Raw genomic sequence first — 57,671 nt, 5'->3', positions numbered from 1 at the left:
ATTGTTCCCAATGGTTTGTTGATAAACATCCATTTCTGTACTATACACAGAAATATACTCATTAATATTGGTTTCATTTAAGTTTTGATATACTAATTCTTTATTAATGTAAAATGTACCTGTTTGATTTTTCAACATACCGCTAATTATTTTTATTAGCGTTGTTTTGCCTGAACCATTAGAACCTACAATGCCGTATATTTGACCTGCCTGAAATTCAAAAGATTTTTTCTCTATGATTATCTTTTCTGCGTAAGAAAATGACAAGTCTTCAATTTGCATATGTTCGATGCTCGAACTGTCAATTTCACATATTTCTTTGTTTACAGTTTCCTTAAAATCATTTCTGCTTTCAATATACTCAATTGCATCTTTACTTTTTATATATTGAAGGTAACTAGAAAATACTGTATTCAAGCCACTCGTTGCAATATACAAGACATATATACCACTTCCTAATGCACTAAGTAACTCTAGCTCTCCACTCATATATAAATAGCAATACAAGCAAAAGAAACTTAGCAACATTAATATTCTAGCAATCTCCATTAACGCTGTCGTTTCTATTTCTCGTTCGCTAACATATAACGTACTCTCAAAGTAATCATTCATACGCTTTTTAAAATTTTCTTTCACATCTTCTTCCTTATTAAATACACTAATATCTAGAGTTGTACGAATAGATTCTTCAAAACTACCTGAAAATGCATTTGAAGAAGCAATAAACAACTTATATCCTCGTCTGACTTTAGCTACATAAGGCATTACAACTATACTGAAAATCAGTACCCATGTTAATAACAATATTGATAAAAATAAACTATATTTTGCCAAAATAATGATTAAAAGGGCTGTAAAAAGAAGATTAATATACAGATAAAATTTTTCAAGCAATCCTTTGACAGCAATAATGATATTCCAAAAATAAGCAGTTAGATTGCTCATATTTTTTCTGGCTTCAATATCTCGTAATTTGTTATTAAAATATAACGTTAAAATTTTTTCTTCAATTTTATTATTTAATTCAATTTTAAACTTTGTATTAAATTTCATCATCACAAAGTATAAACTACTCATGCAAATAAAAAATATACTTATATACACTAAAAATAAGTGATCAACCATGTCCAAATAGTTCCCTAAAATAAACTCTGTAATATAAGTAATAACAATTGGAATAGTCAAACTGATAATTAATAATAAAATAGCAATACCTCTTTTTAAAAATGGAATATCTTTGATTGTTTCTTTAACAATTAATCCTGGGTAACTAAAATGAGCTAACTTCTGTTCAACTTCTGTCACGTCACTAATACAAATTGCAAAACCCATAAATCTTTTTTTTATATCCATGATTTTTTTTGTTTCGACATTTCCTTTTGATGGGTCAGATATAGTAACATTATCACTATCCATATGATGAATGACACAATAATGAGGCATCCCCTCGTTCTCTATCATAATAATAGATGGAAATTTCTGGAAAGTTAGCTCTTCAAAATCAGCTACTTCATACGAATCAGCTATTATTCCATATTGTTTAAAAATGTCTTGAATATCTTGTAGTGTCAACCCTTGGATAGACTTTTGCGATTTTTTTTGATCAAAAACTTGCTGCATTCTTTCAGCTAGATTCATACTTTTTAAATCTAATTGTTGTAATATAGTTTGTACAACGGCTATTCCGCAATCACTGGATTCATTTTGCATTACATGCGCGTACCTTTTCATTTTCCCCTCCTAAACCAACTCATTTTTCTAACATCGAAAATACACTTTTCTTTTTTCTAGTAGGAACATATACATCTAAACCATTAGACATAGTGATTCTTCCTGCTACTTTATCGTAACTAGCGATTTTGTCTGAGTTAATTAGATAACTTCTATGAAAATCCAAGAAATTATCAGGTAACTCTTTTTTCAAACTTGCTAAACTTCTTGACAAATTCAATACTTGCGTATCCCCATACATTCTTATTTTATGATTTCCTACAGTTTCAAAAGCAATGATACTATCTACCTTAATTCTCTTCTTTTCATGGTAAGAGTCTAATTCGATTACTTCTTCCCTAGACTCTTCTAATGACTCTACTTGTTTCACTAAAGCTCTGAGGCACTCAACAAAACTATTCAACATGTTCTCATAACTATCTTTTAAAATAAAATCAAATGCCATTACCTTATATTTAAAAGTCAAATAGCTCATTTCAGCATGTGTTGTAACAAAACAAATAAAAGCGCTGGGATTTCTCTCTCTAATTTGAACGGCTAGAGACAACCCGTTCAAGTTAGGTAATTCCAAATCGATATCTAAAAAATAAACATCCTTAACCGTTGGAGTGGGAATATATGCCAAAATTTCTGAAGGCTTAGTTGTTACATTGTGAAACTCTATCTCTGAATCTATTACCGATTTAGCATACGACAATGCCTTCTTAATTTGTTTTAATTCAATTTCTTTATCGTCACAAATATGAATATTAATCATTTTTTCTCCCTTTTTCATTATTTGACTAGTTGCACTATATCCTTCTCAGTAGCAGATTTTGATGGAAAATAACTAAAAATCACACCTATAAATACAGAAATAATTACAGCTAAAATGGCTGTAAATATATCCGGAACAAACGTGAAACTCATAAGCATACTAATTAATTTAGCTAGGAAAAGGCCAATAATATAACCAAATAGTCCACCTAATAAAGTTAGCGTGAGACCTTCTAGTAAAAACTGTATCTGAATCGCCTTCTCTGTTGCACCCATTGCACGTCTAACACCAATTTCTTTTGTTCTTTCAGACACTGAAGTATAGATCATATTCATTACTCCTACTCCTGAAATAAATAGTGATATTGCACCTACAAATGAAATCAATAATGTTAAACTTTGAAACATAGAGCTTAAAGAATCAACCATTCCAGCACTACTTGCATTTGAATATTCTCCCAGCTTTTTCACCTCTCCCTCACTATTCATAAGCTCAACTGCTTTTTGTCCAATAAGTGTACTCGAATATTTATTAGATAAAGTAATCGTTAAATTTTTAGGAGAACTGTCTTTCCAATAATAGCGGTAAGTGCTCGCTGGAATTTCCATAACACTACTTTCTGAATAACTCCCTTCATAAACACCCACAATCTCCAATGTTTCCATGCCTATTTTTAAAGATTGCCCCACAAGTGACTCACTATTTGTATCAATTTGAGTAGCTACGACTGATGATAGAATGACTACTTTATTACGATTGACTACATCATTTTTATTTAAAGTTCGACCATATTTAACTTCTCTCCCAGTAGAGGAAGCTAATCTCATTTTTGTTGATTTTGAATATTCTTTTAACGTAACATTTTGCGTTCTAAATATTTTTTCTACGTCCTCTTTTTCATATTCTACTTTAATAACTCCAGCGATGCTTTTAATTTTTTCAATGTCACTAAGACTAAAAAAACGAATATTACTATTTTCAACACTTTCATCCTTTGGGTTAAAACTGACCGTTGTTTGGATGGTATTTCCGTCACTATTTGGTAACATTTTTTCTGTTTGAAATTTTTCGTAACCACGTCCTACACTGACAATAGTAATCACTGCTGCTGTTCCAATCACAAGTCCTAACATCGTTAATAAGCTTCGCCGAGCATTCTTTTTTACAGATTTTAATGCTGTTTCCCAAATCATCAAAAACTTCATAAATTAGCTCCCCACCTTTTGATCTAAAATTTTCCCATCCCTAACTTCTATAATCCGACTACAATAGGCCGCAGCTTCTGGATCATGGGTTACCATAAGAATCGTTACGCCTTGCTCCTCATTCAGCTTTTTAAATAAATTCAAAATCTCTTCCGAAGTATGCGTATCCAATGCTCCTGTAGGCTCATCAGCTACAATAAAACTAGGATTATTTATCAATGCGCGTGCGATAGCTACTCGCTGTTGTTGTCCCCCCGAAAGCTGTTTAGGAAACTTATCTGCTTTATCTGGTATGCCCACAAGTCTCAATATATTCATAATCTTTTCTTTAGATTCTTTGTGGGAAAAACCTGCATAAAGGAGAGGAAGTTCAACATTCTCATAAACGGTATTGTTTTCAATCAAATTAAATGATTGAAAGATAAAGCCCACTGTTTCATTTCTAATCTTAGATAAATATTTATCAGAGTATTGATAGACATTGTCGTTATTAAACAGATAATCTCCTAAAAAATCTCCATCTAAAAAACTAATTGTATTCATTAATGATGATTTGCCAGAGCCTGATGGGCCAATAATTGCTGTGAACTCACCTTTCTGAATGTTTAGATTTACCTTTCTTAATACCCATAGTTTTTCATCACCTATTTCATAATACTTTTCCACATTATTTAATTGGATCATTTTACATTCACATCCATATTGTCTTTCACTCCTTTAGGGTTTTCGATAACCTTGTCTCCTATTTGCAACCCCTCGGTAATTCGTGTATAACCATCCATTACCTCTGCTTTAACTTTTGTTTTGCTCGCTTTTCCTTTTACGTATTTAAAAACATATTTTTGATCTTTATCATCAAGTACTACCTTCGCTGGAACATTGACTTCATTTTGCGGTACTTTCACTTGAACAGAATATCCTAATGGTATAGGTTCATTCAATGTAGCTTGTACTTTGTAATTAGAGACTACAGTATCCTCTGATACTGGGATTGTACCGACAAAATTGATTTTGCCAGAAACTTGTCTTGATTGGTTCGTACTTGCCACTGTTACTTCTTGGTCAGATTTAAGTTTTTCGACATCATACTCTGTAACCGAAGTATCTATTAAAAGATCATTACTATATAGTACTATCACAGGTTTACTATTATCACTTTTAGCTGTTTCATCTACTTTTGCTTTTCCATCGAAATTTGCAGTAACAACCGTTTCAGATGTATTTTCTAAAGTTGATATTTGTGCATTGATATCTGTGAGTTGATCTCTATATGTTGTCAAGCTTGTTTCCAGCGAATTTATTTCTGTTTCAGCGTTTTGTTTATCGGTATCATTATTTTCATTTTTTGCTTTCGTTAGTTTTTCATTGGCCAGAAATAAATCATTTTCTAAGTTTGTAATATTCGTTGTGTATTGAGCTTGCAATGCCTGTTTTTCTTTCAAAGAGTTTTGATTACTTTGGCTAGAATATGTAAGTAAGACATCTCCTGCTTTTACTTGCGCTCCATTTACTACATTCACTTTTGTAATTTCTCCTAACAAAGAATTATATTGAACTCTTTGTTCTGCTTTTGAAACAACTTTTCCAGAAAGAATCAAATCTTCCGGCTTCCTTATTGTATACGTTGTCCATTGTACTACGTTTTTATTTTTTTTATTTTTTACTACAAAAAATACTATTAGCATTAACACTATGACTATTCCTACTAAAATTATAGCTACTTTCTTTTTCATCATTATCTGCTTCCTCTCTCTGCAATATATACAAATAGATTATAGCCAAACATTGTTAATCAAAGTGGTCATATACTCAATTGGGTTCTTTCTACTACCTTAAAAAATCAAAAAAAATTTTTTCGTACATTCAAGTATACCTAAATGTTTTTGCAGTGATAATAAACTATTAAGTACTAAATGATATTACCTCACTCCACTAAAAAATTTGTATCATTCATTTGTAGCTACAGAAAACTAAACTGTAAAAAAAGAACTTAGTAATACAATAGTCTATCGTATCTACTCAGTTCTCATTATTAAATAATATCTAGTTCTCATCAATTTGGGAAAATAATTGTTTGCCTGAATTTAGACTGTTCTAAAGTTGTATCTAGCTCTATCAAAGGATAGTTTTCCAACAATTCGAAAACATTAGATAGTCCAATTCCTCTATCTTTTCCTTTACTGGAAACACCATACTCTGAAAAATTTTTAGTCGTCAAAGTTGTTAACCATGTTGTATTTTCTATAATTATCAATGTATATTTGTCCAATACAATAAAAGCTATTCTAATCTCTGGATTTTGACATTCTAAACTTGCTTCGATTGCATTATCCAATAAATTTCCTACAATTCTGGTCAAATCAACATTATCCATTGGGAGACTTGATATCTCATCTTCAACTTCCATATTTATGTTTATGGATTTCTGTGTTGCTTGAATAATCTTTGCTACTAGTAATCCTTTTAGCTCAAGAATTTTTATTTTCTTTAGTTTAGATAAGTGAACTGTTTTTAATGATGTATCTTTTTCCAGTTTTAAAATATCTTTATAGTATTTACGTAGGCCTGATATATCTGTATCTTCATTTTGAAGGTATCCTCCAATAGCGATGACTAAGTTTTTATAATCATGATGAATTTTTTGTATATCTGTTTGCATCGATTCCATTGCACATATATAATTTTCAAGTTGTACTTCTCTCTCTTGCTGTTCTTTTATCTTTCTTGTTGCTAAACGATCCTTTAGAATAATCCCTCCGATAACGACAGCTATAATAACAAATAAGATGAACAGCGACAATGATGATTTTAACATAGACAGCTTTGTTGTGCTCTCTATGTTTCCATCAATTATAATTTCTGGCTTCACCAAATGAGGCAGCACGATGTCATACATATATAATCCAATTAAAGAGAAAAATAATAGACAGATTAATAATGTTTGTTGTTTTCTTTTGCCAAAATAATTAAGAATCTTGATGTTAAAAAAAATAGAAACAAGCATAAAAAGGCTAACTAGAATAATTATTGCTACATGAATAAATAATGAATAACTTTGAAGGATAAATACAACAAGTTTACTTACTAATAACCAACTGCCTATAACTTCACAATGAACAATTAAAATGGATTCTATCCAATTATCAACCCGCTTATTTTCAAGTAAATACCACATAGCCAAAAAACACAACGTGATAATTGAATATAAACTAATCGCTGATAAAGCTATACCACCACTTGAAAAGAAATACGGTACTAGCAGATTCGCATACAGAATATAAAACGCGAAAGAAGATACTCCAGCTAAAATACATACTTTTTTAATTTTCTTATTTAGAAATAAATATATGGGGAAAATAAACAATGCAATACTGAAAAATGAATCTACGCCCATTAAAAAAAATGACAACAAACAACCTACTCCTGTTCTACAAAATGACTATTATAAAAGTTGAAAACTTATACAACAAACTTAATCTTTGTTATCCTAATAGCACCAAATGCTAGTTCCTCAATAATCATTCGACAATTTCCACTTTAGCTCCATTTTTTTCAGCATCTTCAATCATCTTCTGCATTTCTTGATCACCAACGATTTTGCCATCTTTTGGAATCTCACCGACTTTATTATATAAATACAAAGTCACTCCGCCACCTATCAACATAACTATTATACCAACAGAAAGCAACACTTTCCACATTTTTTTCTTTTTGTTATTTTTTTCTTTCATTTTAATTTCCTTCCGTTTCTTTCATTTTACCCATAATTCCATCTACGATAGAACCTAATAGCACAGGATTATACTCATTCTTATGTTGTAAATCAAACAGTGTTATCCTTTTTCCATGGATAATAGCGATGTTCATATCTTTTTTCACATCATTTTCATTAAGCCAAGCTTTATTATCAGAATTAGTTACATCAATAATGTAATAGCTTAAGCTTCGGTCTTCACAAATTTCTTTTACAGCATCCAACAATAGTTTATAGTCTTGATTTTTGGGATCTACAACCAAACCTATTGTTGTTTCGCCATTTTGCTTCAACTCATCCAGTTCAGATCCAGCAATTTCTGTTTGAGTCTGTTTTTTATCTGCTGTCTTTTTACTACTTGTTTCTGTATTTTCTTTAGAAGTGGATGATTCTAATGGCACAGAACTATTTACTTCAAATTTACTTGTTTGACTACTTTCTTCCTTTACATTATCTGCCTGATCTTTTTTCGGCGTGCAGGCTGAAAGTGAAGAAGTAACTGCAAAAACAACTGTAAATATGTATATTATTCTTTTCATCTTATTTCAGCATCCTTTCTGTATCCTAAAATAGCTGTTCTTTTTGATTTTATAAAGAGGTTGGGACAAAATGAGGTGACCCCCAAAAGTGCTTAGCTTTGAAAACTAAGGTAGGGTACTAATCTATATCCATTCATACCTTACTATTGTTTCATAGCAATTTCAGCTTATTTACGAAGGGGTTGCTTCTGTTCCCGCTGTTTGTTTGGTTTTAAGGGTCTGAGATATAACTTCAATAGTTATATCTCAGACCCTTGTAGTGCTTACTTTCTTTAGTAATTAAGCGATACGTACACAACGCAACCATGTTGATGTTACCCACCAACAATACCAAACCGCTCCTGCCGCTTTTGAACTTGCTTCATTTTTTGTAAGTTTACGCACTAAATATCACCTCTTTTTATATTATTTACAAGAACCAACTCTTGTCTAAATCTAGTTTAATCGAACTTCTAAGACGATAGTCTGAAAGTACCTGAAAGGCTATCAATCAATACTTGAATAGCTTATCAAAACCTGTAAACTAACAAATAAGTATACCTAAACGTATCTATATTTCTTTTTACTATTTTTCAAATTCAGAGTCTTTCTTATAATTTCCAATGTAATGTATAGAAGCGAAACATTTTAGTCAACAATTCATGGCACTCTTTTAAAGCACCTTCCACCACCAACAACACAAGAAAAATATTAAAAAATCCCACCTCTTTTGTCAAAATTGTTCCTCTTTCCGGACAATTTTGACTATTTGAATTGTTTCCCAAGATTCTATTGACTCTTATAATGTCTTTAAGTTAAAATAAATTTACAACATAAAATAAAAAAAGGCGCCCTGTCAGAAGACGGACATCTTCAAAACAGAGCCCTGTATTATCAGCGTAAACTAATAATACAAGTTGCCTCGCCAATAATTTCTTATTGACTAACCTTATTTTACTAAAAGTAATAAAAGATTTCCACTCTTTTTCTACTCAATAAAGTTAGTGAATGGTTATTTAACGAACGCTTCATGGTATTAGTAGCTGACTAATATCATTTTTTTGTGTTTTAAACATTAGATAATTAGAGCGAAAAACAAAATAAAAAGGCACTCTGTGCAAGGACGGACATCCTCGTACAGAGCCTCATATTATCAGCGTAAACTAATAATATAAGTTGCCCTAGTCAATATTTGCATATCGACTCTTTCATTTTACTCAATTTTTGTAAGAAATACTAGTGCTTTTTTACAAGTTTGAGTCATTGGAAGTAGTCGGTGGTTATTTGTTGCACTTTTGCACGGTATTAGTTGGTAGCTAATACCGTATTTTTTCGCTCTTTTTATAATCAGCAAGCGCCTTGTTCTTTTTTGAATACAGCATATTGTATTCTTGTTTCTATCTCTTGGCGTTTGCCCGCTAGCTTATCAAGATCGATCACTACCATACGTTTACCATTCAATCAAAAAAGGCAGCCAAGTCAATGCATATACAAATGGACGGTAAAGATAAATAAAGAGTTTCACGTTTTATCCGATTGAATGGCAACTAATGATCGATTATTGATAGCCTAGCTTTAATCAGTATCTGTTACATGAAAAACAGGTACTGATGGTTAAGCAAAAAACCAGCAAGTTTTGCAGAGCTTGCTCGTTTCAAACAGTTACTTATCGCTCATTACAGCCAACCATTTGTTTACTACTATGTGATAAGTAACTGTTTGTTTTTTAGATTATAGACTCAATTATGCTAAATAGGTCGTCGCCATTTCCTTATAAATATCTACCATTTCCAAATAATTATCCACATCCACATATTCATCAACTTGATGGGGTGTTTCATTACCTGGACCAAAAATAATCACTGGAAAGGCTTGTTTCCCTTTTGTAAATTCCGCTGCATCTGTCGTACCAGAGACACCAACCATTGGAATATCCACATTTACATGTTTTTTCGCTACTTGTTGCGCAATTTTAGCGATATCAGAATCTTTTTCACTTTTCACAGAAATTTTATTCGCTTCAATACTTAAAGTTAAATGATAGGTATCTTTTTGGTTCAACTCATCGATAAGTTCGTTCATTTTTTGAATAACTAAATCATTGTCATACCCAGGAATTGTTCTAATGTTTCCTTGAAGGCTGGCTTCACTAGGAATACTGTTGATTTGTTCGCCGCCAGAAATCATCGTTACGTTATAAATAAACTCACCTAAAACTTCGTCTGTATGGATTTCACTACGGAACATGTCGTTGGCTCTTGTGTAAAAATCATTTAAATGATCAATCGCATTTACACCTAATTTAGGCATAGAGCTGTGAGCATTTTTCCCTTGAGATTTTACTTTAAAGTTAATAGACCCTTTATGGGCATAAACGATTCCCGCATAGCCAGAAGGTTCACCAATCACCATTGAGGTCACATCATCCACATAGCCTTCTTTGGTTAATTGCTCTGCGCCAAGCTCACCTACTTCTTCACCCACTGTGGCTAGTAAACGCAAACGGCCATTAAACGCTGCATTTTCTTCTTTTAGCTCGATCATCGCAATAGCCATTGCTGCTAACCCACTCTTCATATCACACGTACCACGACCATACATTTTTCCATCACGAATTTCAGGTTTAAATGGATCTGATGTCCAATCCGCTTCATTCCCCGCTGAGACAACATCCATATGACCTGAAAAAGCTAAAACTTTTTCACTATTTTTATTGCCGATTTCTACAATCAAGTTGTCACGATCTGTGTCATACTCTAAAAAACTTGAGTCAATGCCATGTTTTTTAAATAGTTGGCTTAAATACTCTGCGACTTCTTTTTCGTTACCATTCACTGATTTAATTGCAACGATGTCTTTTAAAATTTGTACTTTTTCTTGATTTTCCATCATATTGTCCTTCTTTCATTTAAATCATCCAGATTTTTTAACCATTGTGTGTAGAAAAAAGCTGGATAAATTTTCTTACATACTAACTATACACCTAATTACTTTTTTCGTTAAGCAGATACGTTTATTGTGAGCATATTATTACATCGGTCATACTATGCCTATAGATTCTCTCAACCCTTTACCTTTAAAAGACGTACAATTTTTTAAAAATTTTTATTACATTTCTGTTGAAATGTTGATAAATCAGTTGACAAATCATACTAAGATTAGTAGTATGAAGGTGTAGAAGTAGTAAAAAAGACCTGCGTCAACAGATCTTTTTTATGAAAACTGTGTTTGGTTGTAAGCTGACTGAACAGTTAAACATTAATTAATAAAAAGTAATCATATTAACCGGCCAAAGTTAAGTTATGATTACTTTTTTTGTCTACCAAGATTTCTTACGAGCAACACTGTTAGAGTGACACTGTTGATTGCAATTCCAACAGCACCAATGACTAACGATAATGCTTCATAAACAGACACGAACATTTCCTTTCTGGAAAATGTCCAATAATCATCACTATACATTGACATTCCCCCTTTCTTAGTTTCTTTGTTTCTAAAAAAGAGCCCAGTCAGTTATTACTTATACAGTTTCCGTCTTCATTATAAACTATATGAATGAAAAAACCAACAAATTATAGAAAATTAATCTACATCTTGAAAGGCTTTATATAGAAGCTAGTCAATTTGCCATTGCTTTATACTCACTGTGTTTCTACTGTTTAAAGTCTAAACAAATTAGAACTACAGTTCATAATTTGCTTCCTCAAAAAATAGAATGAAAAAAAAACCAGCACATCATTTCTGATGACTGGCTTTATTTTTATTCGTCAAAATAATTCCCAGGAACCACCTTGATTGTTTTCGTCCGTGTATCTACATCTTCCACATAAAGCAGTGAGGTATAATCTTCAATTGCGCGCTCACCTTTAAATTTAGACTCTGCAAAAACCGTAATCCCAACAAGTTCAGCCTCAAATTCTTCAATCAGACTCTTCATCCCATTGACTGTGCCGCCGCCTTTCATGAAATCATCCACGACTAACACTCTTGAACCTCGTTTTAAACTACGTTTTGACAATTCCATTTTTTCGATTCGTTCAGATGAACCAGAAACATAATTCACACTTACGGTTGATCCTTCAGTGATTTTAGAATCACGACGAACGATCACAAACGGAACATTCAAATAATACGAAACAGCTTGAGCAATCGGCACACCTTTTGTCGCTACCGTCATAACAGCGTCGATTTGCTCGCCTAAATATTTAGAGGCAATAATACGCCCTACTTGACGTAATAACTCCGGTTGACCTAGTAAATCTGAAAGATACACATAGCCTCCTGGAAGCAAACGATCTTGCTCTGATAAGCGTTCACACAACGCTAATACTAATTCTTTTGACTCCTCATATGGAATTTCAGGAATAAATCTCACACCGCCTGCCGCTCCTGGAATCGTTTCAAGGATACCTGTTCCTCTTTGTTTAAATGTTTTCTTGATGATTGCTAAATCCTCACTTATCGATGATTTAGCTGATTTGTAACGCTGTGCAAAATGGGTCAAAGAAACCAATGTATGTGGGTGCTCTAACAAATACTGGGTCATATCAATCAAACGTTCACTTCTCCGAATTTTCGACTCTGTCACTTCTTCTCCTCTTTCCTTTTAGCTGCATATTCCACTAACTTTCATTCGTGGTGCGCCTTCTTTTTTATAGGTTCGTTATTTATTATTTTTCTACCAGTAAATAATAAATACTCCTTTTTCTTTGTCCAACCTGATAGTTATTATTCCTTATGAATCAAGCGTATAAAAACAAGTAACATTCGCTTTCAATCTATCGTTCCCTATTATAAGGTGTTTAGCAAAAAAATTCGAGCATTTTTTGAAAAAAATGCAAAATAGTTCGCAATTTATGCCACAAAAAAGAAGATAAAAGTATAAACTTTCGTTTTTACTCTTATCTTCCTTTAAATACACACGCTATCTTTGGCTAATTTTTCTATTTCGCTGCATGGTCACTATCAGTTTACGAAGGATACTCACAAGAATAAATAAACCGATAAAAATCAAGGTAATGCTGGCACTTGGCGGTGTTTCTAAATAGTAAGACCCCGTCAATCCTGTTAGCATGCCAATCAATCCCATAATCACACTAATAATAATGACCGTATTAAATCCCTTGCCAATCCGCATACCGATAGCCGCAGGCAACACCATGATCGCTGAAATCAACAATGCCCCAGCAATCGGGATCATTACCGCTATCGCCACACCTGTAATCACATTGAACAACATTGACATCCAATGAATCGGCAACCCATCCACATGCGCTGTATCTTCATCAAAAGTCAACACATACATCGGACGTTTGAATAAAGCAAACAAAATCACCAATACAACGAAAAGAACCGCTAAAATCACCACTTGCTGCCAAGTAATCGTCACGATTGAGCCAAATAAATACGACTGAATACTTGCAGCAGAATTACCGCCGCTTAAATTCATCAAGACTAGCGCCAAGGCTAAGCCTCCTGACATCAAAATAGCAATCGAAATCTCAGAATATGTACTGTAAATCATGCGTAAATATTCTAAAATCACGGCCGCAATAATCACAACAACCAATGTCATGATATCTGGATTCCAATTTAAGAAAAACCCTAAGGCGACTCCCGCAAGCGATACATGAGAAAGAGTATCCGCCATCAAAGATTGTCTTCTAATTACAAGAAACACACCTAACATTGGGGCAATCACTGAAATAAACGTTGCGGCTAAAAAAGCTTTTCTCATGAACTCATATGAAAGCATCTCCATTGTGAATCCTCCTTCCGAACCAAACGAATTTGTCTATCTGCATAAGATTTAATATCTTCATGGTCATGCGTGATCATCAAAATCGCTTTGCCATGGTCATGAGCATTATGCCTTAACAAGCGATAAAACTCATTTCTAGACGTTTCATCCATCCCGGTTGTTGGTTCATCTAAAATAAATAAATCAGGGTCTGTCGCAAAAATACGAGCTAAACTGATACGCTGTTTCTGTCCACCAGAAAGTTCTCCGATCCGTTTATGGCGCATGTCCCACATTCCTACTGCTTTTAATGCTTTTTCAACATGCTGATGGTCTCGTTTGGTTAGTGGCTTGAACCAGCGATTACGTGGAAAACGTCCTGAACGAACTAGTTCGATTACCGTGCTTGGAAAACCTGCATTAAAAGAAGCAACTTGTTGAGGAATATACCCAATACTAAGTTTTTCTCCAGCGGTATTTTCTTTAGCGATCGTGATTTCACCTTTTGTGGGTTTTAACAACCCTAGAGTGCTTTTAATCAACGTAGACTTCGCCGCACCATTTTCCCCTGTTAAAATGACAAATTCACCTGGATCAACGTAATAGGAAACCTCTTCTAGAACAGGTTCATCATCATAATAAAATGTGAGATTTTTAACTTCTAAATAATGCATGACTCTACTCCTTCATTAGACGAATAAACAACCTAAGGCTGAGGTAAAAATCGATACTTTTTACCTCGCCTTTTATGTTTTACTTAATACTTTTTTTCAATGCGTCAAGATTTGCTTTCATTACTGAAATATAATCTTCGCCTTTCTCTTGTTCTTGCTTCGTGATGCTTTCTAACGGATTAAGTACCGCTAATTCCACGCCTGTTTCACGTGCTAATGTTTCAGCTACTTTTGATGAAGCAGAAGTTTCAAAATAAATCACTGATACATTGTGTTCTTTAATATATTTTTTCAGCTCCGCTAAGCGACTGGGTGATGGTTCTTGGTCTGGTGAAATTCCCGCGATTGATTCTTGAGTCAGTCCGTATTGTTTTGCTAAGTAACCAAATGCTGCGTGTTGAGTGACAAATGTTTTATTTTTAGCATTAGTGAAGGCTTCTTTGTATTGTGCATCTAGCTCATTCAATTTTTCTAAATACGCTGCTGCATTTTTTGTAAAGGTTTCTTTTTTCTCAGGATATTTCTTCACCAATGCATCGCGTATCGCTTCAACTTCTTTTTGCGCTAAAACTGGGTCTAACCAAACATGAGGATCTAACTCATGATCATGATCGTGCTCGTCGTGGTCAGCTTCTTCTTCATGGTCATGCTCATGTGCAGCACCTTCCATTAAATCGATTGAGCCAGCTGCTTCTATAACAGCAACATTTTTCTTATCAACATTTTCCAGAACATCTTGAACCCATGTTTCTAATTCATGGCTATTATAAACAAACACATCAGCATCTGTTATCTTCGCAATGTCTTTAGCACTTGGCTCATAATCATGTGGTTCTGTGCCAGCAGGAATCAATAATTGAACATCACCTGCATCACCTACAACATTTTTGGCAAAATCATACATTGGATAAAAAGTAGTTACAACGTTTATTGTATCACTTTTTCCAGATTTTTCTTGTTCTTTTGTTTGACTACAAGCGCCTAATATAAAAATCATGGCTGCCAAAAATAGTCCTACACTATACTTCCAGTTATTTTTTCTCATCGTTATTTCCCCATTTCGATTTATCTTATTCAAATCGTAACATTTACGATTTGGTAGCAAGAATTAATTTAACAGAAGGAAGAGGTTCCGTCAAGAGAAAATAAATAAAAAATGAAGAATTGACCAAAAACAGTCACTCTTCATTTTTTTCTGACTTATTTTAGTGTTCGCACCATGTAAACTTCATCGCAAAAACCTTTTAAACCATTATAAACTCGCTGTGCTCGAGTTTTTTTCTCACATAAAGCAAATACCGTTGGGCCGCTGCCGCTCATCAATGCAGCATCTGCCCCGTATTGCAACATACGGTCTTTGATTTGCTGGATCACTGGATGACGCTTAATCGTTACACTTTCTAACGCGTTCCCGATTTTTTCAGTCATCAAATAAAAGTCACTTGCTTCAACAGCTTGCTTTAAACCTGGAATGTCTGGGTGTTGGATGCTATTAAACGACAAACTGCCAAAAATAGAACTAGTAGAAACACTCATCTTAGGTTTAACCAAAACTACCCAGCATTGCGGCATCGGCGGCAAGAAATCAATCTTTTCTCCTCTACCAGTAACAAACGCAGTTCCTCCATGAATACAATAAGGAACATCTGAGCCAATCTGGCTACCTAAATCTGCCAGTTCTTCTGAGGATAAGCCTAAATGCCAAAGACGATTCAATCCGCGCAAAGTTGCTGCACAATCGCTACTTCCACCAGCTAAGCCTGCAGCTACAGGAATTCTTTTTTCTATGTTAATTTTAACTCCTTGAGTCAAATTATATGTATTTTTAAGCAATTCTGCTGCTTGATATACATGGTTTCTTCTATCTACTGGTAAATAAGAGCTATCTGTCTCGAGTATTATTTCATTTTTCAGCAAAGGCTCAAAAGTCAGCCGATCTGCTAAATCTACACTAGCCATAATCATTTCTAATTCGTGATAACCGTCTTTACGTTTATAGAGAGCATCCAACCCCAAATTGATTTTTGCGGGTGCTTTTTCTATGATTTCCATTTTTTTCACCTATCTAACCTACTGCCTAGCCAACTTCACAATCTTTTAAATTCTACCATATGTTGTTAGAGATGTATAGATTTGTTGAAAAATTGATATAATTTACAAATACAACACAAAAAATTATAAATCCTTTCATTTACACAGAATTCATAGTTCTCTATTACTATTTGTACTTTTTAACTACTCAAACGCTTCTTCAGCTCCACTGATGTCACTTATAAATAAAGTTCTTATATCGATGAGCATAGAGCTATTTCTCCATTATAGTTAGTTATAAACGAATGGTTTCAAACGCGCAATTCCTTAAACGACAGCAAGTGCTCAGTTATAAAATAAAAAAAGTAGAGCTAAAGCGAAACGGCTTTAGCTCTACTTTTAAATCAGTAATTTTTAGACTGCTTCACTGACAAATTCAATCTCAACTGTGCGTGTCAGCACATCAGAATAACTATAAGAAACTCGTTCAAATGAGTTTTCGTCTGGATCTAAATCTACAACAAAGACAGATGGATATGTTTCTGTCAAAATACCTTTACGTTCAGTTTGACGCTTTCTGCCGGTCTGAGCAACTAATGTGATTTTGCTGCCGATACGACATTCTAAATCTTTTTTAATGGAAGCTAAAGTTGTTGGCATTGCATTCACCTCAGATGCCATTGTATCACATAATAATAAAAATTACAAGTTTACCATAGCAGAAAATGAATTGCAACTAATTATAATTCATAAATGGATAATTATTTCATGTGAAAAATAATCAATTTCTCATTTAATCATAAATGATTGCTTTGATCTTTTTTTTTGCACGATCATAAGCGCTTCTAACGGTTACTTCACGACTTGCTATCTCTTCAGCAATTTCTTCTATCTCTTTACCATTGATGTATTCTTGAAATGTTACTCGTTCAAACGGTGATAGTACTGTAGGCAACTGCTCCAGTTTTTCTCGAATGATCATCTGCTCAAGTACATCTGCATCTTCTGTCCCAATATAATCAAAAAATAATTCTCCTTGACTCTCCATCTTCTGCTCTAATGATACTGATTGTGTGTCAATTGTTCGTTTAAGTGCACATTGCTTTCTCACTAAACTGCGGATATGGTTTTCAAAGTTCATCTTGAAAAACTTCCCAATTGAAACATGATGTGTATCCTCGTATTTTTCTAATGAACGATGAAAAATTATCCGGCCTTCTTGTAACCAATCTTCTTGATCGAAATCTTTTAGATAGTACTTCTTTCGAAAGTTGTAAACGACTGGGTGATACTTCCTATACATTCGATCGAATACCAATGTACCTCCTGTCAATATGTCCTCATACTTATTCATACCAACATCCTCCTTTCAAACGCCATACATCCCGAGTAAAGCGCTTAAAAGAAGCGTACCATTTTTTTAAAAAGAACAGAGCAATAAATCAATTTTAATCTTTCTTTTTGGATAATTCTTCCAACTTTTCGGACAATTTTGACAATTGGGTTGAATTCCAAGGAGAATTTCGCCGAAAATCTTGAAAATGGATATCTGTTGCATGAATGGCAATTGTTCGTTCTGACTTTTGAACACTTTTATACAGTTCATTAGCAGATGTACGTAAAGCACCTTTTGAAAAAATCAACCATTGTTCTGCTAAATCACTTGTTGCTACAGTAACTTGAGTCAAACGATCATTTTTTTCTCCTGCAATGCGTTCTATGTAACTATCAGCTGTCTCCTCTTCTTTTGTAAAGATAACGGTTAAAAGATATTTTTTGTACGTTTGCTGAATTCCTGGAACTAGCTGCGCATCAAAAACAACAATTACTTCTAAATCTTCGTATTTTGCATAATTAGATAAACGTTGCAGCAAAACTTCTCTAGCGTCTTCGAGTTTATTTTGATTCTTTAATTGAACTAATTCAGGCCAAGAACCAATCATGTTATATCCATCAACGATCAGCAACTGTTTTTTCATTTTACTTGTCACCTACTTTACTAAGAGGTCGAAAAAAAAGCTTACGTTTAAAGGAAAAGCTTTTTTCTCGCCATTTATTTACATTTACAAGGGATTTCGTCCACGGTAGGCTTCATACATCAATAAACCTGCTGCAACACCTGCATTCAAACTTTGCACATGTCCGTTCATCGGAATCGTCAACATTTCATCTACTTCTTTATGAAGCCCCTGACTCATCCCACGACCTTCATTCCCGATAATCAAAGCAATAGCGCCTTGTGTATTCCATTTACGGTAATCTGTACCATTCATGTCTGTTCCAAAAATCCAAAAATTATTTTCTTTTAGTGTAGCAATACTTTGCGCTAAATTCGTGACACGAGCTACTGGAACATATTCAACTGCGCCAGTTGACGCTTTTGTGACAACGGGTGTAATTCCTACCGCACGATGTTTTGGAATGATGATTCCATCGACACCAGTCGCATCTGCTGTTCTTAATATCGAACCAAAATTATGAGGATCTTCCAAGCTATCCAAAATCAAGAAAAATGGCGTCTCTGTCTTTTCTTTCGTCTGATCGAGTAATTCATCTAACGTTAGATATTCGTAAGCCGTAATCGCCAATACAATCCCCTGATGCACACCATGATCGGTCATTGTGTCTAGTTTCTGTTTTGGTACCCATTTTACTGGCACTGCATTTTCTTTGGCTAATTGTTTAAGGTGCTCAACTTTTTCGCCTTTGCTATCTTCTTGAAGAAATAGCTTATTGCCGCGACCTTGTTGAATCGCTTCGACTGTCGCATGATTGCCGAAAACAAAATTATCTTCGATGGCTTCTTGTGAGACTTCTCGTTCTTTTCTAATTGGCTCTTTTTTAAAAGGAGGAGTCTTTTTTTGTTTATTGCCTTTAAATGGACGCTTTTTGTCATTTCTCATTTTTTTCACCTACTTTTTTTATACACCATGTAATTAATTCTTCCAAACGTTCTGTTTGTTTTGTTAAATGCAGATACCCCATCAATGATTCAAAACCAGTGGCGATTCGATAGGTTGTGATATCTGCGTTTTTGGCTGATGTGTGGCTTTTGGCATTACGACCGCGTTTATACATTAATTCTTCATTTTCAGTCAGCATATCTTCGTCCAGCATGCCTTGGATTAAAAAGGCTTGTGCTTTCGCTGAAACGTAATGCGTAGCCATCCGATGCAGGGTGTTAGGTTTGGTTTGTCCTTGTTCTACCAAATAGTCACGGATATAGATTTCATAAATCGCATCTCCTACATAAGCCAATGCCAAACCATTCAATTGGGTATAATCTCTCATTCACTTCTTCTCCATCTAGTTCCTTGCGCTGTGTCTTCCAAGGTTATTCCTTTGTCTTTTAATAAATCACGGATTTCATCGCTACGAGCAAAATCACGATTCTTACGTGCTTGATTGCGTTCTTCAATTAATTGGTCGATGTCTTCATCTACTAATTCTTCGGCTGCAAAAACAATACCGAAAATACTCAACCATTGTGTAAATTGTTCGAGCGCTTTTTCAGTGACTGTCACTGAAACATTTTGTTGCTCGCTGTATTGATTTAGCCATTTAGCCAATTCATAGACTACCGTAATTCCATTAGCTGCATTGAAATCATCATCCATCTCATTAATGAAACGTGTTTCTAAATCCACCAGTTCTTTTAATTTATTGCTGTCTTCTTCAAGTTCTGACGATGCATCTGACTTTCTAAAAGATAGGTTCTCAAACGCATTTTTTAGCTTTTGTAAATTTACGCCAGCTTCTTTCATTGTGGTTTCACTATAACGGATGGGACGACGGTATTGTGTAGTTGCCATGAAAAAGCGCAAAATTTGAGGATCGATTTGCTTCGCCAATTCATGAACAGTTACAAAGTTTCCCAAAGATTTACTCATTTTTTCATCCTCTTCGCCAATCGTTACATACCCGTTATGCATCCAGTAATTTGCGAAGGTTTGTCCTGTTTTCGCTTCGCTTTGCGCAATTTCATTCTCGTGGTGAGGAAACTCTAAATCTTGTCCTCCGCCATGAATATCAATTGTATCACCTAAATGTTTTGTTGCCATGACAGAGCACTCAATATGCCAGCCAGGACGACCTGATCCCCACGGTGAATCCCAAGAAATTTCCCCTTCTTTGGCACTCTTCCATAAGGCAAAATCTAATGGGTCTTCTTTGAGATCTTGTTCTACACCTGTTCGCTGGCTAGCACCGACTTCTAGCTCATCGATAGATTGATGACTGAGTTTGCCATATCCTTCAAATTTACGTGTGCGATAATAAACATCTCCCTGCGATTCATACGCATAGCCTTTATCAATCAGCGCTTGAATAAATGTTAAAATATCCGACATATGATCCATTACACGCGGATTTAGTGACGCTTTTTTTACGTTTAATACCGTAGTATCTTCTTCAAATGCTTTGATAAATCGATCAGCAACTTCAGGGGCTGTGATACCTAACTCTTTAGCTGCTCGTATAATTTTATCGTCCACATCTGTAAAATTTGATACATAGTTTACTTCATACCCACGATACTCAAAATAACGTCTGATCGTATCAAAAGCGATAGAACTACGAGCATTACCGATATGAATGTAGTTATAAACAGTCGGCCCGCAAACATACATCCTAACTTTTCCTGCTTCTATTGGTTTAAATTCTTCTTTTTCTCTAGTTAATGTATTATAAATTTGAATCATGTGTTACCTCCATTTTTTCTCCCTTAATTCGCACAACTTTCGCTGGGATTCCCACAGCCGTTGCTTCATCTGGAATATCTGTTAAAACGACTGCCGATGCGCCGATTTTTGCCCGCTCACCAATGGTAACAGGTCCAAGAATTTGTGCATGCGCATGAATCATTGCCCCTTTTTTTACTGTGGGATGACGCTTGCCAACATCTTTCCCTGTTCCACCTAATGTTACTCCGTGAAACAACACAACATCTTCTTCAATTTCGGCCGTTTGACCAATGACAACACCCATTCCATGATCAATAAAAACACCGGCTGCAATTTTAGCGCCTGGATGGATTTCTATTCCTGTCAGAAACCGCCAAAATTGAGCGTGAATTTTTGCAAGCAAAAATAAGCGATGGCGATATAAAAAATGAGAAAAGCGATGCCAAAATAATGCATGTAGCCCAGGATATGTTAACAAAGCTTCTGCTGTTGAACGGGCTGCTGGATCATTCTTTTTCACTGCATTCACTGCTTTTTTTAACCAAGCCATATTATTGTCCTTTCTTTTTTATAGTTTCTTTCAATCTTATCATTAAAGGACTCGTCAAAAAAACGCCTTTTGATCGAATTAAATACAATCAAAAGACGTTTACACGTGGTTCCACTTTTTTTCACAGGATTAGGATTCTCCTGCCTCAAAACAGATAACGGTTGTTGGCCGTTTTTAGCTACCTATCGCTAAAACTATTCAAAGATGCATTTCAAAAAGTATTGCCAACTGTTTTCACCACCCACAGTCTCTCTAAAGACAAGCGCTTTTTTACTTCTTCTTCTCGATATATTTTTTATTATAATACGTTATTCAAATGTTCTAAAGCTTTTTCTTTCCCTAATAATTCGATTGTATCGCCTAATTCAGGTCCATGCATTTGTCCTGAAACAGCTACGCGGATTGGCATAAATAAGTTTTTGCCTTTAACACCTGTTTCTTTTTGAACAGCTTTGATTCCTGCTTTGATGCTTGGAACATCCACAACATCCATTGCTTCTAATTGGGCTTTGAAAGCTACTAAGACGGTCGGAACTGTTTCACCCGCTAAAACTTCTTTAGCTGCATCGTCTAAAACCGGATGTTCATTAAAGAACAACTCAGATAAACCAACGATTTCAGCAGCATAACTCATTTGTGGTTGATATAAACTTACAACTTTTTTCAACCATTCAAGTTTTTCTGCACTCGGTGTGGCTTCGACACGTTCATCTGCAACTAGATATGGAAGACACATGTCCGTTAATACATCCAAATCAAGTTGTTTCATATATTGGTTATTGACCCATTCAAGTTTTTTTCCATCAAATGCTGCTGGTGATTTACTCAAACGCTCAGGATCAAAGATTTTAATCAGTTCTTCTTGTGAGAATATTTCTTCTTCTCCGACTGGTGACCAACCCAATAAAGCTGTAAAATTAAACATCGCTTCCGGCAAATAGCCAAGTTCACGATATTGTTCAATAAACTGTAAAATTGATTCGTCACGTTTACTTAATTTTTTACCTGTTTCAGAATTGATAATCAACGTCATATGTCCAAATTCAGGTGCTTTCCAGCCAAATGCTTCATACACCATCAATTGTTTTGGTGTATTCGCAATATGATCATCTCCACGTAATACATGAGTAATTTTCATCATATGATCATCAACTGCTACCGCAAAATTATAAGTTGGCATACCATCACGTTTTTGAATGACAAAATCGCCGCCGATATTATCCGATTCAAAAACGATTTCGCCTTTGACAATATCATCAAATGTATACGACGTATTTCTCGGTACGCGGAAACGAATAACAGGTTCCAGACCTTGAGCTTCTTTTGCTGCTTGTTCAGAAGGAGTCAATGCTGCACATTTCCCAGAGTAATGGGGCATTTCGCCACGGGCACGTTGTGCTTCTCTTTCTGCTTCCAATTCTTCTTCCGTACAATAACATTTATACGCACGATTACTTACCAACAATTGATCAATTAATGGTTGATAGATTTCGCCACGCTCTGATTGACGATAAGGACCGTATTCACCTGGTTTTTCAGGGGATTCATCCCAATCCATCCCTAACCAAGCTAAATTTTCTAATTGGCTTTTTTCGCCATCTTCGATATTTCTTTTTTGATCTGTATCTTCAATCCTGATAATAAATTCGCCATCATTGTGACGGGCGAATAAGTAGTTAAATAAAGCCGTTCTGGCATTTCCAATGTGTAAATGTCCAGTTGGACTTGGTGCGTAACGTACACGTACTTTTGTCATTGTGCATTCCTCTTTCTATTTATCAAGTAAAGCGACCGCGATCGCTCCCATTCCTTCTTCTTGACCAATAAACCCCATTTTTTCCATCGTTGTTGCTTTTAAATTGATTTGATTTGTCTCAATTTGACAAGCTTGGGCGATATTTTCTTTCATTTGCTCTAAATAAGGTTTCATTTTTGGTTGTTCTGCTAGAATTGTACAATCAATATTGCCAATAGTAAAGCCAGTAGCCAAAACTTTTTGAGTTGCTTCATAGAGTAATTTAATCGAATTAGCATCCTTGAACGCTGGATCTGTGTCAGGAAATAAGTGCCCAATATCGCCTAATCCAGCAGCTCCTAAAATTGCATCCGTAATTGCGTGTAATAAAACATCTGCATCTGAATGTCCTAATAACCCTTTTTCAAAAGGAAGTTCCACTCCTCCAATAATCAATGGGCGACCTTCTACTAATTGATGAACATCAAAACCTTGTCCGATTCGTATCATATTTTTCACCTAACTTCTTTTTCGTTTCACGATTGCTTCACCGATCAACATATCTTCTGGTGTGGTCAGTTTGATATTTTCATAACTTCCTAACACCATTGATATGGGCAATTGACTATATTTTTCAATCAGTGACGCATCGTCAGTCCCTAAATAATCTTCTTGCCGTGCATACTCATGTACCGCTAGCAAATCTTCTCCATAAAAGGCTTGTGGCGTTTGAATCTGCCATAATGTTTCACGTGGAACGGTTTCTTCTACAATTCCGTCAACCACTCTTTTGATGGTATCTTTGACAGGAACGCCTAAAATTGCAGCTCTTGTTTCTTGTACTTTACGATGTAGCAACTTTAATTGAGCTAATGTTACAAACGGTCTTGCACCGTCATGGATCATCACAATATTTTTTGAGTCATACATTGCGTTCAATCCATTATAAACACTATATTGGCGCTCACTTCCACCGGATACAATCGTTACAGGCGTGTCTTTTCTTTTTGTTTCTTTTTTGACCATGGTGTTCAATAATTCTCGCTCATCTTCTTGGGTGACTAAAACAATATGCTTGCACGCTGGATCATTTAAAAAGGTACTTAACGAATAGGCAATTACCGGCTTACCAATCAAGTTCAGCAATATTTTATTGCGCGCTGCCCCCATTCGTTTTCCTTGTCCTGCTGCTAGCAAAACAACTTCATAATCCAGTGCTGTATTTCTCTGTTTAGCTTTTCTCATGAGCTTTACTATCTTCTTTGCTGTCATCAATACCGCGCCCAGAGTGAGCAGGTTTAGCAAAAATCATTCGTCCTGCTGCCGTTTGCAGCGCACTAGTAACCACCACTTGAATATGTTCATTCATATAATGCTGACCGTCTTCAACAACGACCATTGTGCCATCGTCCAGATAAGCTACACCTTGTTGACGCTCTGTTCCAGCTTTGACTACCATTACATTCATGGTTTCTCCTGGAATCACGACCGGTTTCACTGCATTCGCTAAAGCATTGATATTTAAAACAGGGACATTTTGAAATTCTGAGACTTTATTCAAATTGTAGTCATTCGTCACCACAACGCCATCTAATAATTTCGCTAGTTTAATCAACTTGCTGTCTACTTCAGAAATGTCCTCAAAATCACCATCATACATCTCGACAGAAATACCGTCTTCTTTTTGTAAGGCATTTAAAATATCCAAACCTCGACGCCCACGTACACGCTTTAAACTGTCCCCTGAATCAGCAATATATTGCAATTCATATAACACAAAATTGGGGATTAAAATAACACCTTCTAAAAAACCCGACTTGGCAATATCGTAGATTCTACCATCAATAATCACACTTGTATCTAGAATTTTATATTTATGAAAGTGATCCTCTACTTTACGTTCTAAGACTTCACCTTCAGTTTCTGTAGAAATCTTTTTTTGTTTAGGGGTAAAAATTTTACGCCATTCATCAATTCGAGTTGTCCCCATCCGAAACCCAAGATAACCGAAAATAATCATCACTAAAATCGGCAATACGCTGTTTACAAAGGGAATATTCAAATTATACATAGGAATGGAGATAATCACTCCGATAACTAAACCCAGGATCGCTCCCACACTACCAAATAATAGATACGTCAAACTCATTTCGTTTAATGCTGCTTCTATTTTTTTCACACCTGAAACAATATACTTTGCTAACCCTAAAGATAAAATAAAGAAAATAAGTGCACCAATCAAACTGTTAGTAAAGTTATTATTCAGCCATGTATTATCTGCTTGTTTCGCCATTTCCCAAGCCATCGGTAACAAAGATATACCTAAACTTGCGCCAACAACGATCATCAGAAATGTGATGACACGTTTTTGCATAGATTCAACCTCCAATATAATCTTACTTACTATTAAAACATGAAAGTCGAGACCGATCACATGCATATATGCCGATCTCTTACTTTCAGCTTATTTGAATACTTTTCTTAATGTTTCTCCAATCGTTGCAACGCCCACAATCTCGATTCCTTCTGGTGGTGTCCAACCGCCTAAATTATTCTTAGGCAAATAAATCTTAGTAAAACCTAATTTTTGCGCTTCTCTCACCCGTTGTTCGATACTGTTCACACGACGGATTTCACCAGTCAAACCAATTTCGCCAATAAAACATTCTGTCGGCTTTGTGCCCTTTTCTTTATAACTAGAAGCAATGCTTACGGCTACTGCTAAATCAATAGCTGGTTCATTAATCTTCACTCCACCAGCTGCTTTCAAATACGCATCTTGATTTTGTAATAATAAACCCGCACGTTTTTCTAACACGGCCATAATCAGGGATACCCGATTAAAATCCAACCCTGTTGTTGTTCGTTTTGCATTACCAAACATTGTCGGTGTGACCAATGCTTGCACCTCAACTAAAATCGGACGTGTTCCTTCCATTGCAACCACAATTGCAGAACCCGTAGCATCTGCCAAACGCTCTTCCAAAAATACTTGAGACGGATTTGCTACTTCTTCCAATCCATGTTCACGCATTTCAAAAATCCCAATCTCATTCGTCGAGCCAAAACGGTTTTTTACTGCTCTTAATATTCTGAATGTATGATGTTTATCTCCTTCAAAATACAACACCGTGTCCACCATATGCTCTAACATCCTAGGTCCTGCGATAGATCCTTCTTTTGTCACATGACCAACGATAAAAATCGCAATGCCATTTGTTTTAGCAATCTTTAATAGCTCTGCGGTTGTCTCACGAACTTGACTAACGCTACCGGCAACACTAGTAACATCAGGTTGTGTCATCGTTTGGATGGAATCAATAATCACATAATCAGGCTCTAATTTTTCGATCGCTCTGGAAATCTCATTCATATCCGTTTCAGCATATAAATAAAATTCCGTATCAATAGAACTTAGTCGCTCTGCACGCATTTTGATTTGTTCTGCGCTTTCTTCTCCTGAAACATAAAGAACCTTTCCACCAATCTCAGCAAGTTGCTGAGAAACTTGTAAAAGTAAGGTTGATTTACCAATTCCAGGGTCGCCACCAATCAATACTAACGAACCTGGTACCACACCCCCACCTAAAACACGATTCAATTCTACTAGCTTCGTTTGTACTCTAGGTTCTTTTTTAGGAATGACTTCAGCTAAACGCTGCGGCTGTGTCTTTTTACCAGTCAAGCTGACTCTAACACGACGATCAGAGGTATCTTGGATGACTTCTTCTGTCATCGTGTTCCATTGACCACAATTTGGGCAGCGACCTAAATATTTTGGGGAAATATACCCGCAAGTTTGACATTCAAATTGAACTTTGGCTTTTTTAGCCATGGGTCCATCCCCTCGTTTCAATGTATTACTTTTATTTTATCATATTTTAAGTATCTTAGACTAAAAACAGCCTTTCAAAAAGCTGTTTTATCGTCGATTCTACCTATTTTTTACCAGAAGAGCCAAATCCGCCTGTTCTTTCACTTTCCACACTATCAACATCAGCTAAAAGAAAAGGTTTAAAAATACCTTGTCCGATGCGTTCACCTTTTTCAATCACCATGTCTTCGTAACCAAAATTCAAAAACTGGAACATGATATGTCCTTCATTGCCTTCGTTATTATAATAATCACTATCAATCACACCGACACCATTGGCTAACATTAAAAAACGTTTCAACGGATTCGATGAACGGCTCACTAATTCTAAATACTCACCATCAGCCATATACGCTTTGATCCCTGTTTTGACTAACACTGGTTTTGGTTGAACTCCATTGGCTTGTAACTGCCAAATACTCGGCACTACGACCGTTTCAGCAGCTTCAAAATCATACCCCGCAGCTCCTTTTGTCGCACGTTGTGGAATGGTAATTCCTTGGTCTAAATAATCAGAAATGACTTCAAATCCTCGTTGTTTCATCAAAAATCTCCTCTACTTGTAAACTATTTCTATTTTAACATACTCTGTTCATTCCTAGTTTAGTTTTATAATATCTTTAAGATTCTATTGTGCTTTTTTAGTGTTTTCACATCATTTTATTTGGTTTGTGTCTCAATTATTTTTGTTGTTCTTTTACTACTTTATAAAAAATAACGAAAAAGAAAGTAATCAACCCTAACACACTGATTAAATGAACCTCTTCCACTAACTGAATCGCACCTAAATTGGCTGTTTTATGAGCGGTGATCTGCAATACAGTTTTAACAGGTAATTGTGCCTGTTTGGCTAATAACCATAGGATACTCATCAATAAGAACTGGTGAGTAACACTGCCTTTTGTTTGCGTACTATATTTGGTAATAATCCGCTGATCTTGCGGTAAAGAAGACTCTAAATAGTACGTTCTGTTTAAAAAATTCCCCGTTGCACTGATACAACAACTTAAAAGAAAGATTCCTACTGGAAAAAGAGGGCGGAATAATAGGAAAATCAATGATACAATAAACCCGCCGATATGAAGGATTCGATCATCCACTTTCGGAAAAAAACGATACAATAATTTCATAAACAAAGCCGAACAAATCATTCCTAATAGATAAGGTACATACAGATTAATAGTCAGGCGCTCTGTTCCTAAACGTAGCGCAACATAAAATGTGCCAAAAAGCAGTAAAAAATTCATACACATTCCATTAGCAAATGTGAGCAGATTCAACCACAAAGAAAGTTTCCAGCTTTTCATTTGACGATTTAAAAACCAAGCAACTATCACAAATAATGCGGAAAACCCAATAATCCCAATATCCAACAATTGAGAGTCAAACAATAAACGTGCAGAACGGATAAACAATAGCAAAATAAAAAATGCTAAAAACAAAAAGAACTCTTTCACCGAAATAACTTTGCGATCAACTTCATTAAAATCAATCTCATAGTCAGGATAATGAGTCACCGTATGATACGCTGCCGCATACAACAACACATATTCGCCTAAAACAAAAGGTAGCCGCCACTCTTTAGTCATCATCAAAGAAGCAATGACGCCACCTAAAATCAACAAAATAAATAGATATTTTCCAGTGATAGCAGAATATCCTTGGCGTTTTTCATGATAATTGACTGTTGTATTTGCCGCAGGAAGCCACGATGCACTAAGTCCTAGTAAAACAGCCGAAAAAAGATAGGCTGGAAAATAAAATTGACCCATTATCCCAAATAAACAGCCCATTCCGCCTAATAAAATAGAAATAATCAACACATTAAAGCTCGACAAGGCTAACTTAAAACTCTTTAACAAAAAAATTCCCGTCATCCGAAACGTATAAAAAAGCACAAAGGGTAAAACTTTCTCCACCGTTGTCCCATCACTTAAATTTAAAAATAAAAAATAAGGAATAAAAATAACTGTATTTGATAAAATAAATGGCGTAACTTGCAGAAAATTCCGCGCAAATTCTTTTAACTTAGACATTGGTTACTCTCCTTTAAAATAGCTTGTTATGTTGGTAGTCTACCACGTTAGAGGAAAAAGTGAAATTAATCACCAATAAAAAAAACGCCTATAACATAAACTACGCAATAGACGTTTCTTTTTATGATATTTAGTTAAAAAATAACCTTTTGTTCCCTCTAAAGTACTTCATCCACCAATTTCGTTTGATTTTTTTCAAATACTTTAAAGAACGGATAATAGACAACAATGCTTAAAACCACTAAAAGAATATAAAAAGCAATATTCCTCCAATCCATTGTAGCCAAATAAGCTTGAGCAAAAAATGGCGTAAAGGACGGATCAATGATAAATCCTAAAGAAATCAATCCAATTTTTTGTGCAAAATAGGTTAAAAGTAGAGAAATAACCGGCATAATCAAAAAGGGAATACCCAAAATCGGATTAAAGACAATCGGCAAACCAAATATTACAGGTTCGTTAATCGAACAAATACCTGGAATAAACGACAATTTCCCAATTGTTCGATATTGCGGTACTTTGCTAAACACCATTAAAATCACTAATCCTAATGTATTTCCAGCACCACCTAAAACTGAAATCCGAAACATCTGCAAGTTCATCAAATGAGTCATTGCTTCTCCATTTGCTACTTGTTCTGCATTTAATCCAGTCTGTGCTACGCCTAACGTAAAAACAATCGGAAAAATGATCGAAGACCCATTAATCCCAAACAACCAAAGAACATTCCCTAATGTGACGATCAATAATAAACCGCCCAAACTCCCCGCAATATTCACAGCAGGTGTCAGCACAGACATAATTGTATCAGGAAACGATTGATTCATCAGCCCTAAAAAAAGTAAATTCAATCCATAGAAAAGAACAATATTTGTCAGTAAAGGAATTAACGTGTTAATAAATGTTACAACCATTGGCGGTACTGTTTCTGGCAATGAAATCTTAATATTTTTCACTTCAAAAAAGCGACTGACTTCAACAACCAACAATCCTAAAATAATTGCCACAAATAGACCATTTGTCCCTAAATAGGTTAACGTAATTTTCCCTTCTGTAACAGGGGTACAAACCAATAAGTACGTTACCATACTAACCATGCCATTCATAGCCGCATTTAATTTATACTCATTTGACAATGAATACGCAATCCCAAAAACACTGATTAAACCAATGATTCCCATCGTCAAATTATAAGGTGCTGTAATAGCATCATAATTGGCAACAGCAAACTCTTTCCACGCTGCTAAAAACTTCATAAACATTCCTGCGCGACTTGGATCATATTGCTCAACGTTGATTGGAGGATTAGCAAAAATTAAGAAAAATGAGCCAATCACAATAAACGGCAAACCAAACATCATTCCTGTAGAAACAGCTTTCAGGTGCCGCTGATTACCAATTTTATTGGCAAATGGGCTTAAAGCAGCATTCAATCGATTAACAATAGATCCTTCTTCACTCACCGATTTAGTCATCAAAAGTGCCTCCTTATACTTGCCAAGAATTAAATTCAAACGTTGATTCAACAACATCGTTTGGATCGTACTGTTCAATGATTTTTTCATATTCTTCTTTATAGTTATTTGTCACGTTTGCTTGGGGAATCACCACACTGGCTTCATTCAAGAAATGTTTTGAGTCGCGCCCCATTTCCTTGCCTCGAGTAGTATGTTTATCTAAAGCAATATCAGGGATTTCTGGCACATGCCCCATCGCAAAGCTTTTAATCACAATGTTTTTTAATAGATCAGAGGAACGATCTTTTTCAGATTGACATAAATAACGAATCGCATGGAAAAAGAACATTGCTCGATCTGACTCATTGTATTGGAATTCTTTGCGCATTTGATTTAAGTTGTTGACCATGATAGCAGCTTGGTCATTCCCCATGCCAATGTCTTCTACTGAAATTGCCAGCAATCTACGCCATAATTTTTCCTCAAATTGCGGAGACGTGATATACATTTCGTAAGCAAAATCGCAAGCTGCACGCTCATTTCCACGGCGAATTGATTTTTGCAATGCGGAGACAACCTCATCACCATTCAAGTTATTTCTAGTTTTAACTCTTGCCCAGGGATCATTAATATATTCTTGTTTTGTCATGTTATAATACTCCTAACTAAAATAATTTTAAGGGTGATTCATATGAATATCGATAGTCTTGCTGAAAAATACCAATTGAATAAAACGGAAATTCAAATTTTGCGGTATATGAATGATCATCGCCAGGAATTAAAAAGTTTAGGTATTCGCGAAATCGCCAAGCAAAGCTATGTTTCAACGGCTACAATCATCAATATGGCAAAAAAAATGAATTTCACAGGCTATAGTGAACTTGTTTTTTACATTAGCGAATTCAATCTCAACCAAGAACGTTTAGAAAAACATGATGTAATTAAAGCTAACGGCGATAATTTTTTGACACTTTTGAAAAAATATCAAGATAAAAACATCATGATATTAGGATCTGGATTTTCGCAAAATTTAGCGAATTACTTTTCTGAATACCTGAATCTTTACGGATTTAGAGCTACTTCTAATAGTCATCTGGAATTTTTAAGAGAAAGTCACAAGGATGACGTATTACTGATTTTCATCAGTAATTCGGGTAATACTGGTAGGATGTTTGAACTAGCAGAAATCGCTCAAATCAATGAGTTGGAAAGTATTTGCTTTGTCGGTAGTAATCATTCTGCGATTAGCAAACTTTCTACGCTTTCTATTAGTACAAATACTTACTCTCCAAGCTCCCATCAAGATTTTTATCCTCAATTATTTTTTGGTACTGTTTTGATCCAATTTGAATTATTAATGAGTTATACACTTCAAAATCTACAGTAGAAGAACGATTCGGCCGATGTTTCTTCATGACGTATTATAGTGGAAAACAGCGGCGATAAGAAGCGCTTTCAGCCATATATGAACATGTTTACCGATTTATGAACATGTTTGATAAAATCATTTTATTAAAAAATAGAAAAGAAGGTTAGTTATGGATTACTCAAAATATATTTCCTTATTTTGGCATGAGGTGGCGGCTCAAAATAAAGAAAAGCTTGCAGACTTTTTCAACGAAGATGCTGAAATAATTTGGCCCAATACAAATGAACGATTTACTAAAGCTGAATATCTCATCGCAAATTGTGACTATCCAGGAAGTTGGGTGGCTTCTGTCAAAAAAGTTGATAAGATTGATAACAATCACTTTATATCTGTGACCACTGTCCATTTAAATGATTATTCCGTATCATTTTATACAATTTCCTACTTCACGTTTATTGAAGAAAAGATAGCGAACTTGGAAGAATATTGGAGTGAAAACGGAGAAGCGCCTCAGTGGCGTCAAGATAAAAAAATCGGTACCCCACTTCTTTAGTTTTTTTTTCTTATTTTTCAATGAAGCTTGAAAAATACTGTGAAAATAATTGCGAAACTTACTTTTAATCTTTTTTTAATCTAAGCTTTCTGTTATAATGATTTTCACATTTACTGTACACTAGTGAATGAAAAAGCATATCAAAGGAGAGATAGATGTATGAAAACTGTTTACAATTTTTCAGCTGGTCCCGCCGTTTTACCTAAAAGTGTATTGGAAAAAGCACAATCCGAATTGGTGAATTACGAGAACAGCGGTATGTCCGTGATGGAGTTGAGTCATCGTTCCTCCCTTTTTGAAACAATTATTGAAAATGCAGAAACCCTACTCAGAGAATTGATGAATATTCCTGATAATTATAAAGTGCTCTTTTTACAAGGTGGCGCTAGTATGCAATTTACCATGGTTCCATTGAATCTAGCTCAAAATAAAAAAGCCTTGTACGTCAACACTGGCTCATGGGCGAAAAAAGCCATCAGTGAAGCGAAAAAAATCGCTAATGTGGATGTTCAAGTGATTGCCTCAAGTGAAGACAATAATTTCACTTACATTCCCGAAATCCGCAAAGAAGATATCCCGCAAGATGCAGCTTATGTCCACATTACAACTAATAATACGATTGAGGGTACCACGATTTATGACTTGCCAGACACAGGCGATGTACCAATCGTTGCTGACATGTCTTCTAATATTTTATCAATCGACTATAATGTAGCTGATTTTGGCTTGATTTATGCAGGTGCGCAAAAAAATATTGGCCCTGCTGGACTGACAGTCGTGATCGTTCGCGATGATTTGATTGGTCAGGCAGATGTTTTGAGCGCGATGTTGGATTATGAGATCCACGCAAAAAATGGATCCATGTACAATACACCGCCAACCTACAGTATCTATATGGCAAAACTTGTGTTTGAATGGATTAAAGAACAAGGCGGCGTTACTCAAATGGAAAAACAAAATAAAGAAAAAGCAGCGATTTTATACGATGAAATTGATGCATCTGCACTCTTTTCTTCACCCGTAAATCCTAAAGACCGTTCAATCAATAATATTCCTTTTGTTACTGGAAATGATGAGCTGGATAAGAAATTTAATCAAGAAGCCTTAGCAGCAGGGTTTGAAAACTTAAAAGGACACCGTTCTGTTGGCGGCATGCGTGCAAGCCTATACAATGCCTTTCCAAAAGCCGGCGTTGACGCCTTAGTGGATTTAATGAAAAAATTTGAAGTGGAAAATGGAGGAACAAAATAGATGTATGATATTCAAACATTCAACGCCATCGCTCCTGCTGGTTTAGCCCGTTTTAACGAAGAAAATTTTACAATCAACCAAACAAAAACGCCTGCCGGCATCATCTTGCGCAGTGAAAAACTCCATGACCATGACTTTCCAGCTTCTGTCTTAGGGATTGCTCGTGCTGGAGCTGGAACGAATAACGTTCCAGTGAAACAATGTACTGAAGACGGCATCGTTGTCTTTAACACTCCAGGTGCCAATGCAAATGCTGTCAAAGAACTAGTGATTGCATGTTTACTATTATCTGTTCGTCCCATTTTAACAGGCGCAAATTGGGTTCAAACATTAACTGGCGCTGATACAGAAGAACAAGCGGAAGCGCAGAAAAAACAATTTGCCGGCACTGAATTAGAAGGAAAAAAACTTGGAGTGATTGGTCTTGGTGCAATCGGTGCAATGGTTGCTAATGATGCCTATCGCTTAGGAATGGAAGTCACAGGATTTGATCCATTTGTCTCTGTTGATACAGCTTGGAGTATTTCACGACGTGTAAAGCGAGCGCAAAGTATGGAAGAAGTGCTAAAAACCTGTGATTTTGTGACTATTCATGTTCCTCTATCTGAAAATACTCATCACTTGATTGGTAAAGATCAACTAAAACAAATGAAAAAGAACGCTGTTTTACTTAATTTTGCCCGTGGTGAATTGGTCGAAACCGAAGCTGTAATTGAAGCGATTGCTGAAGGAGAGATCAGTAATTTTGTGACTGATTTTGCTGATGAACGTCTTTTACACAATGAAAAAATCTTAGTTCTTCCTCACTTAGGCGCCTCAACAGAAGAAGCCGAAATCAATTGTGCAAAAATGGCCGCACGCACCCTGAAAAAATTCTTAGAAACAGGAAATATCAAACGCTCGGTTAATTTCCCAACAGTTGAAATGGCCTTTAATTCGCCCTTCCGTTTCACGATTATTCATAGAAATGTGCCCAATATGTTAGGACAAATTTCGACTGGCATCGCTAATTTAGAGATCAATATCGATACAATGATCAACCGCAGCCGTGAAGATTATGCCTATACGATTGTCGATATTGCTGAAACCGATGAAGCAAAAATCAATGCAGCAGCCGAGAAAATTCAAGCAGCTGAAAATATTATCCGCGTGCGGACCATCAAAAATACTGAGGGGGTCAGTTATTAATGGTTACGATCCATCCATTTAAAAGTATTCGACCAGCAGCAGAAGTTAGCAAAAATGTTGCAACTTTGCCTTACGATGTCTTAAATTCTGCTGAAGCACGTGAACTAGGTGAAAATAACCCGCATTCTTACTTGCACATCGATAAAGCAGAAATCGATTTACCTGAAACCCTTTCGCCTTATGACGATCAAGTCTATGAGAAAGCTGCTAGTAATTTACATGAATTTTTACAAAAACAATGGTTGATTCAAGATGAACAACCCCATCTATATCTCTACGAATTAATCATGAACGGACGTGCCCAAACTGGACTTGTGGCCTGTACATCTATTGCCGATTATAGTGAAGGAAAAATCAAAAAACACGAATTTACCCGTCCAGAAAAAGAAATTGACCGTATCCGTCATATCGAAACATGCGATGCGAATACTAGCCCGATTTTTCTAACATACCGTCGAAATCAACAAATTCAATCCTTAATGGATCAATGGAAACACACCCATGATCCAGTATATGATTTTACTAGTTTTCATGAAGTCACACATCGAGTATGGCTGATTGATCAAGATGAGACCATTGAACAATTCATCACTACTTTTGCAAAAGACGTGCCAGCCTTATACATTGCAGACGGTCATCATCGAACAGAATCAGCAGTCAAAGTAGGACAAAAGAAAAAAGCAGAACAAGCTGAAACCTTTGACTCAGCCGAATTCAACTACTTTTTATCCGTGATTTTTCCTAAAGAAGAATTAGAAATTTTGGACTATAATCGTGTGTTAAATGTACCAATCGGAGACGATTTTTTTGAGCAATTAGAACAAAACTTCACTCTCTCAAAAGTAGAAGACGGCAAGCCAACACAACCGAAAACTTTCGGTATGTACTTGGACGGACAATGGTTTGCTTTGACCGCTAAAGAATCCATTTTATCCAATGACCCAGTTGATGGTTTAGATGTCTCTTTACTTCAACATCACGTATTTGCTGATATTTTTGACATTCAAGATGTTCGTACAGATAAACGGATCGACTTTGTCGGCGGCATTCGAGGAATGAAGGAGCTAGAACACTTAGTAGATAGCGGACAATGGACTGTCGCTTTTGCTGTTTATCCAACAACCATGGATGATTTATTACGCGTCGCTGATGCTGGAAAAATCATGCCGCCAAAATCAACTTGGTTTGAACCTAAATTGTTAAGTGGATTATTTATTCATGATTTAGAGACAAATGACGTATAACATTGTAAAATAGAAGAATAAAAAATCTAAGCTTGGACAAAAGCAGAATTTTTTGTCCAAGCTTTCTTGCAAATAAACGAAAATGGCCATCTAGAAGAATGTCTGCTTGTTTTACCTAGCGATACACTTCTATATACGCCGCTAATAAGTGAGGATAACCATGCGAAAACAATTAAAAGATGCAAAACGGATCGTAATTAAAGTTGGCACAAGTACATTGATTTACCCTAATGGAAATATCAATTTAAGCGCCATCGACCAATTGGCCTTTACTTTAGCTGACCTACGCAATCAAGGAAAAGAGATTATTTTAGTCTCATCAGGCGCGATTGGTGTCGGTTTAAATAAATTAGCGATGGACAAACGCCCGCCAACCATCCCAGAGCAACAAGCAGTCGCGGCTGTTGGTCAAGCAGAATTGATGAATATTTATAATCAACGATTTTTAACGTATAGCCAACAAATCGCTCAACTACTACTGACTAGAGATGTCATCGAGTACCCTGAAAGTCGTAAAAACGTAACCAACACGATAGAACAACTCCTAAAAATGGGTATCATTCCGGTCGTTAACGAAAATGACACTGTTGCTATTGATGAATTGGATCATTTAACAAAATTTGGCGATAACGATCAACTGTCAGCTATCGTTACACAATTGATTCAAGCAGAAGCGTTGATTATGCTATCAGATATCGATGGCTTCTTCTCTGATAACCCAAATACCAATAAAGAGGCCACACTATTCTCTGAAATCAACGAAATCAATGATGAACTATTACAATTAGCAGGCGGCAAAGGTAGCCGATTTGGAACTGGTGGTATGTATAGCAAACTCAAAGCCGCTGAACGTGTATTAGAACATAACAGTGCCATGGTTTTAGCAAATGGAAAACAACCAAAGATTATCTTTGATATTTTAGCTGGGGATAGGGTCGGCACATTATTTATTTAATAAAAGAAGGAGGCACATTGTATGACTGATTTAATACGTTTAGGCAAACAAGCAAAAGAAACTGCCTATCAACTGGGATTAATGGATACTAAAACCAAAAACGATTTATTGCTGCATATGGCTTTTGAATTAGAAAAAAACACGAAAACAATCTTAACCGAAAATCAAAAAGACTTAGCCCAAGCAAAAGAAAATGGCATTACAGAAGCTATGATGGATCGCTTACGCTTAACCGATGAGCGGATCAAAGAGATGGCTGAAGGCATCCGACAAGTAGCCACATTACCTGACCCAATCGGCGAAGTGGATAACATGTGGAAAAACGAAGATGGCCTGATGATTGGTAAACAACGTGTTCCTTTAGGGGTAATTGGGATCATTTATGAATCTCGCCCAAATGTAACGACAGATGCAGCCAGTCTTTGCTTCAAAACCGGGAATGCGGTTATTTTACGAGGAGGCAAAGAAGCGTTTCACTCAAATCAAATCCTTGTGACAGTTTTACAACAAGCGCTAAAACAAAAAGACGCTTCTCCTTTTGCGATTCAATTTGTTGACGATACTTCTAGAGAAATAGCTCAACAATTAATGAAATTAAACGATTATCTAGACGTGTTAATTCCTCGTGGAGGAGCTAATTTAATCAAAACTGTTTTAACAACCGCAACTGTCCCTGTCATTGAAACAGGAACTGGTAATTGTCATGTCTATATCGATAAGGACGCTCAATTAGAGATGGCAACAAATATTATCGTCAATGCAAAATGCCAACGTCCTTCTGTTTGTAATGCAGCAGAAACCTTATTGATCCATCAAGAGGTAGCAGCAGATTTCTTACCTGTTATTGAAAAAGCATTGAATGAATATAAGGTGGAATTACGTGCTGACGAACGAGCACTAGCCATTTTTGAGCGTTCTATCCCAGCAACAGAGACAGACTGGGAAACTGAATTTAATGATTTCATTTTGGCCGTAAAAGTCGTGGATTCGTTAGAAGAAGCTATTCACCATATCAATCGCTACAATACTAAACATTCAGAAAGTATTATTAGTGATAATTATTTTGCTACGCAACAATTTTTAAAACAAGTTGATGCGGCAGCCGTTTATGCTAATGCTTCTACACGATTTACCGATGGATTTGTTTTTGGTTTTGGTGCAGAAATCGGAATCAGCACACAAAAATTACATGCGCGCGGACCAATGGGCTTAGCTGAGTTGACTTCGACAAAGTATATTGTCTATGGTGATGGACAGTATCGGAAATAGTAAAACAAGGTTGCAGAAAAAATAATGTGTTTAGGTATCTAACTTGCATAATTTCTACAAAAAATCGCTGTTTTCAGTAAAAAAACCTCAAACACTTGAATTTTTCAGCAAATATGTGTATGCTTAAACTGTAAAATATGTGTTAGTAGATTTATTTTCATATTTTGAGACTAAAAAAGACGTGACTCCTACATCACGTCTCAGGAAAAGGATAAGCTCCTACGCAGAAAAACGTAGCCTGACTCCTCATTTCCCCAGTACAAAACTCTATACTGAAATGATTTGCGCGTTTTCCAGACTTTGCAAATCATCGATTCAGCTATACTCACTTAATGTGAGTATTTTTTTTTGCTTTCAGCATTGCTAACTCGTGTGCTTGCTTCATGCCTAACAATTCTTTGTTGTATTCTCGCTTATTCTTATGAGTCTTTTCTTCTAAGACCCATAAGATAAAATACACAATAACCGCAATTAAATACGGCCAAATTGTAAAGATAAACACTTGCCATAAAGGAAGTTGTGCTAAAAGTGAACCTATACCAGTTGTTATTCCTGCAAAAAGTTTCCCTCTAAAATAAAATTAAAAAGGATTTCGCTGTATTGATACAAAATGCTTATCTGTACCATAGGCAGTCACCTCCGTATATCAAACCAGTGCAACAGACAACAGACACTGGAATATGAAGAGCCTACCTACTTTTAATGCCTTATCAGTTTCCCATCTACTAGTTTAAAAGATTATATTTAATAAATCAATAAGAATTGTAGTTTTTACAAATAATACAATTATTTATACTAAGATCCTGTTTATCTATTAATAAAAATAAATTAAAATTGGATAAACTTATATTTAATTGCAGATATACAATTTAAAATCCTTTTGCTACACTGGGTATAAGTAAACACAAAACGTATAAACAATAAAGGAGGTTTTCTTATGAAACGTGACGGTCATACTCACACAGAATTTTGTCCACATGGAAAAGTCGAGGACACTGAACTTCTAATCCAACAGGCCATTCGTTTAGGTTTTAAAGAATACAGCATTACAGAACATGCTCCTTTACCTACCGGCATAGCGAAATATGTAGCAGGAGATTCTGTGGTGTGGACAACTGCTTCGATGGCTTTAAATGATGTGGATAACTATTTCAAAAGGATGGGGTATTTGCGGAAAAAATATGCCTCGGACATTATTATACACATTGGGTTTGAATTGGATTATTTTTCAGAATTCGAGGGTTGGACGAAAGATTTTTTAGCCGAATATGGCCCTCAAACAGATGATGGGATTTTATCGGTACACTTTCTCGAAGGAGACGGTGGTTTACGCGGTATTGACTATTCTTTTGAGGAGTATAAAACTGGTGTTGTGGACTATTTAGGTAGCTTTGAAAATGCTCAAAAAAGCTACTATCTAAAGGTTTTAGCCTCTTTAGAAGCAGATCTTGGCGCTTTTAAGCCTACACGTTTAGGCCATATTTCTTTGTGTCAAAAATTCGAACGTTTCTTCGATGAATCTACGGACTATTCTTCCGAAAATAAAGAACTTGTCCACACCCTTTTAACACGGGTACAGCAGGAAAAATACAGCTTAGATTTAAACACGGCAGGATTTTATAAACAGGGTTATCAACAGACTTATCCACAGGTGTGGATAACTGAAAAAGCAACTGACTTAGAGATTCCCCTTGTTTATGGATCTGACACTCATGCTTTAACCGATGTTGGGCACGGGTATGATAAAATCAAACATTGGCTTTAAAAATAGTAGGGGATAGACTCGTCAATGGATGAATCTATCTCCTACTATTTTTTCATACTCTAATTCAATGTCTTATATTGCGGTGTTTTTACTAAGTCATAACTTGTGATTTGCTCATCATTTCTAACGGACTCATCAAAACTGATTGTTTGAATCGTAAAATTATCATACATTTTCACATACATCTGTTTTTTGCTTAAATCATAAATCGACGTATATTGTGTATATTGTAGGTCTTGACCTTCTGGCTCATCCAATTTGATCACACCTTTAACAATATCCGATGTGGATAAAATGTGAAACGCTTTGTTGATAATGGCTTTATCCCCAACAGGATCACTCAGTTTCAACAAATACGCAGCTCTGACAAAACGTGAAGCAGGCGTATAGTCGCCTGGAATCCCATGTAAGCCTGAACCTTTCCCAGCTGAAAGAACTTGACGCTCATTAAACATTGCGTCTTTTTCATTGAGAGCAGATAAGCCTGTATAATTTTCTAAATTCGTCACATGCCAGTCAAACTTGGGACTGTTCGTCATGACACCAATCGGATTTTCATAAACATCAAAACCTAATTTTTGCGACGGTTCGACAACAATTGTCCGCCCACTTGCATCTGTAAACATAAAATGCTGTGGCAAGCCTGGCGCTTTTCCCGTTGAGGATAGATCAGCGATGGCTACCTCTAAAATTTTTTCTTCCACTTCTTTTGTATCTTTGCAATTGGCTAATATCCAAAAAACAAATTGCTCCGCTAGTAATGGAAATTTCCCTACATACTTGATTTCTTCAACAGTTGAGTATTGGTTAAATTCCGCAAAATATTGAGTAATTCCCCCTAAGCCCCATTCGTTCACGCCATCAACTACACTTTGAGCGGCAGTTTGCGAATTTTCTTTAATCCCCATACCCAATACTGAATAAGCTGTCTGCCATTTTTCGATCCCTTCAGAAATCATCAGTTTTGCAGGAATTTGCACGCCAACGTAATCAAAATCGATATTGTATTCCTGTGTCCTACCCAAATAATGATTTTCTTCTACTGATTTCAAGTGAATCCCTGTGCACATAACTATCCCTTACTTTCTATAATGATTCTATTCTATCGTTTATTATACGCTTATTTTTATAATATTACATAAATTATCAACAAAATAAACCAGTCAGCGGTTTTATTTAGCCAACTCTTCGATTTTCTTTAATTTTTTTCTTTCTTACAATCAATTTTTCGATGGATATGCTAAACTATATATATTCTATTTTATACGTTGTGAGGTTGATTATGAAGAAAAAAATACATACATTCATGAAAGAAAACTGGCCTTATATGACCGCTAGTTTTTTCATTCCTTTTTTAATAATGGTCATTATTTATTTAAGCTTGGGTATTTATCCAGGAAGCAGCCGTAGTGTGATGGCAAGTGATTCTTTTTCACAATTTTCCAATTTCCATGCAAGTTTTAATAATGTTTTGCATGGTAAACAAAGTATTTTTTATACTTGGAATGCTTCTCTTGGGTTAAACTACCTTTCTCTGATTTCGTATTATCTAGGTGGCTTATTTACACCCCTCGTTTTGTTTTTTAACAATCAGAATATTCCTGATGCACTGTACTTCATTACTTTATTGAAAATCGGTTCCGCTGGTTTAGCGTTTTGGGTATTTGCAAAACATACCTATAAAATACCTAAGTGGGGGCATGTAATGCTTAGCGTGCCTTACGCTTTGATGTCTTTTGCCACCGCACATTCAGAAATTATTATGTGGCTAGATGCCTTTACTTACCTACCTTTAGTTATTCTCGGTATTCATCGATTGATGGATGAACGAAAACCAGTTTTGTTATTTGTCAGCTATTTGCTATTATTTATCTCTAATTTTTATATGGGCTTTATGATCGGGATATTCTCATTCCTCTACTTTATCGCTCGAATGCTGACCAATTGGAAACTCTATAAAAAGCGGATCATTCCTTATGGCATCACTTCTCTTTTAGCTGGAGGTGCTTCAATGATTTTGGTCTTGCCGGCAGTGCTTGATTTACGAGCAAATGGTGAAACCTTATCTGAAGTCACTCAGTTTAAAACAGAAGCAACCGCTTTTTGGGATATCGTGATGAAAAATATGGTCGGTGTCTACGATACAACCAAATATGGTTCAATACCGTTTATCTATGTCGGTCTACTTCCTTTGATTTTCTGTGTCTTTTACTTTGTCACAAGAGAAATACCACGGAAAAATAAGTTCTTATTCGGCAGCCTATTTCTGATTTTAATTGCTAGTTTTTATATCACCCCACTCAATCTGTTTTGGCACGGCATGCATGCGCCGAACATGTTCTTGTTCCGCTATAGTTTCTTATTTTCTTTCTTAGTGGTTCTGTTAGCAGGATATGGATTTGAAAAATTTAAATTAGATGATTTAGGCTTGTTAGCAGGTTCTACAATCATGCTGATTGCTATTTTTGCTTTAGCTGAAGGGACAAAAGGGACGACAAGTTACGATTATATTCCGATTTCAGCCTTTGTTATTACTGTATTATTTTTACTGCTCTATCTTGCTGGAATCATCTTTTACCAATTGAAAAAAATACCGATGCATTATCTGATTATTTTATTACTATTACTCGTTTCAACTGAAGCATTTATTAATACAAGTACGATGTTAAAGGGCATATTAGACGACTGGAATTATGCTTCACGCAGTCTTTATTCTGAGCCTTACCCATCGATCAAAAAACTAGTTGATAAAACGAAAAAGGAAAATGATACTTTTTATCGTTTGGAAAATTTAAATCCTGTTTCATCCAACGACAGTATCAATTATGGCTATAGCGGTGTCAGCTTATTCTCATCCATCCGCAATCGTCATTCTTCTTCTTATTTAAATGACCTAGGTTTCCGTTCAAGAGGAACAGGGTTGAATATCCGTTACCCAAACAATACTTTGTTGATGGATTCTCTAGTTGGCTTAAAATACAATATTTCTGAAAATGATCCATTAAAATTCGGCTATTTCCCTACAGATAAAGCAGGAAAATTTTCATTATACGAAAATAGTAATACCTTACCGTTAGGCTTTTTAGCTGAAAAAGATATCTATAAAGTGAAACAACCAGCGAATGATAATTTAAGTAGCCAAACAGAATTATTCAATGCGTTAGCTGACCAGAAACAGAATTACTTCAGGTTTTACCAACCAACAATAACCAATAAAACAAACGTAAAAATTGAGCAAAATACAAATTCAGTAACCTATCGGGAACTACAAAGCAATGTTTCCAAAGATATTACTTGGACAGTCAACGTACCAGCGAATACGCAAGCCTATCTTAGCCTGTTTCCGACCGATTTTAATCAGCTAGAAAGCTCTACTGCAACACTATCAGTCAATGGAGTAAGTCAAAAATCCCAAATCAATATTACAGGTCAATATTACAATATCGGTTATTATGACAAGCCAACGACTGTAACCTTTACAGTGAGTTTTTACGGCACAACTGCGGTTAGCTTTATGGAGCCTAAAGTAGTCGGCTTAGATACAAAAGCATTTGAACAATCCGTTAAATCCATCCAAAACAAAGGCGTTGATCTAGCAGTAAAAGGACGGAAAGCCGTTGGTACTCTGACTGCTGATAAAGATCAAGTTCTTTTAACAACCATACCTTACGATAAAGGTTGGAAAGCTTATGTTGATGGAAAAAAAGTACCCGTTGAAGCCTTTAAAAAAGCATTTGTTAGCGTTCCTGTAACAGCTGGTGAACATACAATTGAATTTGTTTATCTGCCGGAAGGCTTTTTACCAGGCGTGATTTTGTTTATTGTTTGTATCGGTGGGTTTGTGGTTTATGTCCGAGTGACAAATAGACCAAAACTGGCTTTAGTGAAACCTAATAAACGGAAACGGAAAAAAAGATAATAAAAAAGAGTGTTCAGCTTATTTCCGAAGCTTTCAACTCTTTGTGATTTAGCGCTTAAAAATTGATGTAATCGAAGCACAGTAGCTGCTTTTTCTCTCCGTCTATTTGGATTTTTGGTATCTAGGACTTAACTCAACGAGTTTTGTCCTAGATACCTTTTTATTAAAAATAACTTTTAATGAAACCTTTTTGCTAAAATTAGAGTCTAATAGCTATAGGGGAAAGGGGTAAACTATGGAAAAAGGGATACAAATTCGTTTGGTCAAAAAAGCAAAAAATGGTGATGCACAAGCATTTATCAAGCTTTGTGAAGCCTATCAAGTTGTGTTGTACAACTCTGCGTATAAACTACTTCTAAATAATGAAGATGTCGCTGACTGCCTACAAGAAACAGAACTTCGTGCCTGGCAAAAAATTAGCAACATAAAAAACGAATCAGCATTTAATACTTGGATTTTTAGAATAATGATTAATATCGCCAAGGATATTCTGAAAAAAAGAGTAGAATTGGTTGAATTTGAAGAAAATTATATGAGTACAATAGAAAATAACTACACAGGATTTCAACTGGAAGAAGAATTTGACAAATTACCTGAAAGATATAAAATCCCGATCATTTTACACTATTACGCTGGTTTTAACATTAATGAAATTTCAGAACAACTGAGTTTATCCAAAAATACAGTTAAAACACGATTAGCCAGAGGTAGAGGGAAATTAAAACATTTATTGGAAGGAGAAGAGTATGGGTAAAAAAAGGAAGAATATTCTTAAACAAGAACTCGACATTCCAAACGAAGTAATGACAAAGTTAGTACAGAATCGAGAATCTATTTTGAATAACACCGTCAAACAGGAAAAAAAGAAATTCACGATTAGATATAAAAAACAACTCATTACCACGCTAGCGATAGCCGCATCACTTCTTATAATTGCTATCGTCAATCCACAAATGAATACAGCAATCAAACATGCACTAGGCATTAGCCAAGATGAAGGCGTTGCGGTGGTAGAAAATAACGGAATACAAAGTGAATTGAATCTAACGAGTACACAAAATGGACGCGAGATTACTTTAACAAAATTCGTATCAACAAAGAAAAAATTTGCCTTTGACTATCAATTTAAGTTAGATGATGAAAAATTGAAAGAATTAATACAAAAACAAAATAATCCTGATCGAGTGTTTACTAAAAATGCTGCAAATGCTCAGCATATTGACATTGGTCTATTTGCCAACGATAGTACAGAAGATTTATTTAGTGGTGTTTCATCTCAATCTACTTTTCGTGTAGAAGGTGATACTTTTTATGGTTCAGTCGTAGCAACGTTTACTCGGGAAAAAATCCCTGAAGATGCTAAATTAACGCTTCATATTTACAAACTATATTGGCAAGATGCTGAAGAACTTGATCAAGCCTTTTTAGAAGCTTCTAAAACCAATAGTCCTTTTGGTGTGGATTACGCATTAAAATATGAGGGGGATTGGCGCTTTGATATTGACTATAAACCATTGACCCAAAAGGCTGACACACAAATCACCAATGTGAGTAATATCACCGATATAAAAACAAAGAATGATGCTTTACAAACAACACTCACATTTGTCGCACCATTTCAACCAGAAGAATCTCCTGCTGTGACACTGTATAAAGATGGTGTAAAAACAGAAAATCAAATTTTCATGGAAATGTACAACCCTGAAACTGGTGAAGTAACGATTTCTTTCAGCTTAAGCGCATTAGATAAAACATCTGTTTATACCGTCCAACTAAATAAAATTGATTTCAGTGGTGAACCGCTTGAAGAAATTGGTCATTTTGATATTCAAAACAAATAAATTCAGATAGAGGGGATCAGTATGACTAGTAAAAAACAACATTCTATTGTGGGGACAAACATAGCTATCGTCATTTATTATTTTCTACCAAGAATACAAATAACCACACTGTCTCCATACTGGAATATGTTTTTTAATTCCAGACATATTTTGGTAACAATCATTACACTAGCTATGTTGTTCATTACTTTCCAAAAAGCCCATTCTAACAAATGGGGAAATGTAAATTTGTCCAGAATGGTCGTTAGTTCGTATAGTTTATTTTTATTTGCTACTATTTTCTATTTTATGATGACTGAGTTTCTATAAAAGTTATATCTTGAACCCCTAAAAACCGAATAAGCGGCGGGAGCAGAAGCACCCCTTTCGGAGCTAAACGCATTCTATCCCAGCCGCTTTAAATAACTGATCAATCACATTTTTTTATCGCATCTAAAAACCACTGCCTAAATTGTTCTGCATCAATATCTGTACACACGCGACAGTTCGCACTTTTGCCTAGATACCCATCTAAATCAACCAATGTCGCCCCAGCAGTCAAGATCCCTTGTGTTTCAATCCCAACATAAGCTTCTTTCACCTCAAACATCTCAGGCGCCAGCAGATAAGCCACGGCACAGCCGTCATACATCTTCAGCCCAGTATCCAAACTACCTCCACGATAGTGTCTAAACAAATGCTCAATCATGTCACCTGTTTTATTCATTTTCTGGATCGTCTCGCATTCTTTAGGTAAAATCAGTGCCTTTTCTCCTACATCTAACCCTACCATTGTTAAAGGCATCTTACTTTCAAAAACGATTTTAGCAGCTTCTGGATCGGCAGCAATATTAAACTCTGATAAGACCCCATAATTGCCTCTCGCTAAAGAGCCACCCATAATGATCAATTCTTCAACTTTTTCCACACACTCTGGATACATTCTAAGTAACAACGCAATATTTGTTAACGGACCGATCCCAACAATCGTCGTTTTTTCCTTTGATTCCATCAATACTTTGTACATCTCGATCACCGCATGATTTTTTGTTAACAACTCATACTTGGATTCTGGAAATTCATATCCATCCATACCTGTACTTCCATGAATATCACTTGCATTGATTGCTTCACGAAGTAATGGTCGATCAGAGCCGATTGCAACAGGAACATCCTTATCCCAAAAAGACATTAGTTTCAGCAGATTTTTTGTTACTTTATCTACACTCACATTGCCTGCTACTGTAGTTAATAATTTGATGTCCAACCGCTCATCAAATAACGCAGCAGCAATAGCAACAGCATCATCGATTCCTGGATCTGTATCGATAATCACTTTTCTTGTTTTTTTCACTTTATTTTTCCCTTCCTTTAAACTTTCATTACATAAAAAAAGCGGTTCTCCCACGCAGTTTTGATCTAACGAAAGCTACCCCATTTTATCTAAAAAACAAGGAACCCAACAAACCGTTGTTCTTCTTGCTTTCTTCCATAATTAATAATCTAATTGTTTCAAATGTAGTAAAAATGAATCTGGTGTTAAACGTTTAATCGTATATAAACGTTCGATTTGCTTATGAATCTTTTTATCTTCTTTGCTTGCAGGATCAAAGAGACCCATCAACCTGTCCACTCCGTAATCTACCAAAATACCAATGCCACCGCTACCGATCGTAAAGCCTGCCATATCCGTATCACTCAGTTGACCCTTTTTGATTTCTGCGATGAGTTGACTGAAATCACCTTCAACGATAATTTCATCCGTCTTTTTATCTAACTCCACTGCTAATTCCACTTTGGTTCTCACGGTTACCTGCTCAAGTTTCATCTCAAAAACCTCCTTTTATAAATATTATACGCTATTCTAATGATTTTACTAGTGGGACTTAAGACGGAAAAAGGCGAGAAATCAACCATTTTCTGGCTTCTTCTCACCTTTTTCTGCTATGAAGATGGAATCAATACTTCTTCCACTAAAGAAACCCCTTTTCCTCGTTCAATCAACAAGGCTAACTGAATAAAAGCAAATAACACATTACTTTGTTTTGAATAAGCAAAATATCTGGGTTCCCAAGTCGTTACATATGGTTCTTTTTCTTTTCTCGTATCTTTAAATCCGTATAGTTGATCCCCATATTTATAAAAAATATTGATCAAGCGCTCGTTAAAAAATGAATATTTGGTCTCACCTACATTCGATAATGGCGCCGTACCTAAATTCACTCGGCTATATCCCCGTTTGTCAGCGTCAGCAATAAAATGTGTGAATAAGAAATCTACAACATGTTCTGGAGCCGTTTCATCATAACGCAATAAATCATACGAAACTTCCTTTTTTTCAATAATTGGCTTTTCTGTAATAAATCCAACCACTTCATAGTTCTGGTTTCTCAAAATACCAATATCACTTAACTGCAAATACTCTTGATCGAATCGTCCACAAACAAAATTACGTTCTCGTTGCGTGCCTAACCAATTTTCTGAAACTCGTGATAGCTCGTGAAACAACTCTTTTGAAATAGGTTCGTGATACATTGTAACCTTATACCCTAAGTTAGTTAAGTGTTGCAACTCCATACTATTTGTTGCCAGCGCACTCGAAGTAGTCTCGACACAAGTAAGATCCACGATCCCTTCCTCACCAACTTTCATAAAGTTAAAGCCGAGATCGTGTAAGATCATTGTATATCGCTCGCTAGTTCGATAAAAAGCCGCTTGATACCCCAGTAAATCCGCCGCATCTAAAAAGGCTAACGTGGCTTGCATCCATTTTTCCTGATTGCCAACTGGCTCTCCTAAGATAAAGCATTTATTCGCTTTGATTTGATAAGCAAACAGTACCTCATCCTTACTATTTTCCTGGTAATAAAAGTAGGTATAATTTTTTAAATAGAGCAGATGACTACCTTCAGTTCCCCCATATTTATTGATAAGAGCTGTTAAACGCTCTTGTTGAAACACTTCACCCAAACGCTTATCTGTATCAGCTAAATAGTGATAGAGGGTGATCAGTCCAACCATCGAAATTCCTAGTCCAATCAACCCAGAGAACCAGACATCATCCGATGGAAACAGGAGAAACATATGTGGCAGAGGACCTGTTTTATCTGGATGAGAACTATAATAGCCAGCTACAGTATAAATAATAAATAAGAAACTAAATAACACACCATCTACCGCTAAAGCCCCCCAAGAGTAAACAAATTTCTCACGATAAAATTCTTTCCTAGCTAAAAAGACCGCAGAAAGAATCACCAAATAAACAAGAATCAACTGCCACGATGCAGTTCGTAAAATCGTATTGATAATACCAAAAATCAATAAACCAATCGTCGGCCAATAAGCTTTTCTCACTTTCATAGAAATCCCTCTTGCCAGACCCAACAATAAAAATCCAATCAACAGATTAAATGTTTGATCTAAAAAATCAAAAGAAAATGGCAATAAAAACTGAAACAAGCGACTGACATTCGACAAATTCGTAATCGTTGACAGTAAAACCAGCATGATACCAGCAAAATAAAGTGCTGCCACTAAAATAAAGTGAGCAACTTTTTGTGAGAATATTCGAGGTAGATCATCCAGAAATCGATTGATTTTAAGCCCTGCTTGATGAATAAATAAAATAATTCCAGTAATAAAAGGCAACACATAGTAAAATAATCGATAATAGATCAACCATACCACCGCTGTTGACTGGTCTACGTTTAGCTGAGAAAGACCTAAAATCATCAACACATCAAAGGTTCCCATCCCACCTGGCACCATCGTCAACATACCAATCAATGTGGCGATAACAAACATTGGATAAACACCAACAAGAGAAACATCTACTTTCATCAAAGCACCTACGCTTAAAAAGACAAACATTGCGCCCAGCCATTGTCCAAAAGATGCGCCGAATAACAGAACAATGCCTTTTGGGAAAAAATCTTTAAACAACGTATATTTTTTCATGCGAGTAAATATAAATAATGCTGGAGCAATCAAACTTCCTGCTAGAAGCCATACCCAATATTCTTTAAACACACTATCGGAACGAATGAAAAAAAGATCAATAAATGCAATAAAAGCCAAAATAGATAAACCCGAAATCATAAATAAAGCAACTTTAGACACTGTGGCAACAACTTTTTTACGTGGCACATCTTTCCCATAAAAATTTGCCCGTAACGTTGCCCCAACCACGCCGCCAAATCCAGCAAGATTATTAATTGTGTTTGTAACCCATGCAGAAACAACCCATTCCCAGCGATTCATTCTTGGATTTCCTTGCTCTTCAAGAACTTTCACAACCACAAAATCATACAAAAGCATTGGCAAAACACCGATCAAGCCAGCCATAATCATGCCAAGAATCCGAAAACGACTTTGCTGCCCCATCGTATGAAAGACATCTTGCCAAGTCATTCCTTGAACGATATGGGTCACTTGATTTGCAACAAAGATCAAAACAGAACCTAAGAAAATTAGTTTCAATAATAAGCTATGTGCTTTCATCCATTGGAATAGTTGGTTTAATTTATTTTTCATTTGTTCACCGCCTTTCTCGAAACCTATTTTCTTTTATATGTTAGCGTATAACTGATTATTTTTCCACTATTGGTCCGTGTGAAATAATATGCTTAATTTCGAGTTATGACCATGGCTATTATATGAAAGATGGTGGCACTTATGAACGGCTAGAATTGGCATCTATAACAATGAACTTTCCGCAGAAGTTTATAAGTTAGAATCTGGAAATATTATGATGCCTTTTAATCTTCGTTCACTGGATAAAAATTCTGTGTGCAAAATCCAAGTAAATAGAGTTGATGTATATGCTGATGGATCCAATAAGGAAATAGGGATTATTGAATTTAACAGTTCTCTGTATCTATTGAAGTTATCGACTAAAGTATGACAAAGATCAGTATATTAGGTCGTCAAATGTTATGATTGTAAGTAACAAAAATAGAACCAACACACTTCTTTGTGTCGGCTCTATTATTGTTTAAATTATGATTGTAACTTTTGATAGCCTAGCATCCTGATATTTATTGATCAATTTTATGTAATCGATACTTTTAAGTTTTGATAGTGTTTGTTGAACGAAAAATGAGTAAAAGTATCTTACTCATTAAATTCATTCAAAAATGATTCACTAACCGTACACTAATAAAATTAGATACCTGAATAGTATTAATCAGCCATATCATCTTCAATTCCATGTTTATCCATGTAATCCTTTTTGAATTGCATATATTCACTATGTGCCTCTTCAATTTTTCTTCTAGATATTATTCCCCATTCTTTTTTTAACTGGTCATTATGACTTTGATAATCATTTGTGTCTGAATTTATATCCATTTCTCCACCAAACCCTACAAAATCTTCTAAAGTATGAACAATTCCATGTTCTCCTGCGTAGCATAATTCATAGTCTGCATACGTAAAACCTATACCTGTGCCATTAAAATCATCAAAAGATTCACTTTCTCTGAATATTTTAACGAGATCCATTCCTTCCTCATAAAATACTTCTAATAATACATGCTTTATTCTAGTTTCCAAAAGAAAAACCTCTTTCACTTTAGTATTTGTGTCCTTTAAACACATCTTTTAGTTTTATTTTACCGGGACCGTCTTTTTCATAGGTTCCTCGGATTCCACCTCTATTATTTCCTGTCCCTTTTCCTCGGATATCAAATGCTCGTTCTCCTTTGCGATCACCTTTTAATGCGTGATCATTCAAACCTGTTTTATCACCTTTAGATAATTTGTCCAACGCTTCATCTAGGGCTTTCTTTTGCTCTGGAGAAAGTTTTTTAATTTTTCTCTGTACATCTTTGGGTATTTCAATGTCTACCTCATCTGCATTGGAATCGCTGAATGATACAGATGGGGCATCATTTAGGAGAGTTAGGATTCCAGTAGATATTATTATCGTACCTATCCCTTTTACTACGTTTTTTATGTTCGCAGCACCACCAACACCAGGTAACGCAATTGTAGGATCAACAATTCCTTTTTTTACAACCATTTGAGTATAACTGCCTTTAGGCAGCAGATCTCCATACAATTCTAAAACAGAATAGAGTTCGGAATTATTTTTTGAATTAAGTATCTTTCCATTCTTCAGAATGATCCAGTCTATTTTATTACCATTTTTAACACGCCGTATTTCATAACCATCTAGTTTAGCAATTGCATCTTTAACAACTTTCTTTTTCAATGCTTCTAATTGTTGTTCTCGAGCTTCCCAACGTTTATTAATGGACGTTGCCCATGTCATATCTAGCTTGCTGATATCAAATGACCCTGAAGCTGAATTCCATGCTTTACATCCATTGACTTGAGCTAAGCCACGAGAAAACTCTTGCTGACTTGCTTCATATTCGGCAAAAAAACTACTAGAACGTGCGTTATAAGCGTGGAACTTTTCTAGTTTTTCTCTTTTTTTAGAAATAGAATCACAAGCATTCATATATCGACGTTCCAAACTTGGCTGAAAATTTTTCGAGACTTGCATCTGGTGTTCTAAATTTCTTTTAAGCTGTTCCAGTTGCTCGATTTGACTTTGGATTTGATCTTCGTCAGTATCAATACCCGAGACAGAGCTTTGGTATTCAGTGACTAAACGTTTGTGTGCTTGCTGCATTGCTTCACCTGTCATAAGTGCTGATCGACAAAGAGGTGTATAAACAACACTAAAATAGCTTTTAGCAGAATCATATGCTTTACCAGATAAAGGAGCAGATAAGAAATGGGAAATACTGTCTTGTAGTTGTGCAATTGCTAGATTTGCTTCATTACTCATACGTGCCGCTTCTGCCGCCTGTGTTTGCATCTCTCCTACGTAGAATTTTAAACCCATCCCTCAATCCTCCTCTTTTTTCAGTAAAGATTTTCGTTGCAATTGGTAAGTCTCTTCTTCAGAATCAGCTAGTTCTTTTTTTACACGCTGCAATTGCTCTTCATTTTTTTCTAGTTGTTGTTGCGCTCTTTTTGATTGGAAAAAACTATCTTCTCCTTTATCCTGAAAAAATCTACGATCTTCTGGATCACTGGTTGCAATAAGTTCTGCATAAATCCGCTGCTCTTGTTGATTCAAATAGAAAAAATCTTCTCTTTGCTTCTCAATGGACTTCAGTTCTTTTTTGACCGAATTTTGTTCATCTTGAATCTTTGATAGCTGTACTTTGTAATCTGGTTCAGTCATTTAAACCACCTACTCATAGGAGACGAATTTAATTGAAATTTTTGTGCAGCTTGTTGATCAATTTCCGAAAAATCTTTAGCAACTGAATGGATTTTACTTCCTGCTGTTACAAGGCTTGTAGAAAGTTGCTTAAGTCCTTGTCCATATGTACTAGCTGCTTCTACAGCCGTAGCATTTCCAGAAATATTCGTTCTAGAAGCGGTATTAGTTAAATTAGTAACACTATTCAATGCACTAGCAGATTTACTGAACGAAGCAGATACGCCTCCTGCTACTGAAAGACTACTTTTTACTCCCATATAAAAACCCCACTTTTTACTTAGTATTAAAAGTATAACAAATTGATAATTCATAAACAATTCTATCTTTACTATAGAGGTGAATTTTTCACCGCAAATCTGAATGCATGTGCGTATGTTAGCCCCTAATTAGTTGCACATATAAAAAAGTAATCTCACTATATTTGTGTAAAATCACTTTTAACTACTGACTAATTTGATACAAAAAATATTTTTCTTCCCTTCACCTAAAACTACTGTTTTTCGGAAACACACCTTTAAGAGAATCTGACACAAAATAGTTTCTGTAAAACAAAATAGGACAGAGCGATCCTCTGTCCTAAATTTATATTTTGATCAACTCTATTGAACAGTTGTAAACTTTGCCAGAACAACGATTTTAAAATTTTCATTTGCTTATACCTTATTGAACTTTTCTTGCTTTTAAAGTCAGACACTAGTCCTATATTTATTATAGTCTACAATTGATTTTCATTCAAAATTGACGCTAGAAAACTACTGCTACCTTCCCCAGATAGATTTATTTTTTACAGAACTCTATCATACTTGTTTAATTTCAATTTATTTCTATTTTTTTAAACGAATGTTCAAATAACAATTTCTACCCAAATGATCTTTCAATCAATGTTCAACTGGTACCTTGATTATTAAAAAATCTTTTTCAGAATATGTTCCTCTCAATAAGCTTTGAGGATAGTAGTATTTAAATGTAAGATAATCAACTTTACTAGCTAGCTCTTTAGTTTTGATAGAAAATGTCATAGTATTCGTTTCACCTTTATTTATGTCTTTATTATTTTCTCTACTACCCAAATTTACTACATCATTATTACTGTCGATTATTTTCGAGTTACTCACAAGAGTCCATCTAATCTCATATGGATCCGGATAATTTATATTTTCATATGTCACACTAATTGTTATAACATGTTTAACTTCATCAGAATATGTTACATCTTTTCTAAGTGTATCCAAATTGCTACTTACTTTCGTAATAGTAAATGCAACTAATGGCTGATTGGCTTTTGTTATGACAACTCGTTCATTAATACCATATTCTTTTTTTTCTGTAGCCAAATCGTGGTTTTCTACCAGCTGTTCTTTTTTCATTTCCTCTTCTACACTAGATAGTTTAGTTCTATATTCTTCCAACTGTTTCTGATTGCTACATCCTGTTATTACAAAAAAACAATAGTACATGCTATAAAAATATACTTTTGTATTTTCAATACAGACATTCCTCCTTAAATCGTATACATTCTTTATTAATAATATCAATTTGTAAGGAAAAATGCGACACTACAAGTATTTTCCTGTGTTCTTTTATTCTATACTGTTACTTTCTATGTTTACTACCGCTTTGATCAAATTGATTATAGGCTTGCCTAAAAAAAACAAAAAATAACCGTCTTATCTTTGACAAGATAACGGTTATTCTTTAAACATTAACAATTGCTACTATCTTAAACTACTCTACACAAGACAAGCAAATTAGCGCATACTTACTATTTAGCGTTGATTCTTATACGCTGTCCCAAGTTTATCAGCCACAATAATAGCTGCTTTTACTTGATCCACTGTAATTGGAAATGGCATTGAATGAATGGATTCTTCTGGAATACAAGATTTTTCTGCGACTTCTGTTAGTTCTGCATCAGAAATTTCTTTCACGCCTAAATCTGCCAAACAAACTGGTAAACCGATAGATAGCGCAAAATCCAACACTTCATATAATTCAGCTTTTGGTGCATTTTCTAAAACCAACTGACAAATCGTACTAAACGCCACTTTTTCCCCATGAGTTGCCCCGTGTGCATCATGCAAAACAGTCAAACCATCATGAATGGCATGAATAGCAGCCAATCCAGCACTTTCAAATCCTAGACCTGACAATAAGATATTTGCTTCAATAATGTTTTCCAGTGCAGGTGTTACTACATTATTATCTGATGCTTCTTTGGCTTTTACGCCATCTTCTAGAATGGTTTCATAACATAATTTTGCTAAGGCCAATGCTGTATTTGTTCCTTTCGCTGGTGGGCATACTCCTTCCCGTGCCCCGCAAGGTAATCCCGCATTTACGTTAGAATAAGAATTATGTGTCGCTCTGGCTTCAAAATAAGTTGATAACGCATCACCCATCCCAGAAACTAAGAAGCGTGTTGGGGCATTAGCAATAACAACCGTATCGATCAAAACCACGCTTGGACTTTGAACAAAGTACGCGTAATCATCAAACTGACCATCTTCTGTATACAGTACAGCTGAATGACTTGTCGGTGCATCGGTAGCTACAATCGTTGGAACAATAATTAAATTATGCCCTTCTGCCACACATTTTGCTGTATCGATAGCTTTACCACCACCAAGACCAATAACACAATCACAATTATTTTCAGCAGCAACTTTTTGCAGTCGAGCCACTTCTACTCGTGATGCTTCTCCGTGGAAATTACTTTCTACAAAAGAAATATCAAATGTTTCAGCGGTTTTATCAAGCTTATCTTTTACCCGATTAACATCATCTGCATGGGCAATCAATAACGCTTTCTTACCAAATGTGGTCACAAAATAACCTAAGTTCAATAACTCATCTTCACCTTGTACATATTTCGTTGGACTGATAAATGCTTTTCTCATGTTTACAAACTCCTATTCTTTTCTTATTTTATTTTTAAAGGGGCTAATTGCTCCTTTATGGTTTCGATTGGTGTGTCTACTTGTAATAAAGCTGCTGCGGTGTAGGCGCTTTCTACTAGAGCTGTGTCAAACAATAACACTTCCTTCTCCGTCATATCAATCGCCATTTCTAAGTTCATTTTCGCACTGCCTAGATCGTAAAATGCAAACAATGTTTGTGCGGTATTTTTATCAAATGCATCCATGATTTTTTCAAAAGACGTGCCCACTTCTCCTTGATCTAATCCTGCAGCGACTGTTATCGGTACATCATTTGCTACTTCTTTGATTAAACGTGCAACTCCTTCACCGATTTCTTTAACATGAGAGACGATCACTACACCATTACTCATCAAAAACACCCGCTTCCATTAATGATTGAAAGAAATACAGACTAGACATCGCCCCTGGATCGATATGACCAATGGAACGTTCACCTACATAAGAGGCACGTCCTTTTGTGGCTGCGATATCTCTAGTTGCTTCGACAGATGCTTGCAAAACATCTTCTGTTAACGTACCCGTTTTGATTGCATCAATAGCAGGTGCCCATTCATCCAACATCGTTTTCTCACCTGGCTGACTATTTCCACGTTTTTCGATTCCAGCCAAACCTGCTTCTAAAATAGGTAGTGCCTCTGAAGTTGCAGCCGAAGCTTTACCCATTTCCATCATTGCAGTTCCATAAAGAGGACCAGATGCGCCACCGACCTTACTGATCAAAGCCATGGCAGTCAATTTGAACACATCTTGTAGCGTCTCCGCAGGTTTACTCTGCAAACTCTCACTCACAGCCTCCATCCCTCGAGCCATATTATTTCCATGATCCCCATCACCAATCGGTGTATCCAACTCACTTAAATAGTCTTTATTTTTATCGATTTTTTCTTTGAACAGTGCCAATGATTTTTTTAAATTATCTACAGTAAACATTTACATTCCTCCATTTTCTAAAAATAGACTAATCAATGCTCCAACTATGTCAGGCTTTACCAAGCAACAGTACCAACCTCTTCATTCAGTGCTTCTACCCAATCATCTTCTACTTTTAGCAACGTCACAGAAATTCCTGCCATTTCTAAAGAGGTCATATAATTCCCCACTTTTGAAAAAAAAACCTCCACACCTTCTGAATCCAGTAAACTCATGACATCATCATAAAAAATATATTGCTCCATCAATGGTGTTCCACCTAAGCCGTTGACTAAAATAGCGAACCGATCCCCTTTATTCCATTGAAATGCCGCTTTTAATTTTGAAATCAATTCTTCTGCCATTTCTTTAGACGGCTTGATTTTTTCACGTTTATAGCCGGGCTCTCCGTGGATACCTACACCAAACTCAATCTCGTCTTCTCCTAAAACAAAACCTGGTTTACCCACTTCTGGAACAGTTGCTCCCGTTAAGGCAACGCC

General features: G+C 35.6%; 56 protein-coding genes and 1 other annotated feature (2 of these 57 cut by a window edge). Of the genes, 12 read left to right on the top strand and 44 right to left on the bottom strand.

Annotated features, from left to right (window positions below):
- The 31 genes from A5880_RS08360 to A5880_RS08210 form a co-directional block, all read right to left on the bottom strand.
- Positions 1 to 1,731, bottom strand: partial view of an ATP-binding cassette domain-containing protein gene (locus tag A5880_RS08360; protein WP_336577040.1) — the 5' portion only. It extends 351 nt beyond the left edge of the window; the window shows 1,731 of its 2,082 coding nt (coding positions 1-1,731); it begins with the start codon at positions 1,729 to 1,731; its stop codon lies off the left edge, out of view.
- A 19-nt stretch (positions 1,732 to 1,750) separates the two neighbouring features.
- Entirely contained in the window at positions 1,751 to 2,488 is a 738-nt protein-coding gene (locus A5880_RS08355; RefSeq protein ID WP_179190413.1) for a LytR/AlgR family response regulator transcription factor, read from the bottom strand.
- 17 nt (positions 2,489 to 2,505) lie between these two features.
- Positions 2,506 to 3,693: an ABC transporter permease gene (locus A5880_RS08350; RefSeq protein ID WP_086330518.1), complete on the bottom strand. Its 1,188-nt coding sequence runs from the start codon at positions 3,691 to 3,693 to the stop codon at positions 2,506 to 2,508.
- 3 nt (positions 3,694 to 3,696) lie between these two features.
- Positions 3,697 to 4,377, bottom strand: a complete 681-nt coding sequence (locus A5880_RS08345; RefSeq protein WP_086330517.1) for an ABC transporter ATP-binding protein — start codon at positions 4,375 to 4,377, stop codon at positions 3,697 to 3,699.
- Positions 4,374 to 5,426, bottom strand: coding sequence for an efflux RND transporter periplasmic adaptor subunit (locus tag A5880_RS08340; RefSeq protein ID WP_179190412.1), 1,053 nt, complete (start codon positions 5,424 to 5,426; stop codon positions 4,374 to 4,376). Before A5880_RS08340 ends, A5880_RS08345 begins: the two co-directional genes overlap by 4 nt.
- Before the next feature lie 320 nt (positions 5,427 to 5,746).
- Positions 5,747 to 7,105, bottom strand: coding sequence for a sensor histidine kinase (locus tag A5880_RS08335; RefSeq protein WP_086330515.1), 1,359 nt, complete (start codon positions 7,103 to 7,105; stop codon positions 5,747 to 5,749).
- Positions 7,106 to 7,211: 106 nt separating this feature from the next.
- Positions 7,212 to 7,424 (bottom strand): hypothetical protein, encoded by a 213-nt coding sequence (locus A5880_RS08330; protein WP_086330514.1) that lies wholly within the window; start codon positions 7,422 to 7,424, stop codon positions 7,212 to 7,214.
- Position 7,425: 1 nt separating this feature from the next.
- Positions 7,426 to 7,986 (bottom strand): hypothetical protein, encoded by a 561-nt coding sequence (locus A5880_RS08325; RefSeq protein ID WP_086330513.1) that lies wholly within the window; start codon positions 7,984 to 7,986, stop codon positions 7,426 to 7,428.
- A 1,722-nt stretch (positions 7,987 to 9,708) separates the two neighbouring features.
- Positions 9,709 to 10,854: an ArgE/DapE family deacylase gene (locus A5880_RS08320; protein ID WP_086330512.1), complete on the bottom strand. Its 1,146-nt coding sequence runs from the start codon at positions 10,852 to 10,854 to the stop codon at positions 9,709 to 9,711.
- A gap of 417 nt (positions 10,855 to 11,271) precedes the next feature.
- Positions 11,272 to 11,427 (bottom strand): hypothetical protein, encoded by a 156-nt coding sequence (locus A5880_RS08315; RefSeq protein ID WP_179190410.1) that lies wholly within the window; start codon positions 11,425 to 11,427, stop codon positions 11,272 to 11,274.
- A 298-nt stretch (positions 11,428 to 11,725) separates the two neighbouring features.
- Positions 11,726 to 12,553 (bottom strand): pur operon repressor, encoded by an 828-nt coding sequence (purR, locus tag A5880_RS08310; protein WP_086330511.1) that lies wholly within the window; start codon positions 12,551 to 12,553, stop codon positions 11,726 to 11,728.
- A gap of 336 nt (positions 12,554 to 12,889) precedes the next feature.
- Entirely contained in the window at positions 12,890 to 13,726 is an 837-nt protein-coding gene (locus A5880_RS08305; protein ID WP_086330510.1) for a metal ABC transporter permease, read from the bottom strand.
- On the bottom strand, positions 13,699 to 14,379 hold the full coding sequence (locus A5880_RS08300; RefSeq protein WP_086330877.1) for a metal ABC transporter ATP-binding protein: 681 nt from the start codon (positions 14,377 to 14,379) through the stop codon (positions 13,699 to 13,701). The genes A5880_RS08305 and A5880_RS08300 overlap by 28 nt, the downstream gene beginning before the upstream one ends.
- A 79-nt stretch (positions 14,380 to 14,458) precedes the next feature.
- Positions 14,459 to 15,424, bottom strand: a complete 966-nt coding sequence (locus A5880_RS08295; RefSeq protein ID WP_086330509.1) for a metal ABC transporter substrate-binding protein — start codon at positions 15,422 to 15,424, stop codon at positions 14,459 to 14,461.
- A 155-nt stretch (positions 15,425 to 15,579) separates the two neighbouring features.
- On the bottom strand, positions 15,580 to 16,431 hold the full coding sequence (gene ispE / locus A5880_RS08290) for a 4-(cytidine 5'-diphospho)-2-C-methyl-D-erythritol kinase (protein WP_086330508.1): 852 nt from the start codon (positions 16,429 to 16,431) through the stop codon (positions 15,580 to 15,582).
- 393 nt (positions 16,432 to 16,824) lie between these two features.
- The gene (locus A5880_RS08285; protein ID WP_069663217.1) at positions 16,825 to 17,070 is read right to left on the bottom strand and encodes a Veg family protein; all 246 of its coding nucleotides are present in this window, start codon (positions 17,068 to 17,070) and stop codon (positions 16,825 to 16,827) included.
- Between the two features lie 133 nt (positions 17,071 to 17,203).
- Complete coding sequence (locus A5880_RS08280) at positions 17,204 to 17,764, bottom strand: sigma-70 family RNA polymerase sigma factor (protein ID WP_086330507.1); 561 nt, start codon at positions 17,762 to 17,764, stop codon at positions 17,204 to 17,206.
- Between the two features lie 94 nt (positions 17,765 to 17,858).
- Positions 17,859 to 18,389, bottom strand: coding sequence for an NYN domain-containing protein (locus A5880_RS08275; RefSeq protein ID WP_086330506.1), 531 nt, complete (start codon positions 18,387 to 18,389; stop codon positions 17,859 to 17,861).
- An 84-nt stretch (positions 18,390 to 18,473) separates the two neighbouring features.
- Positions 18,474 to 19,313, bottom strand: a complete 840-nt coding sequence (gene rlmB, locus A5880_RS08270) for a 23S rRNA (guanosine(2251)-2'-O)-methyltransferase RlmB (protein ID WP_086330505.1) — start codon at positions 19,311 to 19,313, stop codon at positions 18,474 to 18,476.
- Positions 19,303 to 19,701 carry a Mini-ribonuclease 3 gene (locus A5880_RS08265; RefSeq protein WP_086330504.1) on the bottom strand — a complete coding sequence of 133 codons (399 nt, stop codon included), beginning with the start codon at positions 19,699 to 19,701 and terminating at the stop codon, positions 19,303 to 19,305. Before A5880_RS08265 ends, rlmB begins: the two co-directional genes overlap by 11 nt.
- Positions 19,698 to 21,110, bottom strand: coding sequence for a cysteine--tRNA ligase (gene cysS, locus A5880_RS08260; protein ID WP_086330503.1), 1,413 nt, complete (start codon positions 21,108 to 21,110; stop codon positions 19,698 to 19,700). The genes A5880_RS08265 and cysS overlap by 4 nt, the downstream gene beginning before the upstream one ends.
- Positions 21,094 to 21,642 carry a serine O-acetyltransferase EpsC gene (gene epsC, locus A5880_RS08255; RefSeq protein ID WP_086330502.1) on the bottom strand — a complete coding sequence of 183 codons (549 nt, stop codon included), beginning with the start codon at positions 21,640 to 21,642 and terminating at the stop codon, positions 21,094 to 21,096. The genes cysS and epsC overlap by 17 nt, the downstream gene beginning before the upstream one ends.
- 88 nt (positions 21,643 to 21,730) lie before the next feature.
- Positions 21,731 to 21,938, bottom strand: a binding site (T-box leader).
- 2 nt (positions 21,939 to 21,940) lie between these two features.
- On the bottom strand, positions 21,941 to 23,398 hold the full coding sequence (gene gltX / locus A5880_RS08250) for a glutamate--tRNA ligase (protein ID WP_086330501.1): 1,458 nt from the start codon (positions 23,396 to 23,398) through the stop codon (positions 21,941 to 21,943).
- 15 nt (positions 23,399 to 23,413) lie between these two features.
- Positions 23,414 to 23,887 (bottom strand): 2-C-methyl-D-erythritol 2,4-cyclodiphosphate synthase, encoded by a 474-nt coding sequence (ispF, locus tag A5880_RS08245; protein WP_086330500.1) that lies wholly within the window; start codon positions 23,885 to 23,887, stop codon positions 23,414 to 23,416.
- A 9-nt stretch (positions 23,888 to 23,896) separates the two neighbouring features.
- Positions 23,897 to 24,622: a 2-C-methyl-D-erythritol 4-phosphate cytidylyltransferase gene (gene ispD, locus A5880_RS08240; RefSeq protein ID WP_086330499.1), complete on the bottom strand. Its 726-nt coding sequence runs from the start codon at positions 24,620 to 24,622 to the stop codon at positions 23,897 to 23,899.
- Positions 24,609 to 25,751 carry a PIN/TRAM domain-containing protein gene (locus tag A5880_RS08235; RefSeq protein ID WP_086330498.1) on the bottom strand — a complete coding sequence of 381 codons (1,143 nt, stop codon included), beginning with the start codon at positions 25,749 to 25,751 and terminating at the stop codon, positions 24,609 to 24,611. Before A5880_RS08235 ends, ispD begins: the two co-directional genes overlap by 14 nt.
- Positions 25,752 to 25,841: 90 nt before the next feature.
- Positions 25,842 to 27,212: a DNA repair protein RadA gene (gene radA, locus A5880_RS08230; protein WP_086330497.1), complete on the bottom strand. Its 1,371-nt coding sequence runs from the start codon at positions 27,210 to 27,212 to the stop codon at positions 25,842 to 25,844.
- 103 nt (positions 27,213 to 27,315) lie between these two features.
- Entirely contained in the window at positions 27,316 to 27,795 is a 480-nt protein-coding gene (locus A5880_RS08225) for a dCTP deaminase/dUTPase family protein (RefSeq protein WP_086330496.1), read from the bottom strand.
- A gap of 136 nt (positions 27,796 to 27,931) precedes the next feature.
- Complete coding sequence (locus A5880_RS08220; RefSeq protein ID WP_086330495.1) at positions 27,932 to 29,287, bottom strand: hypothetical protein; 1,356 nt, start codon at positions 29,285 to 29,287, stop codon at positions 27,932 to 27,934.
- Positions 29,288 to 29,445: 158 nt separating this feature from the next.
- Entirely contained in the window at positions 29,446 to 30,762 is a 1,317-nt protein-coding gene (locus A5880_RS08215) for a PTS sugar transporter subunit IIC (RefSeq protein WP_086330494.1), read from the bottom strand.
- Between the two features lie 13 nt (positions 30,763 to 30,775).
- Positions 30,776 to 31,393 carry an AAA family ATPase gene (locus tag A5880_RS08210; RefSeq protein ID WP_086330493.1) on the bottom strand — a complete coding sequence of 206 codons (618 nt, stop codon included), beginning with the start codon at positions 31,391 to 31,393 and terminating at the stop codon, positions 30,776 to 30,778.
- A 42-nt stretch (positions 31,394 to 31,435) separates the two neighbouring features.
- Here A5880_RS08210 and A5880_RS08205 point away from each other — a divergent pair, with 42 nt between their 5' ends.
- From A5880_RS08205 to hisJ, 8 genes are all read left to right on the top strand, one after another.
- Positions 31,436 to 32,131: a MurR/RpiR family transcriptional regulator gene (locus A5880_RS08205; RefSeq protein ID WP_086330492.1), complete on the top strand. Its 696-nt coding sequence runs from the start codon at positions 31,436 to 31,438 to the stop codon at positions 32,129 to 32,131.
- Positions 32,132 to 32,282: 151 nt separating this feature from the next.
- Entirely contained in the window at positions 32,283 to 32,666 is a 384-nt protein-coding gene (locus A5880_RS08200) for a hypothetical protein (RefSeq protein WP_086330491.1), read from the top strand.
- Between the two features lie 159 nt (positions 32,667 to 32,825).
- Positions 32,826 to 33,917 carry a 3-phosphoserine/phosphohydroxythreonine transaminase gene (serC, locus tag A5880_RS08195; protein WP_086330490.1) on the top strand — a complete coding sequence of 364 codons (1,092 nt, stop codon included), beginning with the start codon at positions 32,826 to 32,828 and terminating at the stop codon, positions 33,915 to 33,917.
- Complete coding sequence (locus A5880_RS08190) at positions 33,918 to 35,105, top strand: phosphoglycerate dehydrogenase (protein ID WP_086330489.1); 1,188 nt, start codon at positions 33,918 to 33,920, stop codon at positions 35,103 to 35,105.
- Complete coding sequence (locus tag A5880_RS08185) at positions 35,105 to 36,349, top strand: DUF1015 domain-containing protein (protein ID WP_086330488.1); 1,245 nt, start codon at positions 35,105 to 35,107, stop codon at positions 36,347 to 36,349. Before A5880_RS08190 ends, A5880_RS08185 begins: the two co-directional genes overlap by 1 nt.
- A 160-nt stretch (positions 36,350 to 36,509) precedes the next feature.
- Complete coding sequence (proB, locus tag A5880_RS08180; RefSeq protein ID WP_086330487.1) at positions 36,510 to 37,304, top strand: glutamate 5-kinase; 795 nt, start codon at positions 36,510 to 36,512, stop codon at positions 37,302 to 37,304.
- Between the two features lie 21 nt (positions 37,305 to 37,325).
- Positions 37,326 to 38,573, top strand: a complete 1,248-nt coding sequence (locus tag A5880_RS08175; RefSeq protein ID WP_086330486.1) for a glutamate-5-semialdehyde dehydrogenase — start codon at positions 37,326 to 37,328, stop codon at positions 38,571 to 38,573.
- 937 nt (positions 38,574 to 39,510) lie between these two features.
- Positions 39,511 to 40,338: a histidinol-phosphatase HisJ gene (gene hisJ, locus A5880_RS08170; RefSeq protein WP_086330485.1), complete on the top strand. Its 828-nt coding sequence runs from the start codon at positions 39,511 to 39,513 to the stop codon at positions 40,336 to 40,338.
- A 59-nt stretch (positions 40,339 to 40,397) separates the two neighbouring features.
- Here hisJ and A5880_RS08165 read toward each other — a convergent pair whose 3' ends face one another.
- The gene (locus A5880_RS08165; protein ID WP_086330484.1) at positions 40,398 to 41,408 is read right to left on the bottom strand and encodes a choloylglycine hydrolase family protein; all 1,011 of its coding nucleotides are present in this window, start codon (positions 41,406 to 41,408) and stop codon (positions 40,398 to 40,400) included.
- Positions 41,409 to 41,620: 212 nt separating this feature from the next.
- Here A5880_RS08165 and A5880_RS08160 point away from each other — a divergent pair, with 212 nt between their 5' ends.
- The 4 genes from A5880_RS08160 to A5880_RS08145 all read left to right on the top strand — a co-directional run bounded on the left by A5880_RS08160 (position 41,621) and on the right by A5880_RS08145 (position 46,407).
- Positions 41,621 to 44,257, top strand: coding sequence for a YfhO family protein (locus tag A5880_RS08160; protein ID WP_086330483.1), 2,637 nt, complete (start codon positions 41,621 to 41,623; stop codon positions 44,255 to 44,257).
- A gap of 235 nt (positions 44,258 to 44,492) precedes the next feature.
- On the top strand, positions 44,493 to 45,011 hold the full coding sequence (locus A5880_RS08155) for an RNA polymerase sigma factor (protein WP_086330482.1): 519 nt from the start codon (positions 44,493 to 44,495) through the stop codon (positions 45,009 to 45,011).
- A complete protein-coding gene (locus tag A5880_RS08150) occupies positions 45,004 to 46,098 on the top strand; it encodes a hypothetical protein (RefSeq protein WP_086330481.1) in 1,095 nt (364 codons plus the stop codon). The genes A5880_RS08155 and A5880_RS08150 overlap by 8 nt, the downstream gene beginning before the upstream one ends.
- A 21-nt stretch (positions 46,099 to 46,119) precedes the next feature.
- Entirely contained in the window at positions 46,120 to 46,407 is a 288-nt protein-coding gene (locus A5880_RS08145; protein ID WP_086330480.1) for a hypothetical protein, read from the top strand.
- A 100-nt stretch (positions 46,408 to 46,507) separates the two neighbouring features.
- Here the strand turns inward: A5880_RS08145 and rihC are convergent, their stop codons facing one another.
- The 12 genes from rihC to dhaK form a co-directional block, all read right to left on the bottom strand.
- A complete protein-coding gene (gene rihC / locus A5880_RS08140) occupies positions 46,508 to 47,431 on the bottom strand; it encodes a ribonucleoside hydrolase RihC (protein ID WP_086330479.1) in 924 nt (307 codons plus the stop codon).
- 141 nt (positions 47,432 to 47,572) lie between these two features.
- On the bottom strand, positions 47,573 to 47,905 hold the full coding sequence (locus A5880_RS08135) for a hypothetical protein (RefSeq protein ID WP_086330478.1): 333 nt from the start codon (positions 47,903 to 47,905) through the stop codon (positions 47,573 to 47,575).
- 116 nt (positions 47,906 to 48,021) lie between these two features.
- Positions 48,022 to 50,610 carry a bifunctional lysylphosphatidylglycerol flippase/synthetase MprF gene (gene mprF / locus A5880_RS08130; RefSeq protein WP_086330477.1) on the bottom strand — a complete coding sequence of 863 codons (2,589 nt, stop codon included), beginning with the start codon at positions 50,608 to 50,610 and terminating at the stop codon, positions 48,022 to 48,024.
- 648 nt (positions 50,611 to 51,258) lie between these two features.
- On the bottom strand, positions 51,259 to 51,630 hold the full coding sequence (locus A5880_RS08125) for a hypothetical protein (protein WP_086330476.1): 372 nt from the start codon (positions 51,628 to 51,630) through the stop codon (positions 51,259 to 51,261).
- Between the two features lie 19 nt (positions 51,631 to 51,649).
- A complete protein-coding gene (locus tag A5880_RS08120) occupies positions 51,650 to 52,933 on the bottom strand; it encodes a T7SS effector LXG polymorphic toxin (RefSeq protein ID WP_086330475.1) in 1,284 nt (427 codons plus the stop codon).
- Between the two features lie 3 nt (positions 52,934 to 52,936).
- Complete coding sequence (locus A5880_RS08115; RefSeq protein WP_086330474.1) at positions 52,937 to 53,278, bottom strand: DUF3958 family protein; 342 nt, start codon at positions 53,276 to 53,278, stop codon at positions 52,937 to 52,939.
- Complete coding sequence (locus A5880_RS08110; RefSeq protein ID WP_179190409.1) at positions 53,275 to 53,577, bottom strand: TIGR04197 family type VII secretion effector; 303 nt, start codon at positions 53,575 to 53,577, stop codon at positions 53,275 to 53,277. The genes A5880_RS08115 and A5880_RS08110 overlap by 4 nt, the downstream gene beginning before the upstream one ends.
- Before the next feature lie 621 nt (positions 53,578 to 54,198).
- Complete coding sequence (locus tag A5880_RS08105; RefSeq protein WP_143353643.1) at positions 54,199 to 54,687, bottom strand: hypothetical protein; 489 nt, start codon at positions 54,685 to 54,687, stop codon at positions 54,199 to 54,201.
- Positions 54,688 to 55,086: 399 nt separating this feature from the next.
- On the bottom strand, positions 55,087 to 56,217 hold the full coding sequence (locus A5880_RS08100) for a glycerol dehydrogenase (protein WP_086330471.1): 1,131 nt from the start codon (positions 56,215 to 56,217) through the stop codon (positions 55,087 to 55,089).
- A 23-nt stretch (positions 56,218 to 56,240) separates the two neighbouring features.
- Positions 56,241 to 56,609, bottom strand: coding sequence for a dihydroxyacetone kinase phosphoryl donor subunit DhaM (dhaM, locus tag A5880_RS08095; RefSeq protein WP_086330470.1), 369 nt, complete (start codon positions 56,607 to 56,609; stop codon positions 56,241 to 56,243).
- Positions 56,602 to 57,189: a dihydroxyacetone kinase subunit DhaL gene (dhaL, locus tag A5880_RS08090; RefSeq protein WP_086330469.1), complete on the bottom strand. Its 588-nt coding sequence runs from the start codon at positions 57,187 to 57,189 to the stop codon at positions 56,602 to 56,604. Before dhaL ends, dhaM begins: the two co-directional genes overlap by 8 nt.
- Before the next feature lie 56 nt (positions 57,190 to 57,245).
- A protein-coding gene (gene dhaK / locus A5880_RS08085; RefSeq protein WP_086330468.1) for a dihydroxyacetone kinase subunit DhaK crosses the window boundary here: on the bottom strand, positions 57,246 to 57,671 show its 3' portion. Its footprint extends 558 nt past the window's final position; the window shows 426 of its 984 coding nt (coding positions 559-984); its start codon lies beyond the right edge, outside the window; the stop codon is at positions 57,246 to 57,248.

This window comes from Enterococcus sp. 4G2_DIV0659, from assembly GCF_002140715.2.
Taxonomy (GTDB): domain Bacteria; phylum Bacillota; class Bacilli; order Lactobacillales; family Enterococcaceae; genus Enterococcus_L; species Enterococcus_L mansonii.
The sequence above is the reverse complement of the archived record's forward strand: the minus strand, read 5'-3'. Positions and strand labels throughout refer to the sequence as shown.

Coding starts and splice junctions, on each gene's coding strand:
- A5880_RS08235 (WP_086330498.1), bottom strand. CDS start 25,751: ATGCAAAAACGTGTCATCACATTTCTGATGATCGTTGTTGGCGCAAGT.
- A5880_RS08110 (WP_179190409.1), bottom strand. CDS start 53,577: ATGGGAGTAAAAAGTAGTCTTTCAGTAGCAGGAGGCGTATCTGCTTCG.
- A5880_RS08280 (WP_086330507.1), bottom strand. CDS start 17,764: ATGAATAAGTATGAGGACATATTGACAGGAGGTACATTGGTATTCGAT.
- proB (WP_086330487.1), top strand. CDS start 36,510: ATGCGAAAACAATTAAAAGATGCAAAACGGATCGTAATTAAAGTTGGC.
- gltX (WP_086330501.1), bottom strand. CDS start 23,398: ATGACAAAAGTACGTGTACGTTACGCACCAAGTCCAACTGGACATTTA.
- A5880_RS08160 (WP_086330483.1), top strand. CDS start 41,621: ATGAAGAAAAAAATACATACATTCATGAAAGAAAACTGGCCTTATATG.
- A5880_RS08320 (WP_086330512.1), bottom strand. CDS start 10,854: ATGGAAAATCAAGAAAAAGTACAAATTTTAAAAGACATCGTTGCAATT.
- A5880_RS08340 (WP_179190412.1), bottom strand. CDS start 5,426: ATGAAAAAGAAAGTAGCTATAATTTTAGTAGGAATAGTCATAGTGTTA.
- A5880_RS08175 (WP_086330486.1), top strand. CDS start 37,326: ATGACTGATTTAATACGTTTAGGCAAACAAGCAAAAGAAACTGCCTAT.
- A5880_RS08330 (WP_086330514.1), bottom strand. CDS start 7,424: ATGAAAGAAAAAAATAACAAAAAGAAAAAAATGTGGAAAGTGTTGCTT.
- epsC (WP_086330502.1), bottom strand. CDS start 21,642: ATGGCTTGGTTAAAAAAAGCAGTGAATGCAGTGAAAAAGAATGATCCA.
- mprF (WP_086330477.1), bottom strand. CDS start 50,610: ATGAAAAATAAATTAAACCAACTATTCCAATGGATGAAAGCACATAGC.
- cysS (WP_086330503.1), bottom strand. CDS start 21,110: ATGATTCAAATTTATAATACATTAACTAGAGAAAAAGAAGAATTTAAA.
- dhaM (WP_086330470.1), bottom strand. CDS start 56,609: ATGAGTAATGGTGTAGTGATCGTCTCTCATGTTAAAGAAATCGGTGAA.
- hisJ (WP_086330485.1), top strand. CDS start 39,511: ATGAAACGTGACGGTCATACTCACACAGAATTTTGTCCACATGGAAAA.
- rlmB (WP_086330505.1), bottom strand. CDS start 19,313: ATGAGAAATGACAAAAAGCGTCCATTTAAAGGCAATAAACAAAAAAAG.
- A5880_RS08300 (WP_086330877.1), bottom strand. CDS start 14,379: ATGCATTATTTAGAAGTTAAAAATCTCACATTTTATTATGATGATGAA.
- A5880_RS08120 (WP_086330475.1), bottom strand. CDS start 52,933: ATGGGTTTAAAATTCTACGTAGGAGAGATGCAAACACAGGCGGCAGAA.
- A5880_RS08100 (WP_086330471.1), bottom strand. CDS start 56,217: ATGAGAAAAGCATTTATCAGTCCAACGAAATATGTACAAGGTGAAGAT.
- A5880_RS08105 (WP_143353643.1), bottom strand. CDS start 54,687: ATGAAAAAAGAACAGCTGGTAGAAAACCACGATTTGGCTACAGAAAAA.
- A5880_RS08350 (WP_086330518.1), bottom strand. CDS start 3,693: ATGAAGTTTTTGATGATTTGGGAAACAGCATTAAAATCTGTAAAAAAG.
- A5880_RS08115 (WP_086330474.1), bottom strand. CDS start 53,278: ATGACTGAACCAGATTACAAAGTACAGCTATCAAAGATTCAAGATGAA.
- A5880_RS08325 (WP_086330513.1), bottom strand. CDS start 7,986: ATGAAAAGAATAATATACATATTTACAGTTGTTTTTGCAGTTACTTCT.
- A5880_RS08145 (WP_086330480.1), top strand. CDS start 46,120: ATGACTAGTAAAAAACAACATTCTATTGTGGGGACAAACATAGCTATC.
- A5880_RS08210 (WP_086330493.1), bottom strand. CDS start 31,393: ATGACAAAACAAGAATATATTAATGATCCCTGGGCAAGAGTTAAAACT.
- A5880_RS08285 (WP_069663217.1), bottom strand. CDS start 17,070: ATGCCAACAACTTTAGCTTCCATTAAAAAAGATTTAGAATGTCGTATC.
- A5880_RS08150 (WP_086330481.1), top strand. CDS start 45,004: ATGGGTAAAAAAAGGAAGAATATTCTTAAACAAGAACTCGACATTCCA.
- A5880_RS08265 (WP_086330504.1), bottom strand. CDS start 19,701: ATGAGAGATTATACCCAATTGAATGGTTTGGCATTGGCTTATGTAGGA.
- ispF (WP_086330500.1), bottom strand. CDS start 23,887: ATGATACGAATCGGACAAGGTTTTGATGTTCATCAATTAGTAGAAGGT.
- A5880_RS08165 (WP_086330484.1), bottom strand. CDS start 41,408: ATGTGCACAGGGATTCACTTGAAATCAGTAGAAGAAAATCATTATTTG.
- serC (WP_086330490.1), top strand. CDS start 32,826: ATGAAAACTGTTTACAATTTTTCAGCTGGTCCCGCCGTTTTACCTAAA.
- dhaL (WP_086330469.1), bottom strand. CDS start 57,189: ATGTTTACTGTAGATAATTTAAAAAAATCATTGGCACTGTTCAAAGAA.
- ispD (WP_086330499.1), bottom strand. CDS start 24,622: ATGAGAAAAGCTAAACAGAGAAATACAGCACTGGATTATGAAGTTGTT.
- A5880_RS08315 (WP_179190410.1), bottom strand. CDS start 11,427: ATGTATAGTGATGATTATTGGACATTTTCCAGAAAGGAAATGTTCGTG.
- A5880_RS08135 (WP_086330478.1), bottom strand. CDS start 47,905: ATGAAACTTGAGCAGGTAACCGTGAGAACCAAAGTGGAATTAGCAGTG.
- A5880_RS08190 (WP_086330489.1), top strand. CDS start 33,918: ATGTATGATATTCAAACATTCAACGCCATCGCTCCTGCTGGTTTAGCC.
- A5880_RS08155 (WP_086330482.1), top strand. CDS start 44,493: ATGGAAAAAGGGATACAAATTCGTTTGGTCAAAAAAGCAAAAAATGGT.
- A5880_RS08275 (WP_086330506.1), bottom strand. CDS start 18,389: ATGAAAAAACAGTTGCTGATCGTTGATGGATATAACATGATTGGTTCT.
- A5880_RS08215 (WP_086330494.1), bottom strand. CDS start 30,762: ATGACTAAATCGGTGAGTGAAGAAGGATCTATTGTTAATCGATTGAAT.
- A5880_RS08185 (WP_086330488.1), top strand. CDS start 35,105: ATGGTTACGATCCATCCATTTAAAAGTATTCGACCAGCAGCAGAAGTT.
- A5880_RS08205 (WP_086330492.1), top strand. CDS start 31,436: ATGAATATCGATAGTCTTGCTGAAAAATACCAATTGAATAAAACGGAA.
- ispE (WP_086330508.1), bottom strand. CDS start 16,431: ATGGAAATCATAGAAAAAGCACCCGCAAAAATCAATTTGGGGTTGGAT.
- A5880_RS08200 (WP_086330491.1), top strand. CDS start 32,283: ATGGATTACTCAAAATATATTTCCTTATTTTGGCATGAGGTGGCGGCT.
- A5880_RS08305 (WP_086330510.1), bottom strand. CDS start 13,726: ATGGAGATGCTTTCATATGAGTTCATGAGAAAAGCTTTTTTAGCCGCA.
- A5880_RS08220 (WP_086330495.1), bottom strand. CDS start 29,287: ATGTCTAAGTTAAAAGAATTTGCGCGGAATTTTCTGCAAGTTACGCCA.
- A5880_RS08295 (WP_086330509.1), bottom strand. CDS start 15,424: ATGAGAAAAAATAACTGGAAGTATAGTGTAGGACTATTTTTGGCAGCC.
- A5880_RS08355 (WP_179190413.1), bottom strand. CDS start 2,488: ATGATTAATATTCATATTTGTGACGATAAAGAAATTGAATTAAAACAA.
- A5880_RS08345 (WP_086330517.1), bottom strand. CDS start 4,377: ATGATCCAATTAAATAATGTGGAAAAGTATTATGAAATAGGTGATGAA.
- A5880_RS08225 (WP_086330496.1), bottom strand. CDS start 27,795: ATGAAACAACGAGGATTTGAAGTCATTTCTGATTATTTAGACCAAGGA.
- radA (WP_086330497.1), bottom strand. CDS start 27,212: ATGGCTAAAAAAGCCAAAGTTCAATTTGAATGTCAAACTTGCGGGTAT.